The organism is Microbacterium sp. 01T413_2, from assembly GCF_056398985.1.
Genome location: NZ_JBFTQL010000003.1, coordinates 221,821 through 278,821, shown reverse-complemented (window position 1 = coordinate 278,821; position 57,001 = coordinate 221,821). Strand labels below are relative to the sequence as shown.

At 70.1% G+C, this 57,001-nt stretch carries 50 protein-coding genes (2 of these 50 running past the window's edge); 14 read left to right on the top strand and 36 right to left on the bottom strand.

The genetic code is table 11. From position 1 onward, the window contains the following. The 3 genes from AC1DMN_RS03925 to AC1DMN_RS03915 all read right to left on the bottom strand — a co-directional run. Positions 1–1,708: the 5' portion of an ABC transporter ATP-binding protein gene (locus AC1DMN_RS03925; RefSeq protein WP_477230362.1), read on the bottom strand. The gene continues 494 nt to the left of window position 1, outside the view; only the first 1,708 of its 2,202 coding nucleotides appear in the window; its start codon is at positions 1,706–1,708; its stop codon lies off the left edge, out of view. Positions 1,709–1,818: 110 nt separating this feature from the next. Then, positions 1,819–3,546 (bottom strand): ABC transporter ATP-binding protein, encoded by a 1,728-nt coding sequence (locus AC1DMN_RS03920; RefSeq protein WP_477230259.1) that lies wholly within the window; start codon positions 3,544–3,546, stop codon positions 1,819–1,821. A gap of 209 nt (positions 3,547–3,755) precedes the next feature. Then, entirely contained in the window at positions 3,756–4,877 is a 1,122-nt protein-coding gene (locus tag AC1DMN_RS03915; protein ID WP_477230258.1) for an enoyl-CoA hydratase/isomerase family protein, read from the bottom strand. 188 nt (positions 4,878–5,065) lie between these two features. Here AC1DMN_RS03915 and AC1DMN_RS03910 point away from each other — a divergent pair, with 188 nt between their 5' ends. Then, complete coding sequence (locus AC1DMN_RS03910) at positions 5,066–7,612, top strand: ATP-binding cassette domain-containing protein (protein ID WP_477230257.1); 2,547 nt, start codon at positions 5,066–5,068, stop codon at positions 7,610–7,612. Between the two features lie 96 nt (positions 7,613–7,708). Here the strand turns inward: AC1DMN_RS03910 and AC1DMN_RS03905 are convergent, their stop codons facing one another. From AC1DMN_RS03905 to hemE, 11 genes are all read right to left on the bottom strand, one after another. After that, positions 7,709–8,167 (bottom strand): hypothetical protein, encoded by a 459-nt coding sequence (locus AC1DMN_RS03905; RefSeq protein ID WP_477230256.1) that lies wholly within the window; start codon positions 8,165–8,167, stop codon positions 7,709–7,711. Between the two features lie 219 nt (positions 8,168–8,386). After that, complete coding sequence (gene hemL / locus AC1DMN_RS03900) at positions 8,387–9,709, bottom strand: glutamate-1-semialdehyde 2,1-aminomutase (RefSeq protein WP_477230255.1); 1,323 nt, start codon at positions 9,707–9,709, stop codon at positions 8,387–8,389. 128 nt (positions 9,710–9,837) lie between these two features. Next, a complete protein-coding gene (gene hemB, locus AC1DMN_RS03895) occupies positions 9,838–10,830 on the bottom strand; it encodes a porphobilinogen synthase (protein ID WP_477230361.1) in 993 nt (330 codons plus the stop codon). 32 nt (positions 10,831–10,862) lie between these two features. Continuing rightward, entirely contained in the window at positions 10,863–11,657 is a 795-nt protein-coding gene (locus tag AC1DMN_RS03890; protein WP_440734303.1) for a uroporphyrinogen-III synthase, read from the bottom strand. 11 nt (positions 11,658–11,668) lie between these two features. Continuing rightward, on the bottom strand, positions 11,669–12,715 hold the full coding sequence (gene hemC / locus AC1DMN_RS03885; RefSeq protein ID WP_477230254.1) for a hydroxymethylbilane synthase: 1,047 nt from the start codon (positions 12,713–12,715) through the stop codon (positions 11,669–11,671). Beyond that, positions 12,712–13,416, bottom strand: a complete 705-nt coding sequence (hemQ, locus tag AC1DMN_RS03880; RefSeq protein ID WP_477230253.1) for a hydrogen peroxide-dependent heme synthase — start codon at positions 13,414–13,416, stop codon at positions 12,712–12,714. Before hemQ ends, hemC begins: the two co-directional genes overlap by 4 nt. Positions 13,417–13,514: 98 nt before the next feature. Continuing rightward, on the bottom strand, positions 13,515–13,790 hold the full coding sequence (locus tag AC1DMN_RS03875; RefSeq protein WP_440734306.1) for a hypothetical protein: 276 nt from the start codon (positions 13,788–13,790) through the stop codon (positions 13,515–13,517). After that, positions 13,780–14,184 carry a phage holin family protein gene (locus AC1DMN_RS03870; protein WP_440734307.1) on the bottom strand — a complete coding sequence of 135 codons (405 nt, stop codon included), beginning with the start codon at positions 14,182–14,184 and terminating at the stop codon, positions 13,780–13,782. The genes AC1DMN_RS03875 and AC1DMN_RS03870 overlap by 11 nt, the downstream gene beginning before the upstream one ends. Position 14,185: 1 nt before the next feature. After that, positions 14,186–14,608 (bottom strand): hypothetical protein, encoded by a 423-nt coding sequence (locus tag AC1DMN_RS03865; RefSeq protein WP_477230252.1) that lies wholly within the window; start codon positions 14,606–14,608, stop codon positions 14,186–14,188. Between the two features lie 153 nt (positions 14,609–14,761). Beyond that, complete coding sequence (locus AC1DMN_RS03860; RefSeq protein WP_477230251.1) at positions 14,762–16,288, bottom strand: protoporphyrinogen/coproporphyrinogen oxidase; 1,527 nt, start codon at positions 16,286–16,288, stop codon at positions 14,762–14,764. Next, complete coding sequence (hemE, locus tag AC1DMN_RS03855; protein WP_477230250.1) at positions 16,285–17,337, bottom strand: uroporphyrinogen decarboxylase; 1,053 nt, start codon at positions 17,335–17,337, stop codon at positions 16,285–16,287. The genes AC1DMN_RS03860 and hemE overlap by 4 nt, the downstream gene beginning before the upstream one ends. Before the next feature lie 292 nt (positions 17,338–17,629). Here hemE and AC1DMN_RS03850 point away from each other — a divergent pair, with 292 nt between their 5' ends. The 3 genes from AC1DMN_RS03850 to arr all read left to right on the top strand — a co-directional run bounded on the left by AC1DMN_RS03850 (position 17,630) and on the right by arr (position 21,122). Continuing rightward, positions 17,630–19,090 carry a hypothetical protein gene (locus AC1DMN_RS03850; protein WP_477230249.1) on the top strand — a complete coding sequence of 487 codons (1,461 nt, stop codon included), beginning with the start codon at positions 17,630–17,632 and terminating at the stop codon, positions 19,088–19,090. 108 nt (positions 19,091–19,198) lie between these two features. Then, on the top strand, positions 19,199–20,533 hold the full coding sequence (locus tag AC1DMN_RS03845; RefSeq protein WP_477230248.1) for a glutamyl-tRNA reductase: 1,335 nt from the start codon (positions 19,199–19,201) through the stop codon (positions 20,531–20,533). A gap of 178 nt (positions 20,534–20,711) precedes the next feature. Continuing rightward, a complete protein-coding gene (gene arr, locus AC1DMN_RS03840; protein ID WP_440734312.1) occupies positions 20,712–21,122 on the top strand; it encodes an NAD(+)--rifampin ADP-ribosyltransferase in 411 nt (136 codons plus the stop codon). Here the strand turns inward: arr and AC1DMN_RS03835 are convergent. Continuing rightward, entirely contained in the window at positions 21,115–21,960 is an 846-nt protein-coding gene (locus tag AC1DMN_RS03835) for a LysR family transcriptional regulator (protein WP_477230247.1), read from the bottom strand. The two genes, arr and AC1DMN_RS03835, sit on opposite strands and share 8 nt — an antisense overlap. A gap of 105 nt (positions 21,961–22,065) precedes the next feature. Here AC1DMN_RS03835 and AC1DMN_RS03830 point away from each other — a divergent pair, with 105 nt between their 5' ends. Further along, positions 22,066–22,791 (top strand): SDR family oxidoreductase, encoded by a 726-nt coding sequence (locus AC1DMN_RS03830; RefSeq protein ID WP_440734314.1) that lies wholly within the window; start codon positions 22,066–22,068, stop codon positions 22,789–22,791. Between the two features lie 13 nt (positions 22,792–22,804). On the opposite strand, the gene AC1DMN_RS03825 is transcribed toward AC1DMN_RS03830, so the two are convergent. Then, on the bottom strand, positions 22,805–23,674 hold the full coding sequence (locus AC1DMN_RS03825) for a metalloregulator ArsR/SmtB family transcription factor (protein WP_477230246.1): 870 nt from the start codon (positions 23,672–23,674) through the stop codon (positions 22,805–22,807). After that, on the bottom strand, positions 23,671–24,138 hold the full coding sequence (locus AC1DMN_RS03820) for an SRPBCC family protein (RefSeq protein WP_477230245.1): 468 nt from the start codon (positions 24,136–24,138) through the stop codon (positions 23,671–23,673). Before AC1DMN_RS03820 ends, AC1DMN_RS03825 begins: the two co-directional genes overlap by 4 nt. Positions 24,139–24,217: 79 nt before the next feature. Here AC1DMN_RS03820 and AC1DMN_RS03815 point away from each other — a divergent pair, with 79 nt between their 5' ends. Beyond that, positions 24,218–24,799 (top strand): HhH-GPD-type base excision DNA repair protein, encoded by a 582-nt coding sequence (locus tag AC1DMN_RS03815; RefSeq protein ID WP_477230244.1) that lies wholly within the window; start codon positions 24,218–24,220, stop codon positions 24,797–24,799. 78 nt (positions 24,800–24,877) lie between these two features. Here AC1DMN_RS03815 and AC1DMN_RS03810 read toward each other — a convergent pair whose 3' ends face one another. The 4 genes from AC1DMN_RS03810 to AC1DMN_RS03795 are packed head-to-tail and all read right to left on the bottom strand — an operon-like array spanning position 24,878 to position 29,782. Beyond that, complete coding sequence (locus AC1DMN_RS03810) at positions 24,878–26,515, bottom strand: family 20 glycosylhydrolase (RefSeq protein WP_477230243.1); 1,638 nt, start codon at positions 26,513–26,515, stop codon at positions 24,878–24,880. Beyond that, complete coding sequence (locus AC1DMN_RS03805; RefSeq protein WP_477230242.1) at positions 26,512–27,489, bottom strand: carbohydrate ABC transporter permease; 978 nt, start codon at positions 27,487–27,489, stop codon at positions 26,512–26,514. The genes AC1DMN_RS03810 and AC1DMN_RS03805 overlap by 4 nt, the downstream gene beginning before the upstream one ends. Next, positions 27,486–28,457 (bottom strand): carbohydrate ABC transporter permease, encoded by a 972-nt coding sequence (locus AC1DMN_RS03800; RefSeq protein WP_477230241.1) that lies wholly within the window; start codon positions 28,455–28,457, stop codon positions 27,486–27,488. The genes AC1DMN_RS03805 and AC1DMN_RS03800 overlap by 4 nt, the downstream gene beginning before the upstream one ends. Positions 28,458–28,486: 29 nt before the next feature. Further along, positions 28,487–29,782: an ABC transporter substrate-binding protein gene (locus AC1DMN_RS03795; protein WP_440734321.1), complete on the bottom strand. Its 1,296-nt coding sequence runs from the start codon at positions 29,780–29,782 to the stop codon at positions 28,487–28,489. A 172-nt stretch (positions 29,783–29,954) separates the two neighbouring features. Between AC1DMN_RS03795 and AC1DMN_RS03790 the strand changes: the two genes are divergently transcribed. Together AC1DMN_RS03790 and AC1DMN_RS03785 are read left to right on the top strand one after the other, a co-directional pair. Next, entirely contained in the window at positions 29,955–31,382 is a 1,428-nt protein-coding gene (locus AC1DMN_RS03790; RefSeq protein ID WP_477230240.1) for a sulfatase family protein, read from the top strand. Further along, positions 31,379–32,719 (top strand): glycoside hydrolase 5 family protein, encoded by a 1,341-nt coding sequence (locus AC1DMN_RS03785; RefSeq protein ID WP_477230239.1) that lies wholly within the window; start codon positions 31,379–31,381, stop codon positions 32,717–32,719. The genes AC1DMN_RS03790 and AC1DMN_RS03785 overlap by 4 nt, the downstream gene beginning before the upstream one ends. A 189-nt stretch (positions 32,720–32,908) precedes the next feature. Here the strand turns inward: AC1DMN_RS03785 and AC1DMN_RS03780 are convergent, their stop codons facing one another. Further along, the gene (locus AC1DMN_RS03780; protein WP_440734325.1) at positions 32,909–33,385 is read right to left on the bottom strand and encodes an adenylyltransferase/cytidyltransferase family protein; all 477 of its coding nucleotides are present in this window, start codon (positions 33,383–33,385) and stop codon (positions 32,909–32,911) included. A gap of 68 nt (positions 33,386–33,453) precedes the next feature. Further along, positions 33,454–34,476 carry a LacI family DNA-binding transcriptional regulator gene (locus AC1DMN_RS03775; RefSeq protein WP_440734326.1) on the bottom strand — a complete coding sequence of 341 codons (1,023 nt, stop codon included), beginning with the start codon at positions 34,474–34,476 and terminating at the stop codon, positions 33,454–33,456. Between the two features lie 89 nt (positions 34,477–34,565). Between AC1DMN_RS03775 and AC1DMN_RS03770 the strand changes: the two genes are divergently transcribed. Further along, entirely contained in the window at positions 34,566–37,637 is a 3,072-nt protein-coding gene (locus tag AC1DMN_RS03770; RefSeq protein WP_477230238.1) for an alpha-mannosidase, read from the top strand. Positions 37,638–37,839: 202 nt separating this feature from the next. Here AC1DMN_RS03770 and AC1DMN_RS03765 read toward each other — a convergent pair whose 3' ends face one another. After that, entirely contained in the window at positions 37,840–38,313 is a 474-nt protein-coding gene (locus tag AC1DMN_RS03765) for an S-ribosylhomocysteine lyase (protein WP_440734328.1), read from the bottom strand. Positions 38,314–38,546: 233 nt separating this feature from the next. Continuing rightward, positions 38,547–39,689 carry an epoxide hydrolase family protein gene (locus AC1DMN_RS03760; RefSeq protein WP_441978027.1) on the bottom strand — a complete coding sequence of 381 codons (1,143 nt, stop codon included), beginning with the start codon at positions 39,687–39,689 and terminating at the stop codon, positions 38,547–38,549. Between the two features lie 66 nt (positions 39,690–39,755). Between AC1DMN_RS03760 and AC1DMN_RS03755 the strand changes: the two genes are divergently transcribed. Beyond that, positions 39,756–40,712 carry a helix-turn-helix transcriptional regulator gene (locus AC1DMN_RS03755; RefSeq protein WP_441978026.1) on the top strand — a complete coding sequence of 319 codons (957 nt, stop codon included), beginning with the start codon at positions 39,756–39,758 and terminating at the stop codon, positions 40,710–40,712. Positions 40,713–40,726: 14 nt separating this feature from the next. Here AC1DMN_RS03755 and AC1DMN_RS03750 read toward each other — a convergent pair whose 3' ends face one another. Further along, the gene (locus tag AC1DMN_RS03750) at positions 40,727–41,542 is read right to left on the bottom strand and encodes a serine hydrolase domain-containing protein (protein ID WP_441978025.1); all 816 of its coding nucleotides are present in this window, start codon (positions 41,540–41,542) and stop codon (positions 40,727–40,729) included. A gap of 107 nt (positions 41,543–41,649) precedes the next feature. On the opposite strand from AC1DMN_RS03750, the gene AC1DMN_RS03745 reads away from it, so the two are divergent. Next, positions 41,650–42,246, top strand: coding sequence for a carboxymuconolactone decarboxylase family protein (locus tag AC1DMN_RS03745; protein ID WP_477230237.1), 597 nt, complete (start codon positions 41,650–41,652; stop codon positions 42,244–42,246). Then, positions 42,243–43,139, top strand: coding sequence for an RNA polymerase sigma-70 factor (locus AC1DMN_RS03740; protein WP_477230236.1), 897 nt, complete (start codon positions 42,243–42,245; stop codon positions 43,137–43,139). Before AC1DMN_RS03745 ends, AC1DMN_RS03740 begins: the two co-directional genes overlap by 4 nt. Positions 43,140–43,492: 353 nt before the next feature. Here AC1DMN_RS03740 and AC1DMN_RS03735 read toward each other — a convergent pair whose 3' ends face one another. Then, positions 43,493–44,878, bottom strand: a complete 1,386-nt coding sequence (locus AC1DMN_RS03735; protein WP_477230235.1) for a glycine--tRNA ligase — start codon at positions 44,876–44,878, stop codon at positions 43,493–43,495. 159 nt (positions 44,879–45,037) lie between these two features. Between AC1DMN_RS03735 and AC1DMN_RS03730 the strand changes: the two genes are divergently transcribed. Then, positions 45,038–46,507: a peptide MFS transporter gene (locus AC1DMN_RS03730; protein ID WP_441977996.1), complete on the top strand. Its 1,470-nt coding sequence runs from the start codon at positions 45,038–45,040 to the stop codon at positions 46,505–46,507. A gap of 106 nt (positions 46,508–46,613) precedes the next feature. Here AC1DMN_RS03730 and AC1DMN_RS03725 read toward each other — a convergent pair whose 3' ends face one another. The 4 genes from AC1DMN_RS03725 to AC1DMN_RS03710 form a co-directional block, all read right to left on the bottom strand. Continuing rightward, positions 46,614–47,489: an NAD-dependent epimerase/dehydratase family protein gene (locus AC1DMN_RS03725; RefSeq protein ID WP_477230234.1), complete on the bottom strand. Its 876-nt coding sequence runs from the start codon at positions 47,487–47,489 to the stop codon at positions 46,614–46,616. A gap of 83 nt (positions 47,490–47,572) precedes the next feature. Then, on the bottom strand, positions 47,573–47,872 hold the full coding sequence (locus AC1DMN_RS03720; protein ID WP_477383888.1) for a hypothetical protein: 300 nt from the start codon (positions 47,870–47,872) through the stop codon (positions 47,573–47,575). Between the two features lie 63 nt (positions 47,873–47,935). Further along, positions 47,936–49,903: a M13 family metallopeptidase gene (locus AC1DMN_RS03715; protein WP_477230232.1), complete on the bottom strand. Its 1,968-nt coding sequence runs from the start codon at positions 49,901–49,903 to the stop codon at positions 47,936–47,938. Positions 49,904–50,008: 105 nt separating this feature from the next. Beyond that, positions 50,009–50,437, bottom strand: coding sequence for an SRPBCC family protein (locus AC1DMN_RS03710; protein WP_440734339.1), 429 nt, complete (start codon positions 50,435–50,437; stop codon positions 50,009–50,011). Between the two features lie 181 nt (positions 50,438–50,618). Between AC1DMN_RS03710 and AC1DMN_RS03705 the strand changes: the two genes are divergently transcribed. After that, positions 50,619–52,289, top strand: a complete 1,671-nt coding sequence (locus tag AC1DMN_RS03705) for a GspE/PulE family protein (RefSeq protein ID WP_477230231.1) — start codon at positions 50,619–50,621, stop codon at positions 52,287–52,289. Positions 52,290–52,315: 26 nt separating this feature from the next. Here AC1DMN_RS03705 and AC1DMN_RS03700 read toward each other — a convergent pair whose 3' ends face one another. The 5 genes in view from AC1DMN_RS03700 to pilM are tightly spaced (each overlapping or abutting the next) and all read right to left on the bottom strand, a layout consistent with a single transcriptional unit that may run on beyond the window. Next, positions 52,316–53,554, bottom strand: a complete 1,239-nt coding sequence (locus AC1DMN_RS03700; RefSeq protein ID WP_477230230.1) for a type II secretion system F family protein — start codon at positions 53,552–53,554, stop codon at positions 52,316–52,318. Then, positions 53,554–54,693: a type IV pilus twitching motility protein PilT gene (locus AC1DMN_RS03695; RefSeq protein WP_477230229.1), complete on the bottom strand. Its 1,140-nt coding sequence runs from the start codon at positions 54,691–54,693 to the stop codon at positions 53,554–53,556. The genes AC1DMN_RS03700 and AC1DMN_RS03695 overlap by 1 nt, the downstream gene beginning before the upstream one ends. Beyond that, on the bottom strand, positions 54,690–55,469 hold the full coding sequence (locus AC1DMN_RS03690) for a hypothetical protein (protein WP_477230228.1): 780 nt from the start codon (positions 55,467–55,469) through the stop codon (positions 54,690–54,692). Before AC1DMN_RS03690 ends, AC1DMN_RS03695 begins: the two co-directional genes overlap by 4 nt. Further along, on the bottom strand, positions 55,466–56,128 hold the full coding sequence (locus AC1DMN_RS03685) for a hypothetical protein (RefSeq protein WP_477230227.1): 663 nt from the start codon (positions 56,126–56,128) through the stop codon (positions 55,466–55,468). The genes AC1DMN_RS03690 and AC1DMN_RS03685 overlap by 4 nt, the downstream gene beginning before the upstream one ends. After that, positions 56,128–57,001: the 3' portion of a pilus assembly protein PilM gene (pilM, locus tag AC1DMN_RS03680; protein WP_477230226.1), read on the bottom strand. It continues 185 nt past the right edge of the window; only the last 874 of its 1,059 coding nucleotides appear in the window; its start codon lies beyond the right edge, outside the window — the gene reads right to left on this strand; its stop codon occupies positions 56,128–56,130. Before pilM ends, AC1DMN_RS03685 begins: the two co-directional genes overlap by 1 nt.

The window sequence follows — 57,001 nt, the reverse complement described above, 5'->3', positions numbered from 1 at the left end:
GCGCGATCGTGATCAGCTGACGCTCACCGGCCGAGACGTTCGAGGCGTCCTCGTCGAGCTTCGTCTCGTAGCCCTCGGGGAGGGCGTGCACGAAGCGGTCGACGTAGGTCGCCTTGGCGGCGTCGATGACCTCGTCGTCGGTCGCGGTCGAGCGTCCGTAGCGGATGTTCTCCCGGATCGTGCCCGCGAACAGCCACGGATCCTGCAGCACCATGCCGGTGCGGGAGCGCAGGTCGGAACGCTCCATCTGGGCGATGTCCTGCCCGTCGAGCAGGATCCGACCGCCGCTGAGCTCGTAGAACCGCATGATGAGGTTCACCAGTGTGGTCTTGCCCGCGCCGGTCGGGCCGACGATCGCGACCGTCTGACCCGGCTCCACCTGGAACGACAGATCCGTGATGAGCGGGCGGTCCTCGGTGTACGAGAACGCGACGTGCTCGAACTCGATGACGCCCTTGCCGTCGGTGACGGTCGGTGCGTCCTCGGTGTCGGGATCCTGCTCCTCCGCATCCAGCAGCTCGAAGACGCGCTCAGCCGAGGCCGTGCCGGACTGCACGACCGCCGCCATGCCGCCCAGCTCGCTGAGCGGCTGGGTGAACTGCTGCGAGTACTGGATGAACGCCTGCACGTCGCCGAGCCGCAGCTGACCGCTGGCGACCATGAGGCCGCCGAGCACGGCGAGGCCGACGTAGGTCAGGCTGCCGATGAAGGTCATGGCCGGCATCATCAGCCCGGACAGGAACTGGGCCTTGAACGCGGCCTGGTAGAGCTCCTCGTTCTCGACCTGGAACTTGTCCAGCGCGTCCTTCTCGCGGCCGAACACCTTGACCAGCGCGTGGCCGGAGAAGGCCTCCTCGACGCGCGCGTTCAGGCGGCCGACCTTCTTCCACTGGATCCCGAACGCCTTCTGCGAACGCGGTCCGATGACGCCGAAGATCACGGCCATGAGCGGCAGCGCCACGAGGGCGACGAGGGCCAGCTGCCAGGAGATCGAGAACATCATGATCAGGACGCCGACCACGGTGAGCACCGACGTGAGCGCGCCGGACAGCGATTGCTGCATGGTCTGCGTGATGTTGTCGATGTCGTTCGTGACGCGGGAGATCAGCTCTCCGCGCTGCACCTTGTCGAAGTACGACAGCGGCAGGCGGTTGATCTTCGCCTCGACATCCTCACGCAGGCGCCACATCGTGCGCACCATGATGACGTTGATGACGTACCCCTGGATCCAGCTCAGCAGAGCGGATCCGACGTAGATCGCGAGCACCGCGGTGATCACCCAGCGCAACTGCTCGAAGTCGATCCCGTCGCCGACCTTGAACGGCCCGAACGCGGCCACCATGTCCGCGAACTGGTTCTGCTTCGCGGCGCGCAGCTGCTCGACCACCTGCGCCTGGGACATGCCCTCCGGGAAGCCGGGGAAGCCGTTCTGCGGTTTGGCGAGCTGCAGAGAGGTGAACCCCTCGTAGATGATGTTGGTCGCGTTGCCGAGCACCTTCGGTGCGGCCACGGCGAGCACGACGCCGAGCGCTCCGAAGATCGAGACCAGCACGAACCATACGGCGCTGGGCTTGAGCAGCCCGATCATCCGCTTGAAGCTCGGGCCGAACTGGTTCGCCTTGCCCGGGGCGGGCCCGTCGAACATCCCGCCGCCCTGCTGGCGCGCCTTCTCGGCCTGCTCGGCCTCCAGCTTCTCGGCGTCGGTCATCTCGACGGTCGCCGTCGATCCGCCGGCGTACGTCGCCCGGCGTTGCGCCATGCGCTCGGCGCGTGCGGCCTTCTTGTCCACGCCCTCGGTCCCTGAGCTTGTCGAAGGGCTCATGCGTCCACCCCCAGCTGCGACTCGACGATCTCTCTATAGGTGTCGCTCGTCTCGAGCAGTTGCTCGTGCGTGCCCGCGGCCACCATCGTCCCGCCCTCCAGCACGACGATGCGGTCGGCATCGGTGATGGTCGAGACGCGCTGCGCGACCACGATCTTGGTCACGTGCGGCAGCTCGCGCCACAGCGCCTGGCGCAGCCGGGCGTCGGTGGTCAGGTCGAGCGCCGAGAACGAGTCGTCGAAGACGAGGATCTCGGGCTGGTGGACAATCGCGCGAGCGATCGCGAGCCGCTGGCGCTGACCGCCGGACACGTTCGTTCCGCCCTGGGCGATGGTCGAGTCCAGCCCGTCGGGCATCTCCGAGACGAAGTCCTTCGCCTGCGCGATCTCGAGCGCGGCCCACAGTTCCTCGTCGGTCGCCTCCTCACGCCCGTAGCGCAGGTTGGACGCGATCGTCCCGCTGAACAGGAACGGGCGCTGCGGCACGAGTCCGATGCTCTTCCACAACGCGTCGACATCGGCCTTGCGCACGTCGGTGCCGCCGACGACGGCGGCGCCCCCCGTGACGTCGAACAGTCGAGGGATCAGCGAGATCAGCGTGGTCTTGCCCGCGCCGGTGGATCCGACGATCGCGACGGTCTCACCGGGCTCCGCCGCGAAGCTGATCCCGTGCAGCACCGGCGACTCGGCGCCCGGGTACGTGAAGGAGACGTCGTCGAAGGCAACGGATCCCGGCACCGGGAACGACGTCACGCCGTTCTCCGGTCGCGTCATGCTCTGCTCGGCGTCGAGCACCTCGCCGACGCGCTCTGCGGACACCGCGGCGCGCGGGATCATCATCGCCATGAAGCTGGACATGATGATGCCGAACATGATCTGGCCGACGTACTGCATGAAAGCGAACAACGTGCCGACCTCGACCGTGCCGTTGTTCACCTCGACGCCGCCGAACCAGATCACGCCCACGATCGTCACGTTCATGATCAGCATGAACAGCGGGAAGAGCAGCACGAACAGCGAGCCGACGTTGCGGCCGACGACCATGATGTCGGTGTTGGCTCCGCGGAAGCGCTCCTCCTCGATGCGCTCGCGCACGAACGCGCGCACGACGCGCACGCCGGTGAGCTGCTCGCGCATGATGCGGTTGACGTTGTCGAGCTTGCCCTGGTAGCTGCGGAACAGCGGGACCATGCGGCCGATGATGATGCCGGCCACGATCAGCAGGGCGGGCACGGAGATGGCGATGACCCAGCTCAGCTGGAGGCTGGTCTGCAGGGCGTAGATGATGCCGCCGATCGCGAGCAGCGGCGCGGTCACGAACATCGTCGAGCCCATCATCGCCAGCATCTGCACCTGCTGCACGTCGTTCGTATTGCGGGTGATCAGCGATCCGGCGCCGAACTGCGAGACCTCGCGCTCGGAGAAGCCGCTGACGCGGGCGAACACGTCAGCGCGGAGGTCGCGACCCATGCTCATCGCCGCGCGCGCGGCGAAGTAGGTCGCGATCACGGAGGCGATGATCTGCCCGAGCGAGACGGCGAGCATGAACCCGCCGTGCGACCAGATGTAGGCGGTGTCGGCGTTGGCGACGCCCTTGTCGATGATGTCGGCGTTGAGGCGCGGCAGGGACAGCGAGGCATACGCACTCGCGAACTGGAACACCAGCACACCGAGCAGCAGCCACTTGTAGCGCTTGAGATAGCGGAAGAGGATCTTTCCGAGCACGGGCGGACTTTCCTTGTGGGAGCGGACTTCCCCAGGGGAAGCGGAATGAGTCGAGAAACGACCACGAAACACCCTGCCACGCGGCACGGACATTCACATCCCCCTTGAGGAGGATCGACTCAGATCTTCGCTGAGGGCGAAACGAATCCCTGCTCCCGTGGAGATTTTCGGATCCGGTTAAGAAACCCGGGCGCCCGGAGAAGCGCGCGTCAGCTCCAGAGCGGGACCGGGGGAACGTAGTCGCGCGCCTCGGCACCGGCATCGGGGGCGAGGTCGGTGAGGGTCTGCGGATCCCAGTGCGGATTGCGGTCCTTGTCGACCAGCTGAGCGCGGATCCCCTCGACGAGGTCGGGGTGGTGGTGCACGAACCACAGCACCCGCCGGTACTCCCCCGCCAGCGCGTCGCGCACGGAGTCCATCGCGCGCGCCTCGCGCACGGCGTCGAGCGTCACGACGAGCGCGGTCGGCGCGAGGGACTCGACCAGGTCTGCGGTGTCGGCGGGGGTAGGGCCTTCGCCCGGGACGGCCGCGTCGCCCTGCCCGGCATCCGCGAGCGCCCGGAGGCGCGCGATGATCTCCGGCACCGTGTCGGCGGAGAACGCCTCGTCGATCCACGCCTGCTGCGCGGACAGCGGTGACGGATCCGGCGTCTCGTCGAACAGCATCACGATCTCGCTCGGCCCGGTCGGATCCGCCCGGTGTGCGAGCGCGTCGCGCAGCGCGTCCAGCCGCTCGGACGGGACCCAGAAGTCGGCGAACCCCGCGTAGAGCGCATCGGAGCCGTTCATCGTCCCCGCCGTGAGGGCCAGGAACTCGCCGAGCCGGCCAGGGGCGCGGCCGAGCAGCCAGGTGCCGCCGACGTCGGGCGTGAACCCGATCTTCACCTCGGGCATCGCGAGCTGCGAGCGCTCGGTGACCACGCGGATCGCCGCATGCCCTGCGACGCCGATGCCGCCGCCCATCGTGATGCCGTCGGCGATCGCGACGACGGGCTTCGGGTATTCGGCGATCGCGGCGTTCATCGCGTACTCCTCGCGGAAGAACTCCACCGTGTCCGCGCTGCGTCCCGCGGTGATCTGGCGGTGCAGCTCGCGCACATCGCCGCCCGCGCACAGGCCACGCTCCCCTGCTCCGTCGATGTAGACGATCTCGATGTCGCTGTCGTCGCGCCAGGCATCGAGCGCTGCGTGCACCGCGCGGATCATCCCGACGTTGAGGGCGTTGAGCGCGCGCGGCCGGTTCAGCGTGATCCAGCCCAGCGCTCCCTCTGTGCGCACGAGCACCTCGGCGTCTGCGGCGGCGGATCCCTGGGCGTCTTCGACGGTGCTCACGGATGCCACGTTACCGCGCACGGCGCTCCGTCCGAGGTGCCGACGACCGGGTGGAGGGAGCACGAGCGTGCCTCCGCATCGCGGGCGCGGCGGCCCCCGCATTGGGCGGAATGCCCCGGATCAACCTGCGTTTTCCCTCCCCATCCGGCAGGATAGAGGGGTACTGCTGTATCTATGAGAGGCCGCGGATGACCGACGGACAAGTGCTCGAGTTCTCGCATGCGACGAAGCGCTTCGGCGTTCTCACCGCTGTCGACGACCTCTCCGCCCGTATCGAGCCCGGCGCGGTGACCGCGTTCCTCGGGCCCAACGGCGCCGGCAAGACGACCTCACTGCGGATGATGATCGGGCAGATCCGTCCGACCTCGGGCACCGCCACCATCGGCGGCGTCGCCCACTCCGAGCTGCGCCACCCGCTGCGCACGATCGGATCCGTGCTCGAGGAGGCGGTCTACCGCCCCCGCCGCACCGCGCCGCGCCAGCTGACGATCGCGGCGAAGGCGAACGGCATCCCCCTCTCCCGCGTGCAGGAAGTGCTCGAGCTGGTGGGCCTGCAGAACGAGACCGAGACGCGCATCGGCGCCTATTCGCTCGGCATGCGTCAGCGGCTCAGCGTGGCCGGGGCCCTTCTCGGTGACCCCGGCGCCCTCGTGCTCGACGAGCCCGCGAACGGCCTGGACCCCGAGGGCATCCGCTGGATGCGCCTGCTCATGCGCCAACTCGCCGACGAGGGCCGGACGGTTCTCGTCTCCTCGCACGTGCTGAGCGAGATCGAGCAGATCGCCGACAACGTGCTGGTGCTGTCCAAGGGCCGCCTGGTCTACGCCGACAGCATCGGCAAGCTCTCGGACCCGACCACGGGATCCGTCGTCGTCGACGCCGACGACCGTGCGGCGCTCGCCGCCTCCCTGCAGAACGCCGGGCTGAGTTTCGACGTGCTGCGTTCGGGCCTGACCGTGCACAACACCGACGCCGCCGCCGTCGGCGCGGTCGCCGCGTCCGCCGGCCTCGCGCTCACCACGCTGCTGCAGCGCGGACCGAGCCTCGAGGAGGTCTTCCTCGACCTCGTGCACGGCCGTCGCGATTCCGCGACCGGCGCGGTGCCGGTCGTCGGCGCACCGGAGGCGGCGACCGAGGCGCCCGTCACGGCCGATTCCGCTTCCACGGCGGATGCCTCCGACGAGAGCGCCGAAGCGCCGGCGACCGCCGACGGCATCCCGTCCGCCGGACTGTTCGGCGCCGCCGCGGCCGTGCCGGTCGTGGCGGCCGCGAGCGCCGGTGTCGCCGGCCTGTTCGACGCCGCGGGCGCGGCCGCTCCTGCGGAAGGCGCTGCCGCGGTTCCGACCACGCGCCGCGAGGCTGCCGAATTCGCCGCGGCGCAGTCGGCAGCCGACGAGAACGAGAACGCTGGAGGATCCGAGGACGAAGGATCCGAGGACGAGGGATCCGAGACGGCCAGCACGGACACCGAGGGCGCCGAGTCCGAGAGCGCCGAGACTGCGATCGACGGCGGCGAGGGTGTGCCCGAGGACGAGGCTCCCGCGACCGACGAGAACGATGCGGAGAGCGCGGACGAGGCTTCCGACTCCGACTCCGACTCCGACTCCGACTCCGAGGAGAACGGGTCCCAGGAGGACGGTTCCGACGAAGGCGCTTCCGACGAAGGCGTTTCCGCCCAGGACGGATCGGACCAGGACGGATCGGACCAGGCCGGATCGGACCAGGGCGAGGAGGAGGCCGACGCCTCCGGCACCGACGCCTCCGGCGAGAACGGATCCGCCAAGGGCGACACCGACACGGATGTCCAGGCGGACGAGGGCGAGCAGGACCAGTCCGAGTCGGAGTCGACCGAGGATGCGGAAGCGGAGACCGGCGTCGAGGACCAGACAGAGCGCACCGACGAGGATTCCGCGTCGTCCGAGGACGCCCACGACGACACCGCCATCGCGGCGGGCGTCGCGCTGACCGCCCCGATCGACGCCGACTACACGCCGGGCGACGCGGCCCAGGACAGCGCGGACGAGGCGCGGCAGGACGAGGACTCCGACGAGCACGAAGCCCCTCTCACCCACGCCGCCGACGCCGGCGAGGAAGGATCCGCAGCACTCGGATCCTTCGAGACCGCCGCGCTGACCATCCCGGACGCCGCGCCGGTGTCCTTCGACGACCTGATCACCGGCGTGCCGTCGGCCCCGCAGACCTCCGACGTCGAGACCGCCGAGGGCGAGGACCACTCCGAGAGCCAGGAGCCGGACGCGGACGACCGCGACGACCGCATCGACGACGCCCCCACGGCGGCGACGACCGTGATCACGACACCCTCCGCCGACGACGAGTTCGCCACGCCGGAGCCCAGCACGGAGACCACCGAGATCGCCGGGATCGAGATCTTCGCGGCGCTCGCCGAGGGGCGCACACAGGAGATCCAGGTCATCCTCGACGAGTCGCCCGACGATGACGACGACCTCGAGGACGTGACGCAGGGCGAGATCGACCAGCATGAGGATCCGCGCGCCGCCGCCGTCAGCGCGTCCCTCGCCGCCGCGGCCCGCGCGTTCTTCACGGACGACGCTCCCTCCTACACGCCCGGTCCGGCCGGCGACGAGGAGTCCGCTGCGCATGACGAGTCGGCGCCGCAGGACGACCAGCAGCGCGACGGGTCACAGCACGAGCAGAGCCAGGACGAGCAGAACCACGATGGGGAGCGCCACGACGGCGACCACCACGGGCACTGACCGGGGCCGAAGCAGGAACGGAGCGGCGATCGTCTGAGAGGACGGTCGCCGCTCCGTCGTTCCCCTACCTGCGAGTCGTCTCCGAAGTGGGGCGGATCAGGCGGGGCGGATCGCAGGCTTGCGCTTGCGCCCGGGCTTGCCCGCGGGCTCCACGACCGGGATCGCCCCGGTCGCGGCGATGTCGGTGACCTCCGCGAGCTCGGAGGTCGCATCGAGCCGCAGCGCCTGCGCGAGCGCCAGACCGTGCCGGGTCGTGAGGACGAGCCGCTGGAACTCGGCGCCCTCGAGGTCGATCACGACGCTGGGCTTGTGCCGCCGGATGAGCACGAAGTCATCGCCGTTCGCCGACTTCCAGGTGCCGGCGGCGAGCACGAGCGGCACATGCGTGCCGGGGCTGCCGACGCCGCGCAACCATGTCCAGGCGTCATCCGTGAGCTGCACCTTGACGATCGACTCGCGGGCGACGTGCAGGTTGTCGCGGCGGAACGAGACAGCGCGCTCGAGCGGAGAGAGCTCCACCTCGAGGCGGGTCCGATCCAGCAGCAGCGTCACCATTCCCCCAGTCTGCCAGCGCCGACCCGGATCCGCCCGCGAGGCACCTCACAGGACGGCAACGATCCCACTGGCGGTGATCCACAATCCGCGGTCCGGCGATGACGGCGCTCTCGTCCACTCGGTCCTGCTCACTGGTCGCGAATTGCGGCTTTCGCTCGCTCAAAGTCGCAATTCGCGACCAGTGAGCGGAGATGCCGGACGGGATCCGCGTCCGTGGGGTCAGGCCGTGGCCCGGGCCGCGGCCTGAGCGGCCGCGGGAAGCGCCGCCTCGATCGCTGCGAGTTCCGCCTCGCCGTGCGCGGCCGTGAGGAACCAGGCCTCGAACACGCTCGGCGGCAGCGCCACGCCCTGCTCGCGCATGGCGTGGAAGAACGGCGCATACCGGAAGACCTGCTGCGCCTGCGCTTCGGTGTAGTCGCGCGGGGCCTCGGCCGCGAAGGCCACGCCGAACAGGTTGCCTGCGCGCGGCACGGCGTGCTCCACGCCCGCGTCGGTGAGCGCGCTGTCGAGCGCGGCGGACAGCCGGGCTGCGGCGGCGTCGATCCGCGCGTACACGTCCGGGGTCGCGAGGCGCAGGGTGGCCAGGCCCGCGGCGACCGAGAGCGGGTTCCCGCTCAGCGTTCCGGCCTGATACACCGGCCCGGTCGGCGCCAGCCGGTCCATGACCTCGGCACGCCCGCCGAGCGCGGCCAGCGGCATGCCCCCGCCCACGACCTTGCCGAACGTGATGATGTCGGGCAGGTACTCCTCACCCGCCGCCTGCTGCAGGCCCCAGAAGCCGGCCGCGTGCACGCGGAAGCCGGTGAGCACCTCGTCCAGGATCATGAGAGCGCCGTGCGCATGCGCGGTCTCGGCGATGAGCCGGTTGAATCCGGCCTGCGGCGCCACCACGCCCATGTTCGCCGCGGAGGCCTCCACGATCACAGCCGCGATCCGGTCGCCGTGCTCGGCGAACACGGCGGCGAGCGCCTCCGGGGAGTTGTAGTCGATGACGAGCGTCTGCGCGGCGATCGGGGCGGGGACACCCGCGGATCCGGGCAGGGCGAGGGTCGCGACACCGGATCCAGCCGCGGCCAGCAGCCCGTCCGAGTGCCCGTGGTAGTGCCCGGCGAACTTGACGAGCAGATCGCGGCCGGTCACGCCGCGGGCCAGCCGGATCGCGGTCATGGTCGCCTCGGTGCCCGTGGAGACCAGCCGCACCCGCTCGACGGGGCGCACGTCGCCGTGCCGCACGCGGTCGGCGATGAGCGCGGCGAGCTCGACCTCGCCCTCGGTCGGGGCGCCGAACGACAGCCCGCGGGTGGCCGACTCCTGCACGGCCGCGACGATCTCGGGGTGCGCGTGCCCCAGCAGCGCCGGGCCCCAGGACGCGACGAGGTCGAGGTAGGTCGTGCCGGCCGCGTCGGTGACCGTCGCGCCGGACGCGCTCGCCAGGAACCGCGGCGTGCCGCCGACCGACCCGTAGGCGCGCACCGGGGAGTTCACCCCTCCGGGGATCACGGCACGGGCGGCATCGAACAGGACGTCATTGCGGTCGGTCATGGATCCATTCTCCCGGAGGATCCTGTGCCCGGATGTCGGCGGGTCCTCCTCGTTTCAAAGCGCGCAAATGGCTCCATCCGAGGCCTGAATGGAGCCATTTGCGCGCTTCGAAAGCACCTGGGCCCGGTTCAGCCGCGGGCGAGCCAGCGGGCGGCCTCGGTCGCCCAATACGTCAGCACGACGTCGGCGCCGGCACGGCGGATCGACAGCAGCGACTCCAGGATCGTGCGCTCGCGATCGAGCCAGCCGTTCTGCGCCGCGGCCTCGATCATCGCGTACTCGCCCGAAACCTGGTACGCCCACACCGGCACGCGCACGGCGTCGCGCACCTCGCGCATCACGTCGAGGAACGCCATCGCGGGCTTCACCATGACGATGTCCGCACCCTCGGCCTCGTCCAGCAGCGCCTCGCGCACGCCCTCGCGCCGGTTGCCCGGATCCAGCTGATACGTGCGGCGGTCGCCCTGCAGCTGGGAGTCGACGGCCTCGCGGAACGGTCCGTAGAACGCGCTCGCGTACTTCGCCGCGTAGCCGAGCAGCAGCACGTTCTGGAAGCCCTCGGCGTCCAGCGCGTGGCGCACCGCGGCGGTCTGTCCGTCCATCATGCCGCTCAGCCCGAGCAGCTGCGATCCGGCGCACGCCTGGGCGAGCGCCATCGACACGTACCGCTCCAGGGTCGCGTCGTTGTCGACGGAGCCGTCGGTGGCGAGCACGCCGCAGTGACCGTGGTCGGTGAACTCGTCCAGGCACAGGTCGGTCTGCACGACGAGGGTGTCGCCGACCTCCGCCGCCAGCGCGGCGGTGGCGACATTGAGGATCCCGTCCGGATCATCGGCACCGGATCCTGTGGCGTCGCGCACGGCGGGCACGCCGAACAGCATGATCCCGGTCACGCCCGCCTCGGCCGCTTCGACGGCGGCGCGACGGAGGGAGTCGAGCGAGTGCTGCACGACGCCGGGCATGGATCCGATCGGGGACGGATCCGTCAGTCCTTCGCGCACGAAGGCCGGGAGCACCAGGTGCCGAGGAAGAAGATCCGTCTCGCGCGCCAGGGAGCGCACCGGGGCGGACTGCCGCAGCCGGCGCGGACGGACGTCGGGGAAGCCGGCCGATGCGCCCAGCCCGGCGGCGGCATCGGAGCGAAGCCCGCCGGTCACGGGGCGAACTCGTCGGCCGCGTGCGGGAGGGTGAACTGGGCGACCGCGTCGATGAGCGCGTCGACCGTCTGCGTGTCGGCGACCACCGTGATCGGCAGGCCCGCCCTCTTGGCGTCCTTCGCGGTACGGGGCCCGATCGCGGCGAGCAACGTGGAATCCGGGATGTCCGGGAACTGCTCGCGCACCTGCTCGGCGACGGATCCGCTCGTGACCAGGATCGCGTTGATCCGGCCGTTCTGCACGTCGCGCATGATGCGCTCCGTGACCGGAACGCCGACGGTGCGGTAGGCGACGACGCTGGACACGTGATGGCCCGCCTTGATCAGCGATTTGGTGAGCAGGGGCTTGGCGATCTCACTGCGCAGCGTCAGGATCCGCTTCGGTTCCGGCTCGAGCGCGATGAGCTGGGCCGCCATTCCCTCGGCGGAGTTGTCGTCCTCCGGCACGAGGTCGACGTGATAGCCGACGGCGGCGAGCGCCGTGGCCGTGGTCTCACCCACGGCGGCGATCTTCGTGGAGACGGGGATCTCGGCGCGGTGCGCGAAGAGCACGTCGACCGTGGTCGCGCTCGTGATGGTGAGCCAGTCGAACTCGCCGTTCGCGAGCTTCGCGAGCGCGTCATCGAGAGCGGCCTGGTCGTTCGTCGGCGCGAAGTTGATCAGGGGCGCCACGACGGGGACCGCTCCCTGCGCGCGCAGAGTGGCGGCGACGCCGTCGCCCCAGGGGCCTCCGCGCGGCACGAGCACACGCCAACCCGTCAACGGCTTGGCCTCTTGCTTCGATTCAGTCATCATCATCGGATTCAGGGGCGCGGAATGAGGTCAGCCGCCCCACGTTCGAGCAGCCGACGGGCAACAGACAACCCGATCGCGCGCGATGCGCTGATCGGGTCCGCACCATCGGCAGAGTCCGCACCGTTGCCACTGCCGTTGGGACGAATATACTCCTCGCCCGGTGCCGCAGCCTTCACGGAGTCTGGATGCAGCGGCTCCGTGACGTCGATCCCGATCCGCCAGCCGTCGTGCGGCGCGTAGACCACGGCTCGCACGCGCAGGTCGCCGTCCACGATCTCCGCGTGCGCGGCCATCGGCGCCTGGCAGCCGGAATCCAGCCCCTCCAGCACTGCTCGTTCCGCGGTGACGGCGATGCGGGTGGCCTCGTCGTCAAGGGCGGCGAGCGCGGCCAGAAGCTCGGCCGGAGCGTCGACGGTGGTCTCCACGGCGAGCGCTCCCTGGCCGGGCGCCGTCGGCCACTCGGTGAGACCGAGCGGCTCGGCCTTCAGCTCGCCGAGGGGATCCCCGTCGAGCCTGCTGAGTCCCGCGGAGGCGAGGATCACGGCGTCGAGCTCGCCCGACGCCACGCGCTGCAGCCGGGAGTCGACGTTGCCGCGCAGATCGGCCGTGTGCAGGCGCGGGTTGCGCACGTGCACCTGCGCGATTCGGCGCGGGGATCCGGTGCCGATCGTGGATCCGCCCTTCAGCTCGTGAAGGGGCGTGCCGTCGCGGGTGACGGCCACGTCGCGGGCGTCGGCGCGAGCCGGGATCGCGGCGATGACGAGTCCGTCCGGCACCTGCGTGGGCAGGTCCTTCAGGGAGTGCACGAGGATGTCGCACTCGCCGCGCAGCAGCGCATCGCGCAGGGCCGTGGCGAACACGCCCTGCCCGCCGATCTCGCTGAGGGACGCCCGGTTGGTGTCGCCCTCGCTCGTGATCGGGACGAGTTCGACCCGACGGCCCGAGACCGCCTCGAGCGCCTTGGCGACGTGCCCCGACTGGGCCTGCGCGAGGGCGCTGCGGCGCGTGCCGAGGCGGATGACGCCCGCGCTCCCTGAACCCGTCGAAGGGGTCACTGCAGCACCTCGGGGATCTCCTCGAGGCGCAGGCGGCGCCCGGTGTAGAAGGGCACCTCCTCCTTCACGTAGCGGCGCGCATCGGTGTAGCGCAGGTCGCGCATGAGGTCGACGAGCTCCGTCGGGTCGTCGGCCTCGAGCGGCAGCAGCCACTCGTAGTCGCCGAGCGCGAAGGCCGCGACAGTGTTGGCGATGACCCCGCGGAAGGCCGCGCCCTTGCGCCCGTGCTCGGCGAGCATGCGGCGGCGCTCGTCCTCCTCGATCAGGTACCACTCGGGCGTGCGCACGAACGGGTACAGGCAGAGCCAGTCCTTCGGCTCGACGCCACGGAGGAAGCCGGGAACGTGCGCGCGGTTGAACTCGGCGTCGCGGTGCACGCCCATCACGTTCCAGGTCGGCAGCAGGGTGCGCAGCAGTTCGGTGCGCCGGAGGCGCCGGAGGGCCTTCTGCAGTTCCTCAGGGTTCGGTCCGTGCAGCCACACCATGAGGTCGGCGTCGGCCTTCAGGCCGGAGACGTCGTAGAAGCCGCGGACGGAGATCCCGCCGTCCTCGATGTGCCGGACGATGTCCTCCAGCTCGGTGGCGTCGGACTCGACCACGGGAGCGGAGGGGTCGCGGCGCCACACGGCCCACAGGGTGAAACCCTGGGGCGAGGCGTCGGAGTCGGCGGCGAGCACGGGCGTTTCTGCAGCTTCAGCCATGGATCCAGTCTGCCCCCTCCAGCTATGTGGCGGAGAATCCGAGTCGTCCCCCTGAGGGCGACCTATAGACCGCGCTCAGGGGGACGACTCGGAGAAAGTCAGCGTGCGATGCTGCGGGCGACGGCCCAGACGATGCCGCCGACGACCGCAGCCACGCCGACAGCCGCGGCCATGGCGCCGACCGGGTTGCGCCGCGCGAACGCGCGCAGCTTCACCTTGCCCTCGACGGTCGCCTTCTCGAGACGACGGGGCACGTTGCCCTTCTCCTCGATCGCGAGCAGCGCCGCCTTCAGCTCGGCACGGGCCGAGGCGACGGGATCGACGATCCCTGCGGGCACGGCCGTGCGCGGGATGTTCACCGGGTCAACGGCCATTGCCGGCCTCCTTCACGATGCGGACGTCGGTGGCGACGGCCTGTGCGGGATTCTCCCGGCGCAGGACCTTGCGGAACTTCACGATTCCGAGCAGCGCGAACACGACCACGGCGAGCAGCAGGATCCCGAACGTGATGATCGCGGAGAGCCAGACCGGGAACCACGACGAGAGGCCGGCGATCGCGAACACGAGGATGACCGGCACGGTCCAGAACAGGAAGAACAGTGCGACCAGGAACCAGACGCTGCCGATCCCTGCGTCCTTGGCGGTGCGGGAGATCCAGGTCTTGGCCGCGTCGATCTCGGCCTTGACGAGATTGCTGACGAGGTCGGGAAGGTCGCCGAGCAGCGTCAGCAGGCTGTCGTCGGCGCGATCCCGGAAGTTGCCGGCCATGTCAGTCGTCCGTGGTCGGCTTCTTCGGCGCAGCCTTCGCGCCCGAAGACGTGCGGGGCTTCGTCTTGCTCTCCGCCGCGGCGGCGCTCTGTTCCGCAGCTGCCACGGTCTCCTCCGCCGCCTGCTTGACCTCCGCAGCGACGGTCTTGCCGCTCGCGATGGTCGAGTCCACGCGCTGACCCGGCGTTCCGCCGGACGTGGCGGCCTTGACGATCTTCACGGCGCCGGTCCACAGAGCCTGCGGCACGGCGGCCGCCTGCGTCTTCGCGAAGTCCTGCACCTTGTGCACCTGCGCCTGCACGGGGTCGAGGTGCCAGACCTTGAGCCACTGCTTCTTGATCTGCTCGTAGCGCTCGCGCCCCGCGCGAGTGCCCAGCACGTATCCGACGCCGAGTCCGACGACAAGTCCGATCTTCCCCTTCATGGGGTCTCCTCACGATTGCGGTCTCTGCGGATCTCCAGCGTAACCCTGTATTCCGTTTTCGGCATCTATCGGGCGGAGGGGGTTGACTTCGCTCGGTCCACGTGCGGCGTCCTCCCGCAGCCGACCTGCGGACCACGGCCGCTTCCGCCGGGGTCAGCCCCAGAGGAGGGCGTGACGGATCCGCTCCGCCTCCTCCTTCGCGTGCGGGACGACCTGCGCGAGACCGGTGCCGCTGAGCCACGCCCCGGTCGCGCCGACGCCCGGCACCGCGGAGATCACGGCCGCCGCCTCGGTGCGGCGCTCGGCCGCTCCCCGCACGGCCGAGGGCTGCGCCTGCACGAAACGCGCGCGGTGGCTGCCCCGCAGCTGCGCGGCGCTCAGCTCGACGCCGAGCAGGGCCGAGGCCTCGGCGAGCGCGAGGGACGCGGCGGCCTCGTCGTCGAGGGCGGCGGTCGCCGGCTCTTCGCCCGCGGAGCCGAACGACACCCGGACGACCTGCCTGTTGCCGGCCCGCTCGCGCAACCAGGCCCACTTCGCGGTGCTGTGCGTCAGGGCCTTCGCTGTATGCGACCCGGGAACGGTGAGCACTCCGGATCCGCGCGGGGCGACGGCGAGTTCGGGGGCGTCGAGGACCAGCGTGACGATCTCGATGCGCGGGCATGCTCCGCCAGCGACCGCGGCCAGCTCCGGCACGTGTGGCGCGAGAAGCCGGCGTGCCGTGGGCTCGTCGGCGGCGACGATCACCGCGTCGAAGCGGGCAAGGCCGTCGGCGGGCTCGGTGCCGAGGCCGTCCGCGACGACACCGTCCTGCTCCTGCTCCTGCTCCTGCTCGGCGAGGCGCACGGTCCAGCCGAGGTCATCACGCTCGAGCGCCTCGACCTGAGCGCCCGTGCGCACCTCGGATCCGAGCAGTTCGATACGCGCGATCAGCGCGTCCACGAAGCCCGACATGCCGCCTGTGAGACCCTGCACCGCCGCACCGGGTGCCTTGCCCGATCCGCCGGTGATCTCAGCGACCGCGCCGGAGAGCGAGCCGGCGCGGGTGAGGGCCGCGTTCAGAGACGGGGCTGCCACGTCGACGTCGATGTCGTCGGGGTGCGCGGAGTACACGCCGGTGCTGACCGGGGCCACGAGGCGGTCGAGCACCCTGGCGCCCATGCGCTTGCGCACGAGACGACCCAGACTGTGGTCGTGGCCGATCGTGAGCGGCGGCAGCAGACGGTCGAGCCAGGCTCGCCAGGTGCCGCTCCACCCGATCACCCGGCGCACGTCCTCGGCGAAGGGATTCGCGGGGATCCCGAGCAGCCCGCCTCGGGGCAGCGGCGCGGCGCCGCCGGGGATGCCCGCGACCCAGGCGCCGCCGGGCTCCGGCGACACCACCCGATCGTCGAGTCCGAGTTCGGCGAGCAGTGCACGCACGTGACCGCCGCGCACGGCGAAGCTCTCGGCGCCGGCGTCGAACACGATCCCGTCGGCCTCGCCGGCCCGCACGGCGCCGCCGGCCCGATCCTGCGCTTCGAACACCGTCGCGTGCGCGCCGATCGCGGCGATCGACTCCGCCGCGACAAGGCCCGCCACTCCGCCACCGATCACGGCGACCCGCAGGCGCGCGGCCTTCTCGGCGAGCTCAGGAGCGTGCGGTTCGACGGCGGGCGAAGACCCCGGATCCGGTGCGGTCATCGCCCGGCGACCGCCGACTCGACCCGCACCTCGTGCACCAGCTCGACGATCCGGGTGAGCACGGAGGGATCCGTCTCGGGCGGCACCCCGTGGCCGAGGTTCAGGATGTGCGCGCGAGCGGCGGTGCCGCGGCGCAGCACGTCGCGGACGTGCGCCTCGAGCACGGGCCAGGGCGCGGTGAGCAGCGCCGGGTCGATGTTGCCCTGCACGGTCACGTCGTCGCCGAGCACGGCCACGGCCTCGTCCAGCGGCAGGCGCCAGTCGACCCCGACCGCGTCGGCGCGGCCGTCGAGGCGCATGTCGGCGAGGAACGGCCCCGTGCCGACGCCGAAGTGGATGACCGGAGCGTCGATGCCGTCGACCGCGGCGGCCGAGTGCGGCGCGACGAAGGCGCGGTAGTCGGCGGGGCTGAGGGAGCCTGCCCAGGAATCGAAGAGCTGCACGGCGCTCGCTCCGGCCGCGTGCTGCGCGTCGAGGAACGTCCGCGAGATCTGTGCGAGCCAGCCCGCGAGCCGGTTCCACGAGTCAGGATCCGTGTGCATCATCGCCCGTGCGCGCAGGTGCTCCTTCGACGGCCCGCCCTCGACGAGGTAGGCGGCGAGGGTGAAGGGCGCTCCGGCGAACCCGATCAGCGGCGTGGTGTCGCCGAGTTCGGCCACCACGAGCCGCACCGCCTCGGCGATCTGCGTCGTGTCGAGCGACGCGGGGTCGATCGCCGTGATCCGGTCGACGTCAGCCGCGGTGCGCACCGGCGCCGCGAAAACCGGCCCGCGGCCCGGCTCGATCTCGACCTCGACGCCGGCGAGCCGCAGGGGCACCACGATGTCGCTGAAGAAGATGCCCGCGTCCACGTTGTGCCGGCGCACCGGCTGCAGCGTGATCTCCGCTGCGAGGTCCGGCGTGAGGCAGGCGTCGAGCATCCGGGTGCCGACCCGCAGATCGCGGTACTCGGGCAGCGAACGACCTGCCTGGCGCATGAACCACACCGGGGTGGTCTCGGGACGGTTTCCGGCGAGGGCGCGCAGCAGCGGTGCGTCGTTGAGGGGCATGGATCCATTCTCCCCCGCCGCTGCTTTGCGGCTCATGAGGATCCGGACGTCGCCCGCGCGGATTCCGGCCTCGCGGCGAACGCGACGGCGGTCGGCGGGTTGCGGGTGGCGGGCGGCGGGCGCACTAACCAACGCGGCGGCGGACGCACTGACGTCATCACCGCGCTTGGCGCGCCGCAGGGCCAGGCAGCAGAATGCTGGACAGGGATCCGCCGTCCCCGGTCGCGATGCCGCGCACCGCGCACCGCGCACCACGCGAAAGAGCAGGCCATTGGACGCAGCGACTCCGCCCGTGACATCGGCTCCCGGCGGCCACGGTTTCCCCGGCCTCCGCTTCGGCGCCCCCGGCCCGCGCTCGGACGGCCACGGCTTCCCCGCTCCGCGCTTCGGCGGCGGATCAGGCCTGGCGACAGCGCCCAGCTGGGCGGCCGGCCCCGCCACGCGCCCTCCGATGTCCCCCCTCCGGCGCGGCTGGCTGTGGGCCGTCGCCGTCGTCGCGACGATCGCGATCACGGTCGGGGGCGCAACGGTCACCGGAGTGGCCGTCCTCGCAGCGATCCCGCAGGAGTCCCCGTACGGTTCGGCCGCCACCGGGGACAGTTCGTCGACGAGCGCCGACGCCTGGGACGACAACGTGACGATGCGGCTGAGCGCCGCGATGCAGGAGAACGACCGCGCGGCATTCGTCGCGGCGGGCGACGGGCTCGTCGCGAAGCATCTGGCGGCGATCTGGGATGAGACCAAGAAGCTGGGCTGGACCATCGGGGTGGCCGAGGCGACGGACGCGACCGGATCCGTGCAGCTCGCGTTCAACATGCAGCTCGGCGGCTTCCACGCGGTCGCCGCCGACAACGGCACCGGCTTCGGCGGGGAGCTGCTCGCGACCTTCGTGTACGACGCGACGATCAGGGGGACGGGGCCGGACTCGAAGCTGACGGCGCTGCGCGCGGTGTCGGAAATGCCCTGGGATCGAGAGGAGCAGATCGCGGTCGCGCGCGGAGAGCGGGTCGCTCTGTTCGCAGACGCCGACGAGGCCGCCCTCGCGACGGACCGCATCCCCGAGGCCGAGGCCGCGGCAGAGGACGTGCTCGCCCGTCCCGAGTGGGCCGGGTCCACGGCGCGGCTCGACGGCTTCGTGAGCTATGTGACCGAGAACGACGACGACTTCCGTGCGGCGTACGGTCCGAACATCGCCGACGGCGTCGCGGGGTTCTGCCGGTTCGACTACCGGCCGAGCCGATGGACGGCAGAAGACGTACCCGGCCTCGCCAGCGGCCCCTACCCCGGCGGCGGGCTCGCGGCCGTCGGCCCGGACGGTCTGCTCGACGAGGACGGGTACGTCTTCGCGCACGAGTTCGCGCACTACATGCAGAACACCTATGCGCCGGCCCCCTACGCCGCTGACGGCACAAAGGCCGACGATCGCGCCTTCTCCGAGGGCTATGCAGAGGCCGTCGCGGCCGAGTACGCCGACGCCTCCGACGAGTTGTTCACGACCCGCGAGGTGCGGCGGACGGTGCTCGATGGAGACGTAGCGGCCGCAGTCTCCGCCGCGGCGTTCGACGACTCCGCCCGAGTGGACACGGCCTACCTCACGGCCGGGTCGTACTTCTACTTCCTCGACCAGCAGCACGCCGACTACCGCGCCCTGCTGACGACGGACGGCACGACTCCGTTCGTCAAGGAGATCGACACGGTCATGCCGCCGGGGCTCCGCATCGAGGACTGGCGGGCCTGGATGGCCGAACAGTAGCGGCGATCGCGGCCACAGCCGGATCCGCGTCCGCCGGGTTCGGGATCCGCATGTCGCCCTGCGGCGCCTTCCAGGATCTGCAAAGCACCGGGAGCGTAAACTCTCAGGGTGCTGCTCTGCGTCACGGCCAATCACAAGACTGCCCCCTTCGACCTCCTCGAACGACTCAGTCGCACCCCGGATGACCTGGCTGGATCCCTCTCCGAAGGATCCAAGGGCGCCGTCGTGCTCGCGACCTGCAACCGCTTCGAGGCCTATGTCGACGTCGACGGCACGGCGGACGAGACCGACGTCGCGCGGATCCTGAGCACCGTCTCGGAGCGCAGCGGGATCCCCGCCGACACGCTCACCGCGTCATCGTCGGTGCATTCCGGCGCTCGCGTCGTGGAGCACCTCTTCTCCGTCGCCTCGGGGCTGGAGTCCGTGGTCTCGGGCGAGGGCGAGATCGCCGGCCAGGTGCGCCGTGCGCTGACCTCGGCGCGCAAGCACGGCACCACGTCCCCCGAGCTGGAGCGGCTGTTCCAGCGCGCCAGCGAGGCGCAGCGCAAGGTCAAGAACGACACCGCCCTGGGACGCGCCGGCCGCTCGCTCGTGCGCCTCGCCCTCGAGCTGGCCGACAGCCGCATCGCCGACTGGAGCGCCGCCCGCGTGCTGCTCGTGGGCACCGGGGCGTACGCCGCCGTGACCCTGGCGACGCTGCGCGAACGCGGCGCTCAGGACATCAGCGTGCACTCGCCGTCCGGCCGCGGGGCCGCGTTCGCCGTGAAGCACAGCATCCGCGCCCTGCCCAAGGCCGAGTACGCCCGCGCCGCCGCGCACGCCACGATCGTGATCACCTGCACCAGCGCCGAGCTTCCGGTGCTGGATGCCGCGATCCTGCGCGCGGGGCGGGGTCCGGCGCTGACGGTGCTGCCCTCGCCCGACGAGGCCACGGTCGACTGCCCGATCCCGGGACACGGGCCCTCGGCCGGTTCCGCACCGACGCAGCTGATCGTCGATCTGGGCATGCCGCGCAACGTCGCTCCCGACGTCGCCGACGTCGAGGGCGTCGCGCTGCTGGACCTCGAGACCATCCGCCTGCACGCACCGCTCGAGGAGTTGCAGGCCACCGACGCCGCGCGCTCGATCGTGCGCGCGGCCGCGGCGACGTTCCACGAGGTGGGCGCCCGCGAGAGCGTCACCCCGGCCGTCGTGGCCCTGCGCGGACACATCTTCGAGCTGCTCGAGGCGGAGATCGAGCGCGCCCGGCGTCGCGGCGACGACGGCGGCCAGGTCGAGCAGGCCATGCGCCACCTCGCCGGGGTGCTGCTGCACACCCCCACCAGCCGCGCGCACGAGCTCGCCGCGCAGGGACGCGGATCCGAGTTCATCGCCGCGGTCGAGACGCTGTACGGGCTGAGCGCTGAGGTTGAGGCGCGGCAGGACGACGCCGCCACTGCCTGAACCGACCGAGACGTTGTCTCTCGTGACCGCCGGGCCCGGGGCGAACACCCGACCGCGGCGATCGCCCCGGTCGTCAAAGAAGGAATCCGTTGCTCCCGGCCCCTTCGGAGCGGCGTGTTCCTTCTTCGACGCGACGTAGGCCCACGACGAAACGGGCCGGCGTGGCTAGCCTGAGACGGTGAGCAACGTGACAGACGAGGGTCCCTTCTTCCACGGCACCAAGGCGGATCTGCAGCCCGGCGAGCTCCTCACGGCGGGGTTCCGGTCGAACTACCGGCCCGAGATCGTGATGAACCACATCTACTTCACCGCGCTGCGCGACGGGGCAGGCCTCGCCGCAGAGCTCGCCGCCGGCGACGGCGCACCCCGGGTGTACCAGGTCGAGCCGACCGGGGAGTTCGAGGACGACCCGAACGTCACCGACAAGAAGTTCCCAGGCAACCCGACGCGCTCCTACCGCAGCACGGATCCGCTCCGCGTGGTCGCCGAGGTCGACGACTGGACCCGCCTGACGCCCGAGGCGCTGCAGGACTGGCGCGACCGCCTGGCATCGCTTCTCGCCGACGAGCGCGGCGAGATCATCAACTAGCGCCGGACAGCGCCGCGCGAACGAGGCCGGCGAGGGCGCGGGACCTGCTGTCAGGCGGCCACGCGATGACCGTCGTGACCACCGGCGCATCCGGCACGGGCACGACCCCGAGATCGCCAGGCAGGTGCGTGCCGACGGACTCGGGCATGAGGGCGCACGCACGTCCCAGCGCGATCAGCTGGGTGAGCTGAGTGTGATCGCGGACCCGCGGACCGGGGCCGTCCGCGTGGGTTCCGTCGCTCTGCGGCCAACGCGGCAGGGGCGGATCCACCCGGGCATCGATCTCGGCCATGGACACCTGAGCGCGGCCGGCCCACGCATGATCTGCGGGGAGTACGAGGACTTGCCGCTCGGCGCGCAGCTCGTCCGTATCGAGACCCGACGTGGAGTCGTAGGGCCGCTGGAGCAGCGCGACATCCGCCTGACCGGTGCGCAGCATGCGCTCCGCCTCACCGGGTCCGCACAGAGCCACCTCGACCGGCACGGCATCCGGCAGCGCGGCGTAGGCGTCGAGCAGATCCGACAGCAGTTCGGGGGATGCGCCCGACTTCGTGGCCAGGACCAGACCCGGCCTGCCGCCGGCGGCCCGACGGGTGCGACGCTCGGCAGCGTCGACCGCGTCGAGCACGATCCGGGCTTCTCGCAGGAGCACTGTCCCGGCCTCGGTCAGTGTGATCGCGCGGGCGCCGCGGTGCAGGAGAACGACGCCGAGCCGGCGTTCGAGCTGCTGGATGGCGCGTGAAAGCGGTGGCTGCGCCATCGAGAGCCGTTGCGCGGCGCGTCCGAAATGCAGCTCCTCGGCAACGGCGACGAAGTAGCGCAGCTCGCGGGTCTCCACGCAATCATCGTATTCAGCGGTCGGGCGGATCGATACCCGTGAGGTATCGCCGCGCACCCGATCGGTCTTGGACGCGGCGCCCGGCCCGACGAGAGGATCGTCGACGTGAATGCACAGAAGATCGCGCTCGTGACCGGAGCGAACAAGGGAATCGGATACGAGATCGCCGCGGGCCTGGGCGCCCTGGGGTGGCGCATCGGTGTGGGCGCACGCGATCCGCGACGTCGCCACGCCGCCGTGGACAGGCTCCGCGCGAGCGGCGCTGACGCGTTCGGCGTCCCCCTCGACGTGACCGAAGACGCGAGCGCGACCGCGGCGGCCGAGTTCATCGCGGAGCACGCCGGAGGTCTCGACGTCCTGGTCAACAATGCCGCGATCGTGGGCCGCATGCCGCAGACCCCGTCCTCCGTCGATCCCTCGACCCTGCGAGATGTCGTGGAGACCAACGTGATCGGCGTCATCCGTGTCACCAACGCGATGCTGCCGATGCTGCGCGCCTCGTCATCGCCGCGGATCGTGAACATGTCCAGCAGCGTCGGCTCGCTCTCATTGCAGACCTCGCCCGGCATCGACATGGGTCAGGTCCCGGCGGCATACCTGGCATCCAAGACGTTCCTCAATGCGCTCACGATCCAGTACGCCAAGGAGCTGAGCGACACCAGTGTCCTGGTCAATGCCGGCTGCCCCGGGTTCACCGCGACGGACCTCAACGGCTTCAGCGGCGTCCGGACCGCGCAGCAGGGCGCGGCGATCGCCGTGCACCTCGCCACCGTGCCTGACGATGGTCCGCGAGGCGGCTTCTTCGACGATGCGGGTCCGGTGCCCTGGTGAACGCGATCGCGCCTCAGTCCGCGGATCCGTCGGTGAAGAGCGCGGCGAGCGCGGCCAGCAGCTGGGTCCAGCCGGGCTCGAGCCCCGCGATCGCCTCGACCGCGTTGGGCTTGACCCCGGTCGCCTCGATGCGCAGTTCGACCGTCGTCGTGGCGTCGTCGCCGCTGAAGGAGACCGTGTGCACGGCGTCGAACATCGGCGCACCCGTCTCGTCGACCGGCGCGAGCGCGAAGACGAGCGATCGCCCCGGATCGGATTCGATCACGCTTCCTTCCGAACGATAGGTCGCGCCGCCCGGCTCGCCGAGCGTGAAACGGATCGGCGCACCCTGCTCCGGAGCGATCGCGAGCTCACGCACCTCGAAGTGCGGCGGCGCCCACCACCGTCCGGCGATCTGCGGGTCGGTCCATGCGCACCATACCGCGTCGACAGGCCCAGGGATCGCGGCGCGCAACGTCACACTCCTGTCCTGTCCGGGATCCGCTTGCACGTGCACGACCGCCTGCTCATAGGTCTGCAGCTCATCATCGTCGGGGCCGGTCTGCGCCCATCGCCCCAGATGTGCGGCGAGCATTGCGAACGAACTGCGGTTCAGGCTCGCCACCCGTCGGCGACCGAGCCGGTGGATCGTGATCAGCCCGGCTGCCTCGAGCGCCTGGAGGTGCTTCGTGGTCTGCGGCTGCAGCGCGCCGATGGCCTCCGCCACGCCCCCCACCGTGGCGGGGCTCGCGGCGAGGACTTCCAGGATGCGGTACCGGGTCGGCTCCCCCATCGCTGCGAAGGCGCGCTGCGGATCGGGTGATCCCGCTCCGGGGCCGGCGTCCGCGGTGGCCTCCGGCTCAGCCGAGGATCCGGCCGCGCCGCCCGCACTCGGGGAGGTCATTCGGCGACGAGCGCGGCGAGGTTGTCGAGCTCGTTCGCGCGGCCGACCAGCAGGCGCTGCGTCCACACCTCGTCGTGCAGCGGCTCCACATGCATGACGACCCGGGTTCCGCCGTCTTCGGTCGGGTGCAGCTCGACCTCGGTGAGCTGCTCGTACTCGTCGTGGCCGGGCACGAAGTCGATGATCGACGCGTACGCGAGACGCGTCGGCGCCGCGATCTCGGTGAAGCGCTTGCGCGACGGCGTGGACAACGGCATCCCGTTCTGCTCCATGAAGGCCACCTGCTCCGGCGCGACGGCCGTCATCGTGTACTCGAGCGCGCCGCCGGGGCGCAGGTCGAGGGCGGTCACGTCGGTGCGGAAGCCGTCCGGCGCCCACCAGCGCGAGATCCCCTCGGGGGTGGTCCAGAGCTCCCAGACACGCTGCGGAGAGGCGGAGACGCTGCGTTCGATGATCTCGTTCATGGATCCATAATGCATTCGTCTAGACGAATATGTCAATCACTTTCTCAGGAGAATCCTCGGGCGATGCGAGACTGGATCCATGGCCCTTCACATCACCGGAGACACCGCCGCCGACGCTCTGCTGTCGGACAACCCTCTCGCGCTGCTCGTGGGCATGCTGCTTGATCAGCAGGTCGCCATGGAGACCGCGTTCGCCGGACCGCTCACGATCGAGCAGCGCACCGGCGCGACCGACGCGGCGACGATCGCCGGCTACGACCCTGACGAGTTCCTCGCCGCGTTCAAGCAGACGCCGTCGGTGCACCGTTTCCCGGGGTCCATGGCCGCGCGCGTGCAGACGCTGTGCCAGGTGCTCGTCGATGACTGGGGCGGGGAAGCCGCGAACCTGTGGACCGCGCCCGACGCGGCAGGGAACGCTCCCGACGGGGCCGAGGTGCTGCGCCGTCTGAAGACGCTGCCGGGGTTCGGCGAGCAGAAGGCCAAGATCTTCCTCGCCCTGCTCGGCAAGCAGTACGGCTACACCGGCGCCGGCTGGCGCGAGGCGTCCGCGCCGTACGGCGAGGACGGATCCTTCCGCTCGGTCGCCGACATCGTCTCGCCCGAGTCGCTGACGAAGGTCCGCGAGCACAAGCGCGCGATGAAGGCCGCCGCCAAGGGCTGACCCGGATCCGACCCCTCCAGGTCGTTGAGCGAGGATGAGCGGAGCGAGGCCGAGACGAAACGCCGCCACCTCGCGAGATCACCGCGTTTCGTCTCGCTTCGGCTGCGCCGATGCTCGCTCAACGACCGGGGGCTCGCCGATCGCGGCGTCGAGCGCTGCGAACTCTTCCAGCGACAGGGCGGATCCGGCATTCCACGCCCGCTCCGCCATCGCACGCAGCGGGCCGCGGATCCCTTCGGCGACCTCGGCAGGCGTCTGCGCGTCCGGCCGGTCCGACCACACGGCGAACAGGGTGCCGAGCAGCAGCGCGGGGTACGGACGCGTCAGCTCCTGCCGCACGGTGCTCTGCCCCTCGGGCCCCCACAGGGCCGGGAACAATCCGGGATGCCAGTCCGCCTGCCAGATCCGCGCCGCCGTCGGGTAGCGGTAGCCCGCGTTCTCGCCGAGCACGTAGTAGAGCAGCGCATCGTTGACATTGACCAGCCGATGCTCGGCGGCGACCGCATCGGCGACCGGGCGCATGTGCGCGTTCCAGTTCGTCCACCACGTCAGCACGACCTCGGCATCCAGCCATTCCGCGGTGCTGCGCAGCAGGCCGTCGTTCCACGCGCGCGCCACGAACCCGCACTCCCGCAGATGCGCGGCGACGCGGTTGACGAACGCCGTGAGCAGGTCGAATCCGGTGCCGTCCGCGCCGTAGCGTTCGACGGCCGCCGCGGCGAGCGCGGGGTACTCCGCGATGCGATCGAAGTCGACGAACTCGTCGCCGCCGAGGTTCCAGCGCGTGCTGTGCGGGAACACCGGGGCCATGTCGTCGATGAGGGCGAGTGCGAAGCGGACCGGATCCTCACGCGTGATGTCGAGGGCGTGATCGGTCGCGAGCCCCGGCGCATCCGGCAGCCGCAGCTCGGGGTGCGCGTAGAGCGCGTGCCGCAGGTGACCCGGCATGTCGAGCGACGGGACCATGTCGATGTGCAGGTCGCGGGCCGTCGCGACGATCTCCGCGGCCTCGGCGCGGGTGATCCGCTCGGCGGAGACGATCTCGGGGAAGGCCCTCGACTCCAGCCGGAATCCCTCATTCTCGGAGAAGTGCCACTGGAAGACGTTGACGCCGATGTCAGCCGCCGCGCGCAGCTGTTCGAGGATCCACGCGGCCGGATAGTGCTTGCGCCCTGCGTCCAGGTGCAGCCCGCGCTCGGCGACGGCCGGCACGGAGCGCACCCGCCCCCGCGGCACAGCCCCCTGCGCACGCAGGTTGTGCAGCAGTTGCCGGGTGGCGCGGAACACGCCGGCCGCGGAGGCCGCGGTCACCACGACGTCGTCCTCCACGTCGACCGCGAACGACTCGTCCGGGAGGGTGCCGCGTTTCGTTTCGGTCGCGCTGCGCGCGTCCTCGCTCAACGACCCCAGGGGCTCGGCGGGGTCCCGATGCGCCAGCGCGCTCAGCCTCAGCCGGATCACCGGATCCGAGACGTCGACGGCCGTCGCGATCCCGAAGATCCGCAGCTCCGCCTCGAGCCGCTCCGCTTCCCGGCGCAGCCCCCGGCTCGCCGCGATCACCCGCACCTGGGCCGGCCTCCACATCCCGCCCGCCGCCTCGAAGGCCGTGGGCTGCGGGATCGCCATCCACCTCGCCTCGACGGTGGCAGGCGGCGAACCCGGCGAGCCGGTCGCGTCCTCGGCGAACGGACCCGGCGGGCCGGCCGGATCCATCATCCCTTGACGCTCCCCTCCTCGACGCCCTTGAAGAACTGCTTCTGCAGGACGGCGAAGAGGACGATGATCGGAACGAGCGCGATCATCGTTCCCGCCGCGATCACGCGCGGGTTGGATCCGAAGTTCGAGTTCAGGTAGTTCATGCCGACGGTGAGCGTGTAGTTCGCCGGATCCGACAGCACCACGAGCGGCCAGAGGAACTCGTCCCAGGCGCCGATGAACGCGAACAGCGCGACCACCGAGACCATGCCGCGGATGTTCGGCCACACGATGTGGCGCAGCCGCTGCATCGTGTTTGCACCGTCGATCGTGGCGGCGTCGAGCGTGTCGGCCGGGATCATGCGGCACGCCGCGGCCATCAGCAGCACGTTGATCGCGGCGATCGCCCCGGGCAGGAACACGCCCCACAGGCTGTTGGCGAGTCCCAGCGACTTGACCGTGAGGTACTGGCTCGTCAGCGTGACCTCGCCGGGCAGCAGCAGCGTGGAGAAGAAGATCGCCATGACGATCCCCTTGCCGCGGAACTTCAGGCACCCCAGCGCGTAGCCGCCGAGAGTGGCGAAGATCACGTTCGTGATCACCGTTCCGACGCCGACCAGCAGGGAGTTGCGGGCGTAGTCGAGCACCGGGATCGTACGGAACACCTCGGCGTAGTGATCCAGGGTCGGCGCGCTCGGGATGAGGTTCGGCGGGAACCCGTAGATGTCCTCGCCGGACCCCTTGAACGAGGTGGACAGCTGCCACAGGAACGGGAAGACCATGATCCCGAGCACGACGACGAGCAGTACGTACTTGCCGATCAGTCCGCCCAGGGAGGGCTTCATGATGTCGGCGGATCCGCGGGTGCGATAGGCGCGCTCGCGCTGCCGCGGCGAGCGGGATCCGCGATCGCGCAGCGGTCCCTGACCCTGTCGAAGGGCGGTCGCCTGCTCCTCGATCACGCCGGTTCCGCCGGGGTTCTGGAAGGAGGTCATGCCGTCACCTCCGCCCGGCTCCGGGCATCGCGGCGCTCGGCGCGCTGCTGCGCGCGCAGGTCGCGGCGCGTGCGCCGGCCCGCGAGGGCGTCGCGGATCATCTCGCCGTTGTTGGCGATGCCCACGACGGTCAGCGGCATGAGGGTCAGCAGGAACAGCACGAGAGAGATCGCGGAGGCGTAGCCGATCTGCCCGTTCAGGCCCTTGCCCATGGATTGGATCAGCATCACCATGCTCATCGAACGTCCTCCGGGGCCGCCGGATCCCGAGGACAGGATGAAGAGCTCGGTGAACACGCGCATCGCGGCGACGCAGATCAGCACCGAGACGAGCATCATCGGACCGCGCACGCCCGGCACGGTCACCGACCAGAACCGGCGCCAGGCTCCGGCGCCGTCCATGGCGGCCGCCTCGTGCAGCTCGCGCCCGACGTTCCCGAGGGCCGCGAGGTAGACGACCATGTAGTAGCCGAGGCCCTTCCACACCGTCAGGCCGATCGCGCAGAAGATCAGCAGCCAGCGGTCGGAGAGGAACTCGATCGGCCGGTCCGCGAGGCCGAAGAAGGTCAGCGCCGAGTTGATCGTCCCGGTGCTGGAGAACAGGAACTCCCACACGATCGCGACGACCACCGCCGAGGCGATCACCGGGAAGTAGAAGGTCGTGCGGAAGAACCCGATCGCGGGGATCTTCGCGCGCACCAGCAGTGCCAGCAGGAGCGGGAGGAAGGTGAGCAGCGGCACGCACACGACCACGTACACGAGCGAGGTGGTAAGCGCGTAGCCGAACCGCTCGTCGCTCCCGAGCCGCGCGAAGTTCTCCAGCCCGACGAACGTGACGGGGCGGAGGGGGCGGGCGTCCGTGAAGGCGAGCACCACCGTGTTCAGGAACGGCCACACGGCGAAGACGAGCACCCAGACCACTCCTGGCAGCACCAGCAGGTACGGCGTGTACCAACGCTGTCTTCTCATCTGCTCACCCCCTCCTCTCACTCATCGGGTCACTTGGACACGTTCTGGTTGGCGTAGTCCTGCGCCTTGACCAGTGCGTCCTTCGCCGAGATGTCGCCCTTGACGGCGAGCGCGATCTGCTGCTTAGCGTAGTTCTCCATGGAGTCGACGTAGCCGCTGCCGGGAGCGCCGGGCACGCGCGCCTTGTCCATCTGCGCGGCCGCGAAGGTGGTCGCCTCCGCCTGCGCCGGGTTCTGCGCGGTGCCGGAGAACTTGGACGGGTCCTCGTTGGCCTTCTTCGTCCCGGGGAAGAATCCGGCGGCGAGCTTCATGAACTCGATCTGGTTGGCGTCGTTCGTGACGTACTCCGCGAACGCCATCGCTGCCGCAGGGCTCTTCGCGTTCTTCGAGACGCTGATGCCCTGCACGAACAGCGGCGGCTGTCCGAAGCCGGCCGTCGGGACCACGGAGGGAAGCAGCGTCGGCGCGTTGACCGCGATGTCCTTGTCGATGTAGTTCGGGCCGGCGGTCGTCCAGGCGACGGTGCCCTTGTTGAAGTTGTTCACGTTCGCGTTCGCCGTGCCGGCGTTCTGCAGTGCCTCGGGGCTGACCGCGCCCTCCTTGTACAGCTCCGCATAGCGCTCGATGATCTTCTCGGCCTCGGGGGTGTCGAAGACGAACTTCCCGTTCTTCACGAAGTCGTACGTGCCGCCTCCGTCGCTGATGTCGATCTGCAGCGACTTGGGGCTCGGCACGTCGGAGAGCGACTGCACGCCGACCTTGGCGAGCTTCGACGCGGCATCGAGCGTCTCGTCGAAGGTCTTCGGCGGTGCGCTGAGGCCCGCCTTGGCGAGCAGGTCCTTGTTCCAGTAGTTCAGCTCGGTGCCCAGGTACCACGGGAAGGCATAGGTGCCATCGAGTCCCTCATAGGTGTAGGCCGCGACGCCGCCGTCGACGTAGTCGCCGATGACCTTCGAGTCCTTCTTCAGGTCGGCGAGCTGGCCGGCCTTGGCGAGCTCCTGCGCGAACTCCGGCGGGAGGTTCACGACGTCGGGGAGCTCGTTCGACTCGGCCTGCTGCAGGATCTTGTCCTCGTAGCCGTCGGCGGGCTGGTCGATCCACTTGACCGTGACCCCGGGGTGCTCCTTCTCGAAGCTCTTCGCGATGTTCTGGAAGTACGGCGAGAACTTGTCGTTCTTCAGCGACCAGGTCTGGAACGTGACCGTGCCCTTGATCTCGCCGTCGGCGGATCCTCCGCCGGAGGCCGCCCCTCCCCCGGTGCACGAGGTGAGAGCGAGCACCGCGACCGCGGCGATGCCGACGGCGATAGTCGATCGGATCTTCATGGACGTGTTCTCCTTCGAAGTGTCCCGGATGCATCGCCGGCCGGCGCTGGCATCCCATCACTAAAACGATATAGTGTGCCTAGCATGCCACAAGGACGCGGCGCCGTCCAACAGCACCGCAGATCGCCGACCTGGTGAACCAAATCCCTTCAGCGCCACAAGGAGGAACGCGATGAGCAGCCCCCGTCGCCCGAACATCGTGTTCGTGCTGACCGACGACCACGCCTCGAATGCGATCGGCTGCTACGGCTCAGCGGTGAACACGACCCCCGGCATCGACGCGATCGCCGAGGCCGGAATGCGGTTCGACCGCGCCCTGGTGGAGAACGCGCTGTGCACGCCGAGCCGAGCCGCGTTCCTCACCGGCACCTACAGCCACACGAGCACGGTCACCACGCTCGCCACGCATCTCACGAACGACCACGAGACCTTCGTCACCGCACTCCGGGCGGCCGGCTACCGCACCGCGATGTTCGGCAAATGGCACCTCGGCCACGGTCCCGACCACGACCCGGTGGGCTTCGACCACTGGGAGGTGCTGCCCGATCAGGGCGAGTACTTCGACCCGGAGTTCTACACCCCCGAAGGCTCGGTGCGCTATGAGGGCTACGTGACCGACATCATCACCGAGCACGCCCTCGCGTGGATGGACGCGCAGGGCGACGACCCGTACTGCGTGCTGGTCTGGCACAAGGCGCCGCACCGCCCGTGGCTGCCGCACCCCCGGCACGCGGATCTGTTCACGGATCCGATCCCGCTGCCGCCCACCTTCGACGACGACTACGACGGCCGCGGCACGCCCGCCCACCACGCCACCATGCGGATCGCCGACTACCTCACGGACATCGACCTCAAGGAGGATCCGCCCGCCGAGCTCGGCTATGCGGAGCGAGCGGTGTGGAAGTACCAGCGCTACATGCAGGACTACCTGCGCTGCGTGGCGGCGGTCGACGAGGGCGTGCAGGCGCTCACCGGCTTCCTGCGGACGAAGGGTCAGTTCGACGACACCGTCACGATCTATGCCTCGGATCAGGGCTTCTACCTCGGCGAGCACGGTTGGTTCGACAAGCGGTTCATGTACGAGGAGTCGCTGCGGATGCCCCTCGTGCTCAGCTACCCCGCCCGGGTCGCCGCGGGCGGGGCAACCTCGGCCCTCGTCTCGAACGTCGACATCGCACAGACCCTGCTCGACTTCGCGGGAGTCGCCGCCCCCGAGGGCATGCAGGGGCGCAGTCTGGTCGACCTGGTGACCGCGGAGGACCCGGCTCCGGTGCGCGACGCGCACTACTACCGGTTCTACGAGCACGACGATCACATGCATCACGTGTGGGCGCACTACGGCGTGCGCACCGACCGCTACAAGCTCATCTACTTTTACGCCGACGGAATGGGCCTGCCCAACGCGGGCGACACGTCCTATCCTCCGGAGTGGGAGCTCTTCGATCTGGAGAAGGATCCGTATGAGCTCACCAGCGTGCACCTCGATCCCGCGTACGCCGACATCCGGCGCGAACTGACCCTGAAGCTGTGGGATCTCCAGCAGGACCTCGGCGACTCGCCCCACCCGCGCCAGCCCGTCCCGGAAGGACGTACTCGATGACCCTCGGCACCGACGCCGCACTCTCCCCGGCCCAGCACGGGACCGCCCCGCTGCGGTTCGGCGCGAACTACACCCCGTCGAAGGAGTGGATGCACGCCTGGCTCGATCTCGACCTCGACGCCGTGCGCCGCGACTTCGCCGGACTCGCCGCACTCGGCCTCGACCACGTGCGGATCTTCCCGCTCTGGACGGTGCTGCAGCCCAACCGCACCCTGATCCGGGAGAAGGCGATCGCCGATGTGCGGGCCGTGGTCGACGTCGCCGCCGAGTTCGGGATGGACGCGAGCGTCGACGTGATCCAGGGACACCTGTCGAGCTTCGACTTCATCCCCTCGTGGCTGTTCACCTGGCACGACAAGAACATGTTCACCCACCCGCAGGCTCTGAGCGGTCAGGTCGCACTCGTGGAGCGCCTCGGCGCCGCACTGCGCGACGCCCCGAACTTCCTCGGCTTCACGCTCGGCAATGAGGTGAACCAGTTCTCCGCGGCCGTGCACCCGCACCCCTGGCCGGTCTCGCCCGACGAGGCCGCGGGGTGGCTGCGCGCGCTGCTGGAGGCGGCGGAGCGCTCCGCCCCCGGGCTGCCGCACGTGCACAGCGAGTACGACGCGGCCTGGTACATGGACGGGCACGGCTTCGTACCGACGCACGCTAGCAGGATCGGCGCGATGACCACCGTGCATTCCTGGATCTTCAACGGCACCGCCCAGCGCTACGGCGGACGCAGCGCTGCGAGCGACCGGCACGCCGAGTACATGATCGAGCTGTCCCGTGCGTTCGCGACGGATCCGCAGCGCCCGATCTGGCTGCAGGAGGTCGGCGCCCCGTCGAACTGCCTGGCGCCGGAGCAGACCCCCGACTTCCTCGAGGCGACGGTGCGCGCGGCGGCGCGCACGGAGAACCTCTGGGGCGTGACCTGGTGGTGCTCGCACGACGTGGGCCGCGAGCTCGCCGACTACCCCGAGCTGGAGTACTCCCTGGGCCTGGTCGACCAGGCAGGTGAGGCCAAGCCCATCGGGCGCCGGTTCGCCGAGATCATCCCCGAGCTGCGGGAGCGCCGCCCGGCTCCGGCCCGCACGACGGCGATCGTGATCGAGGTCGACGCGCATGAGATCCCGGTCAGCCGCGCGGCGATGAGCCCGGCGGGCGCCATCTTCCAGGCCTGGGTCGACGCGTGCGTGGCCGACCTCGACGTGACGTTCGTCACCTCGCTCACCGCGGCGGATCCGGCCGCCCTCGCTGCCCGCGGCATCACCGATCTGATCCACCCCGACCTCAGCACCGGATCCGGGATCTACTCCTCGAACAACACCGTCGTCGACGGCGCGGGGGCCTGAGACCGGGCGTCCGGGTGCCGTGCACCGTCCTCAGAGATGGAAAACGCTGCTCACCTGCATCCGGGAGCAGCGAAATCCATCTTCACAGCCGGCGGCGCCACTGCAACGACGGGCGAAGACGAGACGAAGGGCGCTGAAACCCGGGCGTCCTGCGTCTCGTCGCTGCGCTCCTCGCTCAGGAACCGAGGGTCAGGCGCGCGCCTCGCGCTCGGCCTCCTTGGCCGCCACGATCTTGCGCAGGCCGGAGCTCGAGAAGCGGTGGTCGCGGCTGTTGAAGTACAGCTCGATCCCGGCCTCTTCGCAGTAGGCGCGGCCGGTGAAGTCGCGGTTCTCGTACTCGTCGCCGACGATGCGCACGTCGAGCTTGAACGAGCGGAGGATGTCCTCGAGGTCCTGCTCGGTCGAGTACGGCACGATCTCGTCGACGTACTCGCACCCGCGCAGCTGGATGTAGCGCTCGACCACGGTCTGGGTGGGAGCGTTCTTCTCCGGGCGGTCCAGGGTGGGATCCATCTGCAGGCCGCAGATGAGGTAGTCGCACTGCCGCTTGGCCTCGGCGAGCATCATGATGTGCCCCGCGTGCAGCAGGTCGAAGGTGGAGAAGGTGATCCCCACGCGAGGCCCCGGGTTGTAGTCCTGGTGCTTCTTCACGGTCTCCGGCGTCATCTGCGAATCCTCTCGTCGGCCCAGAGCACTCTATCGAACGCACCCGGACACGGCCTCTGCGACCGCATTCAGCGCGACGGCGCGGCCGTGCTCTCCCGGATCGTGAGCGCCGGGGGCGTTCCGCGGCGGGACGGCAGCGGCTCCGCGGATCCGATCCGCTCCAGCAGGAAGGCCGCGGCCTGCTCGCCGAGAGCGAAGGTGTCGCGGGTGAGGCAGGTGATCGAGGGATGTACGAGCCCGGTCACCACGGAGTCGTCGAACGACGCCACCGACAGCGCTTGCGGGACGGCCACGCCCATCTCCTGCGCGACGCGGAGCCCTGCGATCGCCATCACGTCGTTGTCATAGACGATCGCCGTAGGCCGAGCCGCGCGGCTGAGCAGCGTGCGCGTGGCCGCGGTCGCGGCCGCCGGGGAGAAGTCGGTCACGAGCGTCTCGCCCGCCGCGCCCCGGGCAGCGAGCGCCGAGAGCACGTCGGCGCGAATACGCGTGTGCTGGAACTCGGCCGGTCCCGACACGTAGGCGATCTCGCGGTGGCCGAGTGCCGCGAGGTAGTCGAACAGCGCGTGCGCCGCGGCCTCGTCGTCCAGCCAGATGGCGGGCGGATCCCCGGCGCTGTCACTGCTGCCGATCACCACGGCCGGCAGCGGCAGGGTGGGCAGCAGCGTGAGACGCGGGTCGTCATCGCGGGGATCGATCACGATCACGCCGTCGACCTGGTTGGCGCTGCGCCAGCGCCGATAGGTTGCCATCTCCTCCTCGATCGAGGAGACCACGACCAGCTGCAGCGCGACGCCGTGCTGCGCCAGTGCCGACTGCACCCCGGCGATGAGGTCGGTGAAGAACGCCTCCGTGCCCAGGGTGCGCGCCGGACGGTTCACGGCGAAGCCGACCACCCCCGCCCGGGATCCGACCAGGGCTCGGGCGGCCGAACTCGGCTGCCACTGGTGCTCCTCGGCGACGGCGAGGATGCGCTGGCGAGTCTGCTCGCTGACGCCCGGGCGCCCGTTCAGCGCAAAGGAGACCGCGCCGGGGGACACTCCCGCGAGCCGGGCGATATCGGCGATGGTGATGCGCTTCGCCTGTGACATAGACTCACCGTACTAGATCGTTTTAGTAGACCCTGCGGAACGGGATTCCCCAGGCGTCCTCACATTCTCGCACCGCGAAGGAGCACCCCGTGCACGAAGAGACCTCGCTCACCGTCGGCCGCGTCACCCGCGTGCTCGGCGAGCGCGTGCGCCCCGCCGTCCACTCCACCCGCATCCCGCTGGAGATCGCCGCGCACGCGCTGCCCGGCGAGCCGATCCCCGCCGCCGACGGACTGGCGCTCGAGTACGCGCCGTTCGCCGCCGGCCAGCAGTGGGGTCCCGCGTGGGGAACCACGTGGTTCCGCGTGCGCGGCACCGTGCCCGCAGAGTGGGCCGGCAAGCGCGTCGAGGCGCTCGTCGACCTCGGCTTCGACATCAACATGACCGGCTTCCAGTGCGAGGCGCTCGCCTACCGCGTCGGCGCCGACGGCGAACCGGTCCCGGTGAAGAGCCTGAACCCCCGCAATCAGTGGCTGCCCATCACGGAGCGGGCCGAGGGCGAGGAGGCGATCGAGCTGTTCCTCGAGGGCGCCTCCAACCCCGTGCTGCTGGACTACCATCCCTTCCTGCCGACGCAGGAGGGCGACATCCTCACCTCGTCCCCGGATCCGCTCTACCGCGTCCGCCACATGGATCTCGCCGTGTTCGAGCCCGAGGTGTTCGAGCTGTCCCTCGACCTCGAAGTGCTGCTCGAACTGCAGGCAGAGCTGCCCGAGACCAGCCCGCGCCGGATGCGGATCCTGCAGGCGCTCGACGACGCGCTCGACGTGCTCGACCTGCAGCGCATCGTGGAGACCGCGGGCGACGCCAGGGCGCAGCTGGCTGACGTGCTGGCCGCCCCTGCCGACGCGAGCGCGCACCGCATCGCCGCGATCGGGCACGCGCACATCGACTCCGCCTGGCTGTGGCCGCTGCGCGAGACCGTGCGCAAGGTCGCGCGCACCACCTCGTCGATGACGACGCTGCTCGAGGAGCAGCCGCAGTTCCGCTACGGCATGTCCAGCGCGCAGCAGTACGCCTGGATGAAGGAGCACCGCCCCGAGGTCTATTCGCGGATCAAGGCCGCGGTCGCCGAGGGCCGCTTCCTGCCGCTCGGCGGCATGTGGGTCGAGTCCGACACCGTGATGCCGACGGGCGAGTCGCTCGTGCGGCAGTTCTCGCACGGCCAGCGCTTCTTCGAACGCGAGTTCGGGATCCGCTCGAAGGGCGTGTGGCTGCCGGACAGCTTCGGCTACTCCCCCGCCCTGCCGCAGCTCATGCGCCGCGCCGGTTTCGAATGGTTCTTCACGCAGAAGATCTCGTGGAACCAGCGCAACGTGTTCCCGCACCACAGCTTCGACTGGGAGGGCATCGACGGGTCGCGGATCTTCACGCATTTCCCGCCGATGGACACCTACAACTCGCAGCTCTCGGGCATGGAGGTCGCCAAGGCCTCGCGCCAGTTCAAGGAGAACCGCGTCGCGACGCGCTCGATCGCCCCGGTGGGCTGGGGCGACGGCGGCGGCGGCACCACCCGCGAGATGACCGGCAAGGCGTCCCGCCTGGCCGACCTCGAGGGCAGCGCGCGAGTGGAGTGGATCCACCCCGACGAGTTCTTCGACGCCGCCAAGGCGGAGCTGCCGGATCCGGCCGTGTGGGTCGGCGAGCTGTACCTCGAGCTGCACCGCGGCACGCTCACCAGCCAGCACGCCACCAAGGCGCTGCACCGCTGGGCGGAGCAGGCACTGATCGAGGCCGAGCTGTGGGCATCGACCGCCGCCGTCCGCCTTGGTGCGGCCTACCCGCACGATGAGCTGGACCGGCTGTGGGAGACCGTGCTGCTGCACGAGTTCCACGACATCCTCCCCGGCACCTCGATCGCGTGGGTGCACCGCGAGGCGGTGTCCGTGCTGTCCCGCGTGCTCGACGAGGCCCGCGCGCTGTCTGACGCCGCACGCGCGGTGCTCGCGGGTGCCGGCGACGTGGAGCTCGTCTTCACGCCGACGTCGGTCGGCGTCGGGTCCGACGGGCGCGCGCTCGGCGCAACGGCGCTGCACCCGGTCCCTGAGCCCGTCGAACGGACCCGTACGGATCCGGGCGCTTCGACAAGCTCAGCGACCGGATCCGTCTCCCTCACCGAGACCGCCGAGGGCTTCCGCCTCGAGAACGACCTCGTCACTGTCGTGATCTCGGCCGAGGGCCTCATCGTCTCCGCGCTGGCCAAGGCGTCCGGCCGCGAGACCATCCCGGCCGGCAAGCCTGCGAACCTGTTCCAGTTGCACCAGGACTTCCCCAACATGTGGGACGCGTGGGACATCGACAAGTACTACCGCAACCGCGTGGAGGACCTCACCGCAGTGTCGTCCATCTCCGCGTCCGTCGAGGACGGCGTGGCGACGATCGTCGTCGAGCGCCCGTTCTCGGAGTCCTCCCTGCGGCAGACGATCACGCTGCGTCCCGGATCCCGCACGGTGCTGCTGCGCAACGAGATCGACTGGCACGAGACCGAGAAGCTGCTCAAGCTGGCCTTCCCGCTCGATGTGTTCGCCCGCGAGACGGCGGCCGAGACGCAGTTCGGATTCCAGCGCCGGGTCACGCACGTGAACACGAGCTGGGAGGCGGCGAAGTTCGAGACCTCGATGCACCGCTTCGTGCTCGTGCAGGAGGACGGCGGCTTCGGCGCCGCGCTCGTGAACGACTCGATCTACGGTTTCGACACCGCACGCGACGTGGACGGCGACGACGTCACCACGACCGTGCGCCTGTCGCTGCTGCGCGCCCCGCGCTTCCCCGATCCCGACACCGACCACGGCCGGCACGAGGTCCAGGTGGGCCTGGTGATCGGCGCCGACGCCGCGATTGCGACGGCCGAGGGCATCGCGCTGAACGCCCCGTCGACGATCGTTCGCGGCGCGAACGAGGTCGAGCCGCTGGTCGCCGTGACCGGCGAGGGCATCGTCGTCTCGAGCGTGAAGCTCGCCGACGACCGCTCGGGTGATGTGATCGTGCGCGTCTACGAGTCGCTCGGCCGACGTGCGACCGGATCCCTGTCGGTCGGCTTCGCGCACCGCGGCATCCGCGAGGTGTCGCTCATCGAGGACGAGCTGGATGCGCCGCGCACCGGGGAGGCGCTGTCACTGCGTCCCTTCGAGGTGCGCACGCTCCGCATCGCCCGGGCCTGACGCGCCATCGCCCTTCTTCTCGTCGCTGCGCTCGCTCAGCGACCGGCAACCCCGGTTCCTGAGCGAGCGCAGCCCGCGCGGGGTCGTTGAGCGAGCACCGAGCGCAGCGAGGAGCGAGACGAAACGCGGCACCTGGAAGAGCACCGCGTTTCGTCTCGGTCGCCTTCGGCGTCCTCGCTCAACGACCCCGGTGGGGCCCCTGTCAGGCCAGGATGCGGGTGAACGCGTCGCGGCTGATCCCCTGCTCGAGGATCCGCGCCGACCATTCGCGTGCGCCGTGCAGGCTGTGGTCGCGGTAGTTGCCGCACTCGATCGCGCTGACGCCGGGGACGTCGCTCCACTCGGCCTTCTCCGCGATGAAGCGCAGGCTGTCGGTGATGGCCTCGACGAGCGCCGGAACCTCGGGGCGACCCCAGGTGATCAGGTGGAAGCCGGTGCGGCAGCCGAACGGCGAGATGTCGATGACCCCGTCCACGCGGTCGCGCAGCAGCGAGGCGAGGGTGTGCTCGATCGTGTGCAGCGCCGCCGTCGGGATCTCGCCCTCGTTCGGCTGGACGAAGCGCACGTCGAAGTTGGAGATCTCGTCGCCGCGCGGGCCCTGCTCGACCCCGATCAGGCGGATGTAGGGCGCCTTGACGGCGGTGTGGTCCAGGGTGAAGCTCTCGACCTCGGCCATGGCGGATCTCCTTCGCGGTGCGGGTGGAATGAGGGACGGATACCGATGTCGGAGCCGGCCCGGGTCCGAGGCTACTCCGCTCACCTCGGACGAGGGCCGCCGCCCGCAACACGATGACGGACAGGGTGGCGCCGCTCTGCGCCGTCCCCCAAAGAAGGAAAACGCCGCCGCCGGGGCGCGACGAGCAGCGTTTCCTTCTTTGACCCGGGCGATGGCGGAGCTCAGCCAGCCGCTCAGGCCTCGCGGATCCCCGCGAAGAAGGCGCGGACGTCGCCGGCGAGCAGGTCGGGGCGCTCCAGAGCGGCGAAGTGGCCGCCCTCGTCGAAGCGGCTCCAGTGCACGATGTTGTCGTTGTCGCGCTCGGCGAAGACGCGGATCGTCTGGAAGTCGTCCTTGAAGACGGCGACGCCGGTCGGAGCGTGGTTGACCTGCGGCTCGGCCTGGGCCTGCGCGTTCTCGAAGTAGCTGCGGCTCATGCCCGCCGCGGCGTTCGCGAACCAGTTCACGCTGACCTCGAGCAGGATCTTCTCCAGCGGTACGAGCGAGGTGCCGTTGCCGAAGCTGTTGAACAGCTCGCTGTACGCCAGCAGTCCGATCGGGGAGTCGCTGAGGCCGACCGCGACCGTTTGCGGGCGTGAGGCGTTCATCGTGTTGTAGCCGCCGACCGACTGGAACCACTGCATGTGCTCGAGCCCGGCGTAGTCGGCCGGCTCGAGGCGCTCGAACTCGGATGGGTCGCCCGAGGGGAACGAGAACAACTGCAGCACGTGCAGGCCGAGGAAGCCCTCCGGGTTCAACAGACCGAGCTCGCGAGCGACCATCGCGCCGTTGTCGGACCCGTGCACGCCGTAGCTCTCATAGCGGAGTCCCCGCATGAGCTGGTCGTATGCCTTGGCGACGCGGGGCATCGTCCACCCGGCGTCCGTCACGGGCTGGGAGAAGCCGTATCCCGGCGCGTCCGGGACGACGACGTCGAAGGCGTCCTCCGCGCGGCCGCCGTACGACACCGGGTCGACGAGGCGGTCGATGACGTCGAGGTAGTCGACGGAGGATCCGGGATACGTGTGCGCCAGCAGCAGCGGCGTCGCCCCTTCATGCGCCGAGCGGACGTGGATGAAGTGGATGTCCTGGCCGTCGATCTCGGCGACGAAGTGCGGAAAGGCGTTGATGCGGGCCTCGGCGGCGCGCCAGTCGAAGGCGCGCCAGGCGGCGAGCGCCTCGCGGAGGTAGTCGTTCGGTGTGCCGGTGGTCCAATCGTCGGCGGGGGCCGGCTGCGGCAGGCGGGTGCGCGCCAGACGATCCTGCAGATCGGCGACCTCGGCGTCGGTGACGGAGACGGTGAAGGGGCGGATGACGAGAGCTGCGGTGGTGTTCATGTGTTCCACGGTAGAAGCCCATTAGGCTGTATTCGTTCCTAATGAAAGAACTTCTTCGAGGATCCGATGACAAGCCCGTCCGCCCGCCTGCTCGCCCTGCTCTCGCTGCTGCAGACGGGCTCCGGCCGCACCGGGGCCGAGCTCGCCGCCCGGCTCGACGTGAGTCCGCGGACCGTGCGCGCCGACATCGAGCGCCTCCGAGACCTCGGCTACCCGGTGGACGCCGTGCGCGGATCCGTGGGCGGATACCGTCTCGGATCCGGCGGGCAGCTGCCGCCGCTGCTGCTGGACGACGAGGAGGCGGTCGCGGTGACCGTGGGCCTGCAGATGGCTGCGGGCCTGACCGGCATCGAGGAGTCCGGCGCCAGGGCCCTTGCCAAGATCGAGCAGGTGCTGCCCTCCCGCCTGCGCCCGCTCGTCGACGCCCTCGGCTCGACGATCGACCGCGGCCAGGAGAACGTCGGCACCGACGCCCCCGATCCGGAAGTGGATCCCGCCGTGCTGGCCGCCGCCGCGGCCGCGATCCGCGACGTCGAGTGGCTGCGCTTCGATTACCAGGACTCTCCCGTGCTCGTCGAGCCGTACCGCCTGCTCAGCTGGCAGCGGCGATGGCACCTGGTCGCGCGTGATCCCGTCACCGATGAGTGGCACACCTACCGGGTGGACTGGATGTCGCTCCGTATGCCGACGCGCCGCAGGTTCAACCCGCAGCCATTGCCGGGCGGCGACTACACGGCGTTCGCGATGCGCACGATCGCCGCGAGCGGATGGGCGGTGCACGCCCGGCTGCGGATCGATGCGCCGGCGCAGGCCGTGCTCGACCGGATCAATCCGACGGTCGGCGTCGTCGAGCCGATCGATGCCGACCACTGCGTGCTGGTCACCGGCGCCGACAGTCTCGACACCGTGGCGGCGTACATCGGGATGCTGATGATGGACTTCACCGTGGAGTCCCCGCCCGAGCTGATCCCGCGCCTGCAGGTGCTGTCGGAGAGGTATGCGCGCGCCGTCGCCGGATCCTGAGGACCGGATCCGGATCAGCCTCCGTAGCGCGTGACGATCTCCTCGGTCAGCGCGGGCCAGATCCGCTTGTGCTCCTCGCCGAACGGGACGCCGGAGAGGAACGCGGCGGCGAGGTCCCGCGAGCGGTCGACGAGCAGGAAGCTGCCGAGGGCTCCGAAATGGCCGGCGGTCTCGGGTGGGAACGAGTCCGCCAGCCAATGCGGCGACTTGACCCCCTTCAGCTCGAAACCCAGGCCCCACTGGTTGTCGGCGTACGAGCCGTAGCCAGGGACGATCCCGCGCAGCCCGGGGTGCGAGACGGTGAGGGCGAGGTCGCGCAGCGCAGCCGGGATCAGTGTCGGCCGCAGTACCTCGCGCCCGAAGATCAGCAGGTCCTCGATCGAGGCGGATGCGCCTGCCGACGGACGTCCGGTGACATCCGTGCGCTCCATGCCGAGCGGCAGCGCGACCTCCCGCAGCATCCAGTCCGCGAAGTCCATGCCGACGGCGTCGGCGACGTGCGCGGCGAGCGCGTCGAAGCCGGCATTCGAGTAGATGCGCCGCTCACCGGGGGCCTTCAACGGCCCCTCCCCCTCCATGGGCAGCCCGCTGGTGTGGTCGAGCAGGTTCAGCACCGTCGCTCCTGCGGGCCCCGCCGGCTCGTCCAGATCGACCAGCCCGCGCTCGATCGCGACGAACACGCCCCAAGCGGTCAGCGGCTTGGTCACCGAGGCGAGCGGCAGGACGGCCTGCGGATCCCCCTGAACGGCGAGCGTCCGCTCGGGGCCTGTGACGCCGACCAGAGCCGTGTGCGGGAAGCCGTCGGTCGCTGCGAAGGTCGTCGTGTCCACGGATCCATCGTCCCATGGGACCAATTCGGATCCGGATGTCACACATCGCAGCCGGGCGGTGTCTCCATGTCGAAGGCGCGAGAAGCGCGCCGCAGAAGGAGCAGATCATGACGACCCAGACCCGCGTCCCCGCGACCGAGGTGACCGGACTGTACGGCGCCGTGGTGAAGTTCGCCACGAAGAAGATGTTCGGCCGGGTGCCCGACTCGATCGGGGTGCTCTGGCATCACCGCCCGGTGTTCACCGACATGATGAACTTCGGACGCAAGACCGAGAAGTGGCACGAGCTCGACAAGAGCCTGTCGACACTGGCCACCATGACGGCGGCCGCGACCGTCGGCTGCAGCTTCTGCCTCGACCTGCACTACTTCATGGCGCACGACCACGGGCTCGACGAGGACAAGGCGCGCGAGGTGCCGATCTGGCGCGAGTCCACCAGGTTCACGCACAGGGAGCGGCTCGTGATGGAGTACGCCGAGGCGATGAGCTTGACACCACCCGCCGTCACCGACGAGCTCTCGGACGAGCTGCTCGCGGAGCTGGGCGCCCCGGCACTGCTCGAGCTCGCCGCGAAGGTCGGCTACCTCAACGCGACCGCTCGCGCGAACATCGCGCTCGGGATCCACTCGGACGGCTTCGCGGACGCCTGCGGGCTCGCGCCGCTGGCTACGCAGGCCGAGACCCGCGTAACGTCGCCCGCATGAGCGACGCGAGCCGGCCGGCGCCCGAGGATCCGTTCGTCACGCACCGCGGCCTGCTGTTCACGGTCGCGTACGAGATCCTCGGATCCGCCGCCGACGCCGAGGACGTCCTGCAGGAGTCGTGGCTGCGCTGGGCGTCGGCCGATCGCGACGACGTGCGCGATCCCCGCGCCTATCTGGTGCGCACCGTGACCCGGCAGTCCCTGAACCTGCTGCGGACGGCGTCCCGCCGGCGCGAGGAGTACGTGGGCCCGTGGCTGCCGGAGCCGTTGCTGACGACCGCCGACGTGGCCGAGGACGTGGTGCTCGCCGAGAGCGTGTCGGTCGCGATGCTCACGGTGCTCGAGACGCTGGGCCCGACCGAGCGCGCGGTGTTCGTGCTGCGCGAGGTGTTCGACGTGCCGTTCGACGAGATCGCCGACGCAGTGGGCAAGACCCCGGCGGCGGTGCGGCAGATCGCGCACCGCGCCCGCGACCACGTGGCCGCCCGCCGCCCGCGCATCGCGGTCGACGCCTCCGAGCACGATCTCGCCGTGCAGCGCTTCATCGCGGTGATGAACTCCGGCGATGTGCAGGGGCTCATGGACGTGCTCGCTCCCGACGTGGTGTCGGTCACCGACAGCGGCGGGCTCGTGCGGCACGCGGCACGGCGTCCGCTGCACGGCGCCGATCGTGTGGTGGCGTTCCTGCAGGGCAGCATCGCCAAGCTCGACACGGCCTTCGCGGTGATCCCGCTGCGGGTCAACGGCATGCTCGCCGCGGGGATCCAGGTGGGCGGCGAGCTACTCGCGGCGGTGAGCTTCACCGTCGAGGAGAGCCGCATCACGCAGGTCTTCTCGGTCGCCAACCCGGGCAAGCTCTCCGGGCTGGACGCCGAGGCGCCGCTCGCCCGCTGATCCCGGTGCAGCCCCCCGACCCGCCACAGCGCGAGGCCGGATACCTGCGACCATCCGCCACGTCTCATTCCTTGCACATTGCGAAGGATCCCAGGTTCTTTCACGACAGATCGCCCAGAAGGGCGGGCGAATGCACCGGAAACTGGATCCAAGCCCCCCCGTCTACAAGGAGCATCTCCATGGAACGCGACCCCGAACTGTTCGACTCCGACGCGCTGCTGCACATCGGCCGCCCCGTCTGGTTCGAGAAGCACCCCTCACAGGCCGAGGGCGAAGACTTCTGAGCGCCCGACGCTGAGACGGCGAAAGGGCCGCGATCCACACGGTGAATCGCGGCCCTTCGTCATGCCCGGTCAGGCGCCCTTGAGGCGCTCCGACAGATAAGTGTCGAGCTCGGCGAGCGGCACGCGCTCCTGCGCCATCGTGTCGCGGTCGCGGACGGTCACCGCGTCGTCGTCGAGCGAGTCGAAGTCGATCGTGACGCAGAACGGGGTGCCGATCTCGTCCTGGCGGCGGTAGCGGCGGCCGATCGCACCGGCGTCGTCGAAGTCGATGGCCCAGTGCCCGCGCAGCTTGTCGGCCACCTCGCGGGCCAGCGGCGAGAGGCGCTCGTTGCGGCTGAGCGGCAGCACCGCGACCTTGACCGGCGCGAGGCGCGGGTCGAGCTTCAGCACGGTGCGCACGTCGGATCCGCCCTTGGCGTTCGGCACCTCCTCCTCGACATAGGCGTCCACGAGGAACGCCATCATCGAGCGGGTGAGGCCGAACGACGGCTCGATCACGTAGGGGGTGTACTTCTCGCCCGAGGCCTGGTCGAAGTAGGTGAGCGAGGATCCGGAGGCCTCGCTGTGGTTGGTCAGGTCGAAGTCGGTGCGGTTGGCGACGCCCATGAGCTCGCCCCACTCCTTGCCCGCGAAGCCGAAGCGGTACTCGACGTCGATGGTGCCGGCGGAGTAGTGCGCGCGGTCGTCCTCCGGCACATCGAACTGACGCATGTTCTCGGGGTTGATCCCGAGGTCGATGAACCAGTCCCAGCACTCCTGCACCCAGTGCTCGAACCACTCCTGCGCCTCGGCGGGCGGCACGAAGTACTCGATCTCCATCTGCTCGAACTCGCGCGTGCGGAAGATGAAGTTGCCGGGCGTGATCTCGTTGCGGAACGCCTTGCCCACCTGGCCGATGCCGAACGGCGGCTTCTTGCGCGAGGCGGTGAGCACGTTCGAGAAGTTCACGAAGATGCCCTGCGCGGTCTCCGGGCGCAGGAAGTACACGCCGGACTCGTCGTCGACCACGCCGAGGTAGGTCTTCACGAGACCCGAGAACGCCTTGGGCTCGGTGTACTGGCCCTTGGTGCCGCAGTTGGGGCAGGGCACGTCGGCCAGGCCGTTCTCGGCGGGACGGCCCTTGCGGGCCTCGAAGTCCTCGATGAGGGTGTCGGCGCGGAAGCGCTTGTGACACTGGAGGCACTCGACGAGCGGATCCGTGAACGTCGCGACGTGGCCCGAGGCCTCCCACACCCGCTTGGGCAGGATGATCGAGGAGTCCAGGCCCACCATGTCGCCGCGGCCGCGCACGAACGTCTGCCACCACTGCCGGCGGATGTTCTCCTTGAGCTCGGTGCCGAGGGGGCCGTAGTCCCAGGCCGAGCGTGAGCCCCCGTAGATCTCACCCGCCTGGAACACGAACCCGCGGTGGCGGGCGAGGGCGATGACCTTGTCAAGACGGGACTGTTCGGCCACGGTGGCTCCAATGGTCGCGATGATGCGGGGAATGCGCACGAAGAGGCGCGACTCAATCCTATCCGGGACCTCTTCTCCTCGACGCGGGGTTCGTGCTCGGGGCGGTGGGCTGAGCCGGGCCTTTCCGCGGCGCGCGCCGGCGCGGCTTACGCTGGAATGATGAGCACCGCACAGGAGACCGAGAAGCACGGCGACCACGACACCCGGTTCTTCGGGCAGCCGTGGGCCCTCGCCCACCTGTTCGGGGTGGAGATGTGGGAGCGGTTCAGCTTCTACGGCATGCAGGGGATCCTGCTCATCTACCTGTACTACTCCGTCACCGACGGAGGGCTCGGCCTCGACAAGGGCATCGCCGGCGGCATCGTCGGCGCCTACGGCGGATCCGTCTATCTGGCCACGATCCTCGGCGCCTGGGTCGCGGACCGTATCCTCGGATCCGAGCGCACGCTGTTCTTCAGCGCGATCGTGATCATGGCGGGCCACATCGCCCTGGCACTGCTGCCGGGAGTCGTGGGCGTGGGCGTGGGTCTGGTGCTCGTGGCGATCGGATCCGGAGGCCTCAAGGCCAACGCCACCTCCGTGGTCGGCACCCTCTACGCGGCCGAGGACCCGCGGCGCGACGCCGGCTTCTCGCTCTTCTACCTGGGCATCAACCTCGGCGGATTCTTCGGACCGATCCTCACCGGTCTGCTGCAGTCGACGCTGGGCTTCCACTTCGGCTTCGGCCTCGCCGCGATCGGCATGGCCGCCGGCCTCGTGCAGTACTCGTTCGGACGCCGTGGGCTGCCGGCCGAGGCCAGCCGCATCGCGAACCCGCTGCCGCGCAACCGTTATCTGACGGCCGTGATCGTCGCGATCGCCGCGATCCTGCTCATCGTCGTGCTCGTGCTCGTCGGCGTGATCCGCGCGGACAACCTGTCGACCATGGTGATCATCGCGGCCACCGTCGCCGCGATCGCCTACTTCGCGGTGATCCTCACGAGCCGCCGCATCGACGCGACCGAGCGCTCCCGGGTGTGGGGGTTCCTGCCGCTGTTCATCACGAGCGTGGCGTTCTGGTCGCTGTACCAGCAGCAGTTCACCGTGCTGACGGTGTACTCGGACGAGCGCCTGAACCGCGACCTGTTCGGCTGGGAGATGCCGGTGTCGTGGGTGCAGTCGATCAACCCGGTGTTCATCATCGTGCTGTCCGGGGTGTTCGCCGCGATCTGGACGAAGCTCGGCGCCCGTCAGCCGTCCACGCCGGTGAAGTTCGCACTCGGCGCGATCGTCATGGGTGCCGCGTTCCTGCTGTTCCTGCCGTTCGCCGGGGGCGCTGCGAACTCGACCCCGCTGCTGGCGATCATCGGGATCCTGTTCGTCTTCACGGTCGCCGAGCTGCTGCTGTCGCCGATCGGCTTGTCCGCGGCCACGAAGCTGGCGCCGGCCGCGTTCCACACGCAGATGGTCGCGCTGTTCTTCCTGTCCGTGTCGCTGGGCACCGCGATCTCCGGCTGGCTCGTGCAGTTCTACGACCCGCACAATGAGGTGCCGTACTTCTCGATCCTCGGCGCGATCGCGATCATCGTCGGGATCGGGCTGCTGGTGTCGGTCAAGCCCGTTCTCGCGCTCATGAAGGGCGTGCGCTGACCGGGAAGCATGGGCTCTGAGCGGGCGCAGGGAGACGAAAGGCGGGGCCGGGCGATCAGCGCCCGGCCCCGCCTTCGTGCTTCGCGCCCGGCCCCGGCCTTCGTGCTCAGCGGGCGGAGACGCTCTCGCCGAGATACTCGCCCTCGGCGAGCTGCGCGACGAGCGGGCGCGCGGTCGGCGCCCATCCGAGCTCGGCCCGGGCCTTCGCGCCGGTGGCCTGCTCGTCGAGCAGGAGCGCATCGGCGAAGCCCTCGCCCAGACGCTCACGGGTCTCCGTGACGCTCTCGGCGCGGACGCCCTCCGTCACGCCGTAACCGGCGGCGATCGCCTCGCCGAGCTCGCGCACGGTCGGGTTCTGCCCGGACGCGCCGATGTACGTCTCGCCCCGGCCGCCCTTCTCGAGCGCGAGCACGTACAGCGCGGCCAGGTCGTCGACATCGACCGTGGTCCAGTGCTGGCTGCCGTCGCCGATCAGGAGCACTCCACCGTCGGTCTCGTCGGTGAGCAGCCGCACCAGTCCGCCACCGCGGCCGTACACCGTCGCGGGCGCGACGACGGTCCCGCGGACGCCGGCCGCGCCCAGGACGCGGGCCTCTCCCGCTCCACGCCAGGCCGTGAGGGCGGGCCGGTCGAGGGCCGTGTCCTCGGTGATGTCGTCCGAGGAGCCGTAGCTCCAGATGCCGCCGGTGTGCACGAACGGCTTGCCGGTGCCCTCGAGTGCGCCGAGCACGGCGTCGATGAACGCCGCGTCGCCTTCGGGCGTGGAGGCCGTGTGGATGACGCCGTCGACCGCGCGCACCGCTTCTGCGATGAGCGTCGCGTCGGTGACATCGCCGACCAGCCCTGTCGCCCCCGCATCTTCGACCACGCGTGCCTTCGCCGTATCGCGGACCAGGGCTGTGACCGCGTGCCCCTCCGCGAGCAGCCGGTCGAGGACGGAAGTGCCGATGTATCCGGTCGCGCCGGTGAGAAGAACCTTCATACGTTTCGCGAACGCGCCGCATGCAGGGTGGTATTCCCGTCCGCGGCGCGTCGGATCCGATCCCGTGCGGAAGGGCGTGCCGGTCAGCGCGTGATGGTGCGGCCGTCCGGGTCGCCCGGCCCGAGTGGGCGCAGGCGCGCCGGAAGGGGCCACGCCAGCGTGTAACGCTGCGTGGGCGGACGCTGCATGTCGCCGAAGTCGTCGACCTTGACCGTGATCCGGCCGTCGCCCTCCGGCACGACCTCCACGATCTGCACCCGCAGCGGCTCCGGTCCCTCGCCCTCCAGGATCCACGGATCCGCGAGCCAGCGGATCCCGTGCTCCTCGAGCGCCGCCTCGGCGTCGAGCCAGTCGATCTCGCCGGTGACCTCGCGCCCGAGCACGTCAACGGCGAGCCGCAGGGAACCGCGTTTCGTCTCGCCTTCGGCTCGCTCAACGACCGAGAGTCACCAGATCGTGACGCGCTCCTCGGGGGCGAGCCAGAGCTTGTCCGCCTCGGTCACGTCGAACGCCTCGTAGAAAGCGTCGATGTTGCGCAGGATCTGGTTGCATCGGAACTCGTTGGGCGAGTGCGGGTCGATCGTGAGCAGGCGGATCGTCTCGGCCTCACGGCTCTTCTGCTGCCACACCTGGGCCCACGACAGCAGCAGGCGCTGCACGCCGGTCAGGCCGTCGATGACGGGCGCCTCCTCGCCGCCGAGCGCGAGCTCGTACGCCTTGAGCGCGATGCCGAGGCCGCCGAGGTCGCCGATGTTCTCGCCGATCGTGAGGGCGCCGTTCACGTGGTGCTCGGCGCTCAGCCCCTCCGGCACGAGCGCGTCGTACTGCGCGATGAGCGACTTCGTGCGCTCCTCGAACGCGGCGCGGTCCTCGTCCGTCCACCAGTCCTGCAGTTTGCCGTCGCCGTCGTAGCGGCTGCCCTGGTCGTCGAAGCCGTGCCCGATCTCGTGGCCGATGACGGATCCGATCCCGCCGTAGTTGGCCGCCGCATCGCGGGAGGCGTCGAAGAACGGGTACTGCAGGATCGCGGCCGGGAACACGATCTCGTTCATCAGCGGGTTGTAGTACGCGTTCACCATCTGCGGCGGCATGAACCACTCGTCGCGGTCGATGGGCTTGCCCACCTTGCCGATCGTGCGATCGTGCTCGAACTGCGCGGCGCGACCGGCGTTGCCGATCAGGTCGCCGGCGTCGACCGTCACGGTCGAGTAGTCGCGCCACACCTTGGGGTGCCCGATCTTGGGCGTGAACGTGTCGAGCTTCGCGAGCGCCTTCTCCCGGGTCTCCGGGCTCATCCACTCGAGCGTGGTGATCGACTGGCGGTACGCCTCGAGCAGGTTGCCGATGAGCTCGTTCATGGCCGCCTCGGCCGCCGGCGGATAGTGCCGCTCGACGTAGACCTTGCCGACCGCGTCGCCGAGCGCGCCCTCCACGAGCGAGACGCCGCGCTTCCAGCGCTCGCGGATCGTGGGGACGCCGGTGAGCTCGGTGCCGTAGAACGAGAAGTTCTCCTGCACGATGTCGTCGGTGAGGTAGGCGGCGAGACCGTGCACGACCTTGGCCCGCAGCCAGGCCTTCCAGTCGTCCAGGCGCTCTGCGGTGAGCAGGGATCCGAGGCCCTCGAAGAAGCTCGGCTGGTAGACGACGGCCTCGGCGAACGCGTCGGCTCCGGCCGGGCCCGCGACGGCGTCGCGCCACGAGGCGAGGTCCACGCCGACGAGAGTCTGGAACTCGTCCCAGCTCTTCAGGTTGTACGTCTTGACCGCGTCGCGGCTCTCCACGTTGTCCCAGTGGTGCCCGGCGATGTCGTGCTCGAGCGCGAAGGCGCGGTCGGCCTGCCCTGCGGCGCCGGCGACACCTGCGAGATCCAGGATCCGCTCCAGGTGCGCACGGTAGGCGGCGCGGGTGCCCTCGAAGCTGTCGAGGCGGTAGTAGCTCTCGTCGGGCAGTGAGATGCCGGCCTGCACGACGAACGGCACGTAGCGCTCGGGGTTGCCCGGATCCGGCTCCACGAACACGCCGATCAGAGCGGCGATGCCCTGGCGGTCGAAGGATCCGACCGTCGCGAGGAACTCGTCGATCGTGGTGATCGCGTCGACGGCCGCGAGCGGTTCGGCCAGCGGAGCGGTGCCGAGGGCGGCGATGCGCTCGGTGTCCATGAAGCTCGCGTACAGGTCGCCGATCTTGCGCGCCTCGGTGCCGGGCTCGGCGCCCTGGGACTCCTCGATGATCGCGCGCACATCCTTCTCGGACTGATCGGCGAGGAGGTGGAAGGATCCCCAGCGCGCCTTGTCGGCGGGGATCTCCGTGGTGGAGAGGAACGTGTGGTTCACGTGCCGGTAGAGGTCGTCCTGAGGGCGGATCGCGGGGTCGAAGTCGCCGATGGCGAGCCCGGAGGGAAGAACGTCGGTCATGAGGCCCAGCCTATGCGGACGCCCCGACAAGAGGAGAGCGGATCCGTGCCCCGGCTGTTCGCTGGTCGCGGACTGCGGGGAGTGCTGCCGGATCCGGTGTCCCCGTCAGGACTCCAGGAGCGCCTTCGCCTTGTCGAACGCGGCCATCTCGCCGTCCATGCTCTTCTGCACCGGCCCGCTCATGAGCAGCTTCTTGAGGCCGCTCAGCTCGACCGACAGCTCGAACGTGACGAGGGTGCCGCTCGGCACCTCGGCGAAGGTGTAGCTGCCGAGGGGGCGCACCGGGCCGGCGATCGTGGCGAACGCGTAACGGCTGGGCGCGGAGTACTCCGTGATCCGGAGATCGGCGTCGATCGATCGTCCGCCCGGGCCCGCGATCACCTGATGCACGGTCGCGCCCACGCCGGGCGCGCCCTCGGCCCGCATCTCCTTGACAGCTGGGCGCCAGGTCGGGTCGTTGCTCGGATCGGCGAAGAACCCGAACACGGTCTCGATGGGAGCGGCGATCTCGATCGTCCGCGATGCGGAAGGCATGTGCCCAGTATCGTGCTCCGTCGGCCGGCGGTACAGGACCGGAGCGAGAGATTCCGGACGCGCGATCGCACGCGGAGGCCGCGTCGGGCTGCCGACCGGAATATCGCCCTCCCGCTCGAGCCCGTGCGGCCCTAGGATGAGCACAAGAGCGGCGTTTGGGGCGCTGCGGGATGGGGATCCCATGCGTGGTCTGGGGCAGATGCTCGTGCTGACCGGCGCTGCGCGCGCCGAAGACGTGAACTCCGCGATGTCGGCGGTGGGCGATGGAGACGCCCTGCCCGACTATCTGCTGCGGCACGGCCTCGTGAACGAGGTGCAGCTGGCCGAGGCCGTCTCGGTGGCGACGAGCACGCCGTACGTCGATCTCGGCTCCTATCCGCTGGATCCCGAGGTCATCTCGCTCGTGCCCGGGGTGATGTGCCGGCGCTACCGGCTGCTGCCGCTGCGGCACTACCGCGACCAGCTGACGGTGGCGATGCTGGATCCGACCGACATCATCGCGCTCGACGATGTGGCCAGCATCACGGATCTGCGGGTGAGCCCGGTCGTGGTCACCGGCGAGGCGCTGAACCAGGCGTTCGAGCGGTTCCTGCGCTCGGATGAGGAGCTCACCGACCTGTCCGAGCAGATCGGCGAGGCGTCCGGATCCTCCTCGCACATCGTCTTCACGGAGCAGCTCGACGATCAGGACGCGGACGCGCCCGTGGTGCGGTTCGTGAACCTGCTCATCACGCAGGCCATCAACGACCGCGCGAGCGACATCCACATCGAGCCGGGCGAGCATCGGCTCACGGTGCGGTTCCGCATCGACGGTGTGCTGCACGAGATGCAGCGCGCCGACCGCAGCATCCAGGACGGCGTCATCTCGCGCCTGAAGATCATGTCGTCGATCGACATCGCCGAGAAGCGGGTGCCGCAGGACGGGCGCATCTCGGTGCTGCACGAGGGCCGCAGCGTCGACCTGCGCGTGGCGACACTGCCGACGGTGTGGGGCGAGAAGATCGTGATGCGCATCCTCGACAACAGCGGCCAGGTGATGCTGATGTCGGATCTGCTGTTCTCCGACACCAACGCCGAGCGCTTCACGCAGGCCATCTCGCGTCCGCACGGCATGGTGCTGGTGACGGGCCCGACCGGATCCGGCAAGTCCACGACGCTGTACACAGCGCTGCGGGCGGTGGCGAACCCGCGCGTGAACGTGATCACGGTCGAGGATCCCGTCGAGTACCGGATCCCCGACATCAACCAGATCCAGGTGAACCCGCGGGCCGGCCTCACGTTCGCGACCGCGCTGCGGTCGATCCTGCGCGCCGACCCGGATGTGGTGCTGGTCGGCGAGATCCGCGACCGCGAGACGGCGGCGATCTCGATCGAGGCGGCGCTGACCGGTCACCTCGTGCTGTCGACCCTGCACACCAACGACGCCCCGAGCGCGCTCACCCGGCTGGTGGAGATCGGCACCGAGCCGTTCCTCGTGGCGACGGCGCTGAGCGCGGTGATCGCGCAGCGGTTAGCGCGGCGGTTGTGCACGAAGTGCCGCCTGCCGATCGACGACGACCGGGCGATGCTCGAGGCCGTCGGCATGCCGCTCGACCTCGTCGACGACGCCACCGTGTTCCGCGCGGTGGGTTGCACGGCGTGCTCCAGCACCGGCTACCGCGGCCGGGTCGCGCTGCACGAGGCGATGGAGGTCACCGACCGCATCGAGCAGGCGCTGGTGGGCCGCGCGACCGGCGGCGAGCTGCGCGAGATCGCCCTGGAGCAGGGCATGATCCCGCTGCGCGACGATGGCTGGGCCAAGGTCGCCCAGGGCATCACCACGATCGAAGAGGTGCTGCGCGTCTCGGTGTGACGCCCGGAGGCGCGCACCGAGCCCGTTCAGTGCTGCTTGGCCAGGTCGCCGTACAGCGTGAAGATCGGCAGGTAGAGCGAGATCACCATGCCGCCGATGACGACGCCCAAGCCGACGATCAGCACGGGCTCGATGAGCGAGGACAGCTGCTCAGTCGCGGTCTCGACCTCATCCTCGTAGAAGTCGGCGATGCTGGCGAGCATCTCGGCGAGCGTGCCCGATTCCTCGCCGACCGCGACCATCTGCGACACCATGGGCGGGAACACCTCGGCCGCGGCCAGCGGCGCGGCGAACGAGCGCCCGCCGCGGATCGACTCCTGGATGTCTCGCACCGTCTGCTCGATCTTCCAGTTGTTCGACGCCTGGCCCACGATCGACAGCGCCTGGATGATCGGCACGCCGGCGTCCAGCATCATCGACAGGTTGCGGGTGAACCGCGCGACGGCCATCTTCGTCAGCAGCTTGCCGAAGATCGGCAGCTTCAGCAGGAACGGATCCACGACCTTGCGGTACGCGTCCGTGTAGCGGTTGCGGGCCCACCAGATCCACACGATGATCGCGAGCACAGCGACTGCGGGCGCGATCCACTTCATGTTCTCCGAGACCGTGACCAGGATCTGCGTCGGCAGTGGCAGGGTCGTGCCGAGCCCCGCGAACATGTTCTTGAACACCGGGACGACGAAGGTCAGCATCGCAGCGACGCCGAGGACCGCGACGATCAGCACCACCAGCGGATAGGTCGTCGCGGAGCGGATCTTCGCGTGCAGGTCGGCCTGCTTCTGGTAGGTCTCGGCGATCGAGTCGAGCGCCTTGCCGAGGAAGCCACCCGCCTCGCCGACGCGGATGATCGACACCATGAGCGGCGGGAACACCTGCGGGTGCCGGGCCATCGACGCCGAGAGCGAGGATCCGGACTCCACGTCGGTCTGCACGACGATGAGCACCTGCTGCAGCTTCTTGTCGTCGGCCTGCTCGGCGAGCACGGTGAGGGTGCGCAGCAACGGCAGGCCCGCATTGATCAGGGCCGCCATCTGCCGGGAGAAGATCGCGAGCGTCTTCGCCGGAACACCTTTGCGCAGCGACGGCAGCGAGATCTCCCGATGCAGACCCGTCTTCGTGACGGGCTCGACGCGCAACGGCGTGAGGCCCTGGGCCTTGAGCTTGGCGGCGACGGCGCTGTCGCTGGCCGCGTCCATCGACCCCTTGACGGTCTGCGCCGTCGCCGGATCCAGCGCCTGGTATTCGTACTCCTGCACTCCGGCCATCAGGATCCCCATTCCTCGAGCTGCGCTCCGGCGGCGAATGTCGACCACGACTCCGCGTCGAGGTCGGCGGGCTTCACGTGCACGCCGTCGATCGACTTCGGATCGACAGCGAACGTGCGCGCCACATGCGCCGCGATGAGCCCTTCGCTGACGAGACGGCGCAGGTCCTGGTCGAGCGTGTGCATGCCGACGGATTGGCCCGCCTGCATCGTCGAGTAGAGCTGCGACACCTGCCCCTCCCGGATCAGGTTGGCGACAGCCGGGGTGTTGATGAGCACCTCGGTCGCGATCGTGCGGCCCGCGGTCTGCGCGCGCGGCAGCAGCGTCTGGCTGATGATGCCTTGCAGCGTGTCGCCGAGCTGGGTGCGGATCTGATGCTGCTGATCGGCGGGGAACACGTCGACGATGCGGTTCACCGACTTCGCCGCGCCCTGGGTGTGCAGGGTGGAGAGCACGAGGTGGCCGGTCTCCGCGGCGGACAGGGCGGTGGAGATCGACTCGGGATCGCGCAGCTCGCCGACGAGGATCACATCGGGATCCTGCCGCAGCACCCGGCGCAGCGCCTCGGCGAAAGACTCCGTGTCGGATCCGACTTCGCGCTGGTGGATGAGCGCGCGGTTGCTGGTGTGATGGAACTCGATCGGATCCTCGATGGTCACGACGTGCACGGGCCGGGTGTTGTTGATGATGTCGACCATCGCGGTCAGCGTCGTCGACTTGCCGGATCCGGTCGGGCCGGTGAGCAGCACCAGCCCGCGCGGGCGCAGCGCGAGGTCGTGCGCGATGGCGGGAGCACCGAGCTCCTCTAACGTGAACACCCTGTCGGGGATGTACCGCAGCGCCATCGCGATCTCGCCCAGCTGGCGGAACACGTTCACACGGAAACGCCCGATGCTCTCCGCCGCGTGCGCGAGGTCGACCTCGTGGTTCGACGCGAACTCCTCACGCTGCGCGTCGTTCATCAACCCGTATGCAGCTCCCTCGACCCAGTCGGCGCCGAGCGGTTCCGCATGCCGCGGCACCGGGATGAGGTCGCCGTCGACACGCATGAGCGGGGCGGCACCGGCCGTGATGTGCACGTCGCTCGCCCCGGCACGGGCGCCGATCGCGAGGATGCGCGTGAGCTCGGTGGCGCTCATTTCGAGGCCCCCGCCGTCGGAGTCGCGGTGAGGAACACCAGCAGATCGACGCGGATCTCCAGTCCGCCGTTGCCGGGGGTGAGCGTGGCCTTGTCCACCGCGAGCAGTCGGGCGGATCCGCGCAGCCCGTCGAGGAATGCCTGCGCCGCGACCGCATCCGGGACGCTCGCGATCACGGCGACCGGGATCTGTTCCCGGGCCGCCGTGGCGACACCGCCGCCGGTGGGCGCGCCCGTTCCGCTCTGTGCGGCGGTGCCTGCCCCTGCTTGAGAAGTCTGGGCCGCGTTGGCGTCAGCCTGTGCAGCGACGTTCTTCGCATCGCCGACCGGACCCGTCCCCGTCGTCGGCTGGGGCGTGGGCTGCGGCTGCGGCGCGGCCTGCGCCTTCTGCTGCGCGGCGGCACCTGGACCCGCAGGAACCGGTGCAGGGCGCGAGGCGAAGACGGCGAGGTCGCCGCGGGTGGCGCTGGTGAGGATCGCACCCGAGGCCTGCGCCGACGTGGCGATGATGTCGAACACCTGATCGAGTTCGGGTGAGGCCGGGATCTGGCTGCGCAGCGCCTCGACCGAGGCATCGATCTCGCTCTTGCGCTGTTTCTGCTTCTGCAATTCCGCGATCTGCGCCTGGTACGCAGCGTTCGTGGAGGCGACCTGGCTCGTGCTGCCCAGCGCCGTGAACGATTGGCCGACCAAGGGGAGCACGCCGAAGACGACGGCGAGCACCACGATCGCGATCGAGACGAGGGCACCGATGAGGGTGATCAGCTGCTTGCTCACTTCGTGGCCTCCTTGCCGAACTGGCCGGAGTACACGGTCTGGTTGAAGGTGATGTCGACCGTGTACGTGTAGCGGCCTGGCGACTGCTGGCTGGCGGTGTTGGCGCTGCCGTCCGCGGCGAGAACCCCGTCCACGCCGCGCAGCGTGCGAGCCAGGACGCCGAGGTCGATCGCGTTCGGGCTGTCGATGGTCAGTGTGCCCGTAAGACCCACGGCCTTCTTCGCCGCATCTTTGTCCTTTGTCGCAGCGTCAGGTGCCGCGCCGGGAGTGAGCTCGAACCCGGTCACGGTGGTCCCCGGGGGGAGGGCGCCGCGAACCCGGTCGAGAACTTCGCTCCAGGCGAGATCGGATCCCATCGCCTGGCTTCGGAACGCGTTCAGCTCGCTCTCGGTCGCCAGGGCGCTGCTGACTTCGTTCAGTTGCCCGATTTGACCGATCAGCTGCGTCGAACGCGCCTGCTCGGCGGCGAGCTGCTGCTGTGTGAACTGGTTCCAGACGAACGCGCCGCCGATGAGCACGACGGCGAGCAGCACAGCCAGCAGCCCCACCCGCACCCAGGCGGCGGAGAGCTTCTCGCGTTCCCGGCGATCGATCTCGGAGCGGGGCAGCAGATCGACCCGGGGCGCACCGCCCGGGGCCGCGGCGACGATGCGAGCCATCAGCGGTCCTTTCCAAGGGCGAGGCCGGCGGTGCTCACGAGGTCGAGCGCGAGCTCACCGGTGGGTTCGGCACCGCGCGCCGGCATGAGGTTCTGCAGGGTGAACGTGCGCACCGGCATCTCGACGGCCTCTGCGAGGCCGGACGCGACGCCGTCGACGGCGGATCCGGCGCCACTGAGCAGCACCTGCTCGATCGGCGGCGAACCCGGCTTGTTCAGATAGAACGCGAGGGTGCTCCGCATCCGTCCGATCACGTCGACCACAGGGCGCAGCGCGACGTCCACGCGGAGGGAGCCGCGCGCCACGATCCCCGCCGTTCCGGTGAGATCATCGGTGAACGCCCGGGTCGGGTCCACCGCTCCGTCGGTGATGAATGTGCCGTCTCCGATGCCATCAGGGGCGATCATCTGCGACGCTCGGCGCCGCACGGCGCCGGTCTCGAGGTCGACGGGCGTGATCCGCACGAAGTCGGGGATCCCGTCGCGCAGGATCACGATCTGCGTGGTGTGGTCGCCGATGTGGATCGCGGCGGTCGTACCCGTCGGGGCGACAAGCGCGGCGGCCCGAGCAAGCCCGAACGCAGCGAGATCCACGCCGTCGATGCGGATCTTGGCACGCGCGAAGGCGCCGATCATCGCTTCGACGGTGTCGGAGACGGCAGCCACGAGCAGGCCGTGCAGCTGATCGCCCTGTTGCGAGGTCGGGTAGTAGTCGAGAACCGCCTGGGCGACCGGGACCGGAAGCAGATCCTGCACCTGGAACGGCAGTGCCTGCCGCAACAGCTCGGGAGCCATCACCGTGGTGGTGTGCTCGCGCACCAGCACGCGCCTGCTCGCGATGCCGAGCGTTGCGGATTTCGACTTGATGCCGGCC

Excerpts from the sequence above, each read along its gene's own strand:
- AC1DMN_RS03695 (WP_477230229.1), bottom strand. The coding sequence starts at position 54,693 with ATGAGCGCCACCGAGCTCACGCGCATCCTCGCGATCGGCGCCCGTGCC.
- AC1DMN_RS03705 (WP_477230231.1), top strand. The coding sequence starts at position 50,619 with ATGCGTGGTCTGGGGCAGATGCTCGTGCTGACCGGCGCTGCGCGCGCC.
- hemL (WP_477230255.1), bottom strand. The coding sequence starts at position 9,709 with ATGACCGACCGCAATGACGTCCTGTTCGATGCCGCCCGTGCCGTGATC.
- AC1DMN_RS03740 (WP_477230236.1), top strand. The coding sequence starts at position 42,243 with ATGAGCGACGCGAGCCGGCCGGCGCCCGAGGATCCGTTCGTCACGCAC.
- AC1DMN_RS03785 (WP_477230239.1), top strand. The coding sequence starts at position 31,379 with ATGACCCTCGGCACCGACGCCGCACTCTCCCCGGCCCAGCACGGGACC.
- AC1DMN_RS03765 (WP_440734328.1), bottom strand. The coding sequence starts at position 38,313 with ATGGCCGAGGTCGAGAGCTTCACCCTGGACCACACCGCCGTCAAGGCG.
- AC1DMN_RS03685 (WP_477230227.1), bottom strand. The coding sequence starts at position 56,128 with ATGGCTCGCATCGTCGCCGCGGCCCCGGGCGGTGCGCCCCGGGTCGAT.
- AC1DMN_RS03865 (WP_477230252.1), bottom strand. The coding sequence starts at position 14,608 with ATGAAGGGGAAGATCGGACTTGTCGTCGGACTCGGCGTCGGATACGTG.
- AC1DMN_RS03710 (WP_440734339.1), bottom strand. The coding sequence starts at position 50,437 with ATGCCTTCCGCATCGCGGACGATCGAGATCGCCGCTCCCATCGAGACC.
- AC1DMN_RS03870 (WP_440734307.1), bottom strand. The coding sequence starts at position 14,184 with ATGGCCGGCAACTTCCGGGATCGCGCCGACGACAGCCTGCTGACGCTG.
- hemQ (WP_477230253.1), bottom strand. The coding sequence starts at position 13,416 with ATGGCTGAAGCTGCAGAAACGCCCGTGCTCGCCGCCGACTCCGACGCC.
- AC1DMN_RS03890 (WP_440734303.1), bottom strand. The coding sequence starts at position 11,657 with ATGACTGAATCGAAGCAAGAGGCCAAGCCGTTGACGGGTTGGCGTGTG.
- AC1DMN_RS03810 (WP_477230243.1), bottom strand. The coding sequence starts at position 26,515 with ATGATGGATCCGGCCGGCCCGCCGGGTCCGTTCGCCGAGGACGCGACC.
- hemE (WP_477230250.1), bottom strand. The coding sequence starts at position 17,337 with ATGCCCCTCAACGACGCACCGCTGCTGCGCGCCCTCGCCGGAAACCGT.
- AC1DMN_RS03795 (WP_440734321.1), bottom strand. The coding sequence starts at position 29,782 with ATGAAGATCCGATCGACTATCGCCGTCGGCATCGCCGCGGTCGCGGTG.
- AC1DMN_RS03820 (WP_477230245.1), bottom strand. The coding sequence starts at position 24,138 with ATGAACGAGATCATCGAACGCAGCGTCTCCGCCTCTCCGCAGCGTGTC.
- AC1DMN_RS03815 (WP_477230244.1), top strand. The coding sequence starts at position 24,218 with ATGGCCCTTCACATCACCGGAGACACCGCCGCCGACGCTCTGCTGTCG.
- AC1DMN_RS03860 (WP_477230251.1), bottom strand. The coding sequence starts at position 16,288 with ATGACCGCACCGGATCCGGGGTCTTCGCCCGCCGTCGAACCGCACGCT.
- AC1DMN_RS03715 (WP_477230232.1), bottom strand. The coding sequence starts at position 49,903 with ATGACCGACGTTCTTCCCTCCGGGCTCGCCATCGGCGACTTCGACCCC.
- AC1DMN_RS03780 (WP_440734325.1), bottom strand. The coding sequence starts at position 33,385 with ATGACGCCGGAGACCGTGAAGAAGCACCAGGACTACAACCCGGGGCCT.
- AC1DMN_RS03790 (WP_477230240.1), top strand. The coding sequence starts at position 29,955 with ATGAGCAGCCCCCGTCGCCCGAACATCGTGTTCGTGCTGACCGACGAC.
- AC1DMN_RS03700 (WP_477230230.1), bottom strand. The coding sequence starts at position 53,554 with ATGGCCGGAGTGCAGGAGTACGAATACCAGGCGCTGGATCCGGCGACG.
- AC1DMN_RS03745 (WP_477230237.1), top strand. The coding sequence starts at position 41,650 with ATGACGACCCAGACCCGCGTCCCCGCGACCGAGGTGACCGGACTGTAC.
- AC1DMN_RS03875 (WP_440734306.1), bottom strand. The coding sequence starts at position 13,790 with ATGGCCGTTGACCCGGTGAACATCCCGCGCACGGCCGTGCCCGCAGGG.
- AC1DMN_RS03800 (WP_477230241.1), bottom strand. The coding sequence starts at position 28,457 with ATGAGAAGACAGCGTTGGTACACGCCGTACCTGCTGGTGCTGCCAGGA.
- AC1DMN_RS03775 (WP_440734326.1), bottom strand. The coding sequence starts at position 34,476 with ATGTCACAGGCGAAGCGCATCACCATCGCCGATATCGCCCGGCTCGCG.
- AC1DMN_RS03825 (WP_477230246.1), bottom strand. The coding sequence starts at position 23,674 with ATGACCTCCCCGAGTGCGGGCGGCGCGGCCGGATCCTCGGCTGAGCCG.
- AC1DMN_RS03730 (WP_441977996.1), top strand. The coding sequence starts at position 45,038 with ATGAGCACCGCACAGGAGACCGAGAAGCACGGCGACCACGACACCCGG.
- AC1DMN_RS03905 (WP_477230256.1), bottom strand. The coding sequence starts at position 8,167 with ATGGTGACGCTGCTGCTGGATCGGACCCGCCTCGAGGTGGAGCTCTCT.
- AC1DMN_RS03910 (WP_477230257.1), top strand. The coding sequence starts at position 5,066 with ATGACCGACGGACAAGTGCTCGAGTTCTCGCATGCGACGAAGCGCTTC.
- AC1DMN_RS03725 (WP_477230234.1), bottom strand. The coding sequence starts at position 47,489 with ATGAAGGTTCTTCTCACCGGCGCGACCGGATACATCGGCACTTCCGTC.
- AC1DMN_RS03805 (WP_477230242.1), bottom strand. The coding sequence starts at position 27,489 with ATGACCTCCTTCCAGAACCCCGGCGGAACCGGCGTGATCGAGGAGCAG.
- AC1DMN_RS03760 (WP_441978027.1), bottom strand. The coding sequence starts at position 39,689 with ATGAACACCACCGCAGCTCTCGTCATCCGCCCCTTCACCGTCTCCGTC.
- AC1DMN_RS03755 (WP_441978026.1), top strand. The coding sequence starts at position 39,756 with ATGACAAGCCCGTCCGCCCGCCTGCTCGCCCTGCTCTCGCTGCTGCAG.